The 57,070-nt window shown below is 66.7% G+C and carries 49 protein-coding genes, 1 tRNA gene and 1 riboswitch (1 of these 51 running past the window's edge); of the genes, 21 read left to right on the top strand and 29 right to left on the bottom strand.

Annotation, left to right across the window (positions count from 1 at the left end; all coding sequences use genetic code 11):
* The 3 genes in view from ACTJJK_RS05275 to ACTJJK_RS05265 are tightly spaced (at most 32 nt apart) and all read right to left on the bottom strand, a layout consistent with a single transcriptional unit that may run on beyond the window.
* Positions 1-472: the 5' portion of a DUF6776 family protein gene (locus ACTJJK_RS05275; protein ID WP_440729674.1), read on the bottom strand. The gene continues 377 nt to the left of window position 1, outside the view; 472 of the gene's 849 nt are visible here — the first part of the coding sequence; it begins with the start codon at positions 470-472; the stop codon falls past the left edge of the window.
* A 32-nt stretch (positions 473-504) separates the two neighbouring features.
* Positions 505-930, bottom strand: a complete 426-nt coding sequence (locus ACTJJK_RS05270) for a bactofilin family protein (protein ID WP_408950996.1) — start codon at positions 928-930, stop codon at positions 505-507.
* A gap of 3 nt (positions 931-933) precedes the next feature.
* Complete coding sequence (locus ACTJJK_RS05265; RefSeq protein ID WP_031371159.1) at positions 934-1,668, bottom strand: DUF6776 family protein; 735 nt, start codon at positions 1,666-1,668, stop codon at positions 934-936.
* Between the two features lie 70 nt (positions 1,669-1,738).
* On the opposite strand from ACTJJK_RS05265, the gene ACTJJK_RS05260 reads away from it, so the two are divergent.
* Positions 1,739-2,323, top strand: a complete 585-nt coding sequence (locus ACTJJK_RS05260) for a DUF4126 domain-containing protein (RefSeq protein WP_031371158.1) — start codon at positions 1,739-1,741, stop codon at positions 2,321-2,323.
* Between the two features lie 230 nt (positions 2,324-2,553).
* Here the strand turns inward: ACTJJK_RS05260 and bfr are convergent, their stop codons facing one another.
* The 3 genes from bfr to ACTJJK_RS05245 form a co-directional block, all read right to left on the bottom strand.
* Positions 2,554-3,027 carry a bacterioferritin gene (gene bfr / locus ACTJJK_RS05255; RefSeq protein WP_031371157.1) on the bottom strand — a complete coding sequence of 158 codons (474 nt, stop codon included), beginning with the start codon at positions 3,025-3,027 and terminating at the stop codon, positions 2,554-2,556.
* A 258-nt stretch (positions 3,028-3,285) separates the two neighbouring features.
* Positions 3,286-3,489, bottom strand: coding sequence for a (2Fe-2S)-binding protein (locus ACTJJK_RS05250; protein WP_031371156.1), 204 nt, complete (start codon positions 3,487-3,489; stop codon positions 3,286-3,288).
* 190 nt (positions 3,490-3,679) lie between these two features.
* A complete protein-coding gene (locus ACTJJK_RS05245) occupies positions 3,680-4,297 on the bottom strand; it encodes an RNA pyrophosphohydrolase (protein ID WP_051884608.1) in 618 nt (205 codons plus the stop codon).
* Positions 4,298-4,434: 137 nt separating this feature from the next.
* Here ACTJJK_RS05245 and ACTJJK_RS05240 point away from each other — a divergent pair.
* The 3 genes from ACTJJK_RS05240 (at position 4,435) to ACTJJK_RS05230 (ending at position 5,721) form a co-directional block, all read left to right on the top strand.
* Positions 4,435-4,511, top strand: a tRNA-Met gene (locus ACTJJK_RS05240).
* Between the two features lie 182 nt (positions 4,512-4,693).
* Positions 4,694-5,047: a 6-carboxytetrahydropterin synthase QueD gene (queD, locus tag ACTJJK_RS05235; RefSeq protein ID WP_031371154.1), complete on the top strand. Its 354-nt coding sequence runs from the start codon at positions 4,694-4,696 to the stop codon at positions 5,045-5,047.
* Between the two features lie 254 nt (positions 5,048-5,301).
* Positions 5,302-5,721 carry a phasin family protein gene (locus ACTJJK_RS05230; RefSeq protein ID WP_031371153.1) on the top strand — a complete coding sequence of 140 codons (420 nt, stop codon included), beginning with the start codon at positions 5,302-5,304 and terminating at the stop codon, positions 5,719-5,721.
* A gap of 136 nt (positions 5,722-5,857) precedes the next feature.
* Here the strand turns inward: ACTJJK_RS05230 and bioD are convergent, their stop codons facing one another.
* Complete coding sequence (bioD, locus tag ACTJJK_RS05225; RefSeq protein ID WP_440729691.1) at positions 5,858-6,532, bottom strand: dethiobiotin synthase; 675 nt, start codon at positions 6,530-6,532, stop codon at positions 5,858-5,860.
* A gap of 127 nt (positions 6,533-6,659) precedes the next feature.
* On the opposite strand from bioD, the gene ACTJJK_RS05220 reads away from it, so the two are divergent.
* From ACTJJK_RS05220 to btuB, 3 genes are all read left to right on the top strand, one after another.
* Positions 6,660-7,142 (top strand): GAF domain-containing protein, encoded by a 483-nt coding sequence (locus tag ACTJJK_RS05220; RefSeq protein ID WP_031371151.1) that lies wholly within the window; start codon positions 6,660-6,662, stop codon positions 7,140-7,142.
* Positions 7,139-7,552: a TfoX/Sxy family protein gene (locus ACTJJK_RS05215; RefSeq protein ID WP_223620931.1), complete on the top strand. Its 414-nt coding sequence runs from the start codon at positions 7,139-7,141 to the stop codon at positions 7,550-7,552. Before ACTJJK_RS05220 ends, ACTJJK_RS05215 begins: the two co-directional genes overlap by 4 nt.
* An 80-nt stretch (positions 7,553-7,632) precedes the next feature.
* A riboswitch (cobalamin riboswitch) is annotated at positions 7,633-7,879 on the top strand.
* A gap of 121 nt (positions 7,880-8,000) precedes the next feature.
* Complete coding sequence (gene btuB, locus ACTJJK_RS05210; RefSeq protein ID WP_440729673.1) at positions 8,001-9,863, top strand: TonB-dependent vitamin B12 receptor; 1,863 nt, start codon at positions 8,001-8,003, stop codon at positions 9,861-9,863.
* A 102-nt stretch (positions 9,864-9,965) separates the two neighbouring features.
* On the opposite strand, the gene ACTJJK_RS05205 is transcribed toward btuB, so the two are convergent.
* The 8 genes from ACTJJK_RS05205 to ACTJJK_RS05170 form a co-directional block, all read right to left on the bottom strand.
* The gene (locus tag ACTJJK_RS05205; protein WP_440729672.1) at positions 9,966-10,931 is read right to left on the bottom strand and encodes a hypothetical protein; all 966 of its coding nucleotides are present in this window, start codon (positions 10,929-10,931) and stop codon (positions 9,966-9,968) included.
* A 1-nt stretch (position 10,932) separates the two neighbouring features.
* A complete protein-coding gene (locus tag ACTJJK_RS05200; protein WP_440729671.1) occupies positions 10,933-14,133 on the bottom strand; it encodes a hypothetical protein in 3,201 nt (1,066 codons plus the stop codon).
* A gap of 263 nt (positions 14,134-14,396) precedes the next feature.
* Positions 14,397-16,676, bottom strand: a complete 2,280-nt coding sequence (locus tag ACTJJK_RS05195) for a hypothetical protein (protein WP_440729670.1) — start codon at positions 16,674-16,676, stop codon at positions 14,397-14,399.
* Positions 16,677-16,770: 94 nt separating this feature from the next.
* On the bottom strand, positions 16,771-18,927 hold the full coding sequence (locus ACTJJK_RS05190) for a hypothetical protein (protein ID WP_440729669.1): 2,157 nt from the start codon (positions 18,925-18,927) through the stop codon (positions 16,771-16,773).
* A 456-nt stretch (positions 18,928-19,383) separates the two neighbouring features.
* Positions 19,384-20,067, bottom strand: coding sequence for a hypothetical protein (locus ACTJJK_RS05185; RefSeq protein ID WP_031371144.1), 684 nt, complete (start codon positions 20,065-20,067; stop codon positions 19,384-19,386).
* The gene (locus tag ACTJJK_RS05180) at positions 20,064-21,848 is read right to left on the bottom strand and encodes a hypothetical protein (RefSeq protein WP_440729668.1); all 1,785 of its coding nucleotides are present in this window, start codon (positions 21,846-21,848) and stop codon (positions 20,064-20,066) included. Before ACTJJK_RS05180 ends, ACTJJK_RS05185 begins: the two co-directional genes overlap by 4 nt.
* Positions 21,849-21,881: 33 nt before the next feature.
* Positions 21,882-24,326 carry a hypothetical protein gene (locus ACTJJK_RS05175; protein WP_440729667.1) on the bottom strand — a complete coding sequence of 815 codons (2,445 nt, stop codon included), beginning with the start codon at positions 24,324-24,326 and terminating at the stop codon, positions 21,882-21,884.
* Between the two features lie 343 nt (positions 24,327-24,669).
* Positions 24,670-25,857 (bottom strand): S1 family peptidase, encoded by a 1,188-nt coding sequence (locus ACTJJK_RS05170; protein ID WP_161786080.1) that lies wholly within the window; start codon positions 25,855-25,857, stop codon positions 24,670-24,672.
* A 719-nt stretch (positions 25,858-26,576) separates the two neighbouring features.
* On the opposite strand from ACTJJK_RS05170, the gene ACTJJK_RS05165 reads away from it, so the two are divergent.
* A complete protein-coding gene (locus ACTJJK_RS05165) occupies positions 26,577-27,887 on the top strand; it encodes an iron-containing redox enzyme family protein (RefSeq protein WP_440729666.1) in 1,311 nt (436 codons plus the stop codon).
* A 106-nt stretch (positions 27,888-27,993) separates the two neighbouring features.
* Here ACTJJK_RS05165 and ACTJJK_RS05160 read toward each other — a convergent pair whose 3' ends face one another.
* Both ACTJJK_RS05160 and glmS read right to left on the bottom strand, forming a co-directional pair.
* Positions 27,994-29,388 (bottom strand): aspartate aminotransferase family protein, encoded by a 1,395-nt coding sequence (locus ACTJJK_RS05160; RefSeq protein WP_440729665.1) that lies wholly within the window; start codon positions 29,386-29,388, stop codon positions 27,994-27,996.
* A gap of 287 nt (positions 29,389-29,675) precedes the next feature.
* Entirely contained in the window at positions 29,676-31,508 is a 1,833-nt protein-coding gene (gene glmS / locus ACTJJK_RS05155) for a glutamine--fructose-6-phosphate transaminase (isomerizing) (RefSeq protein WP_440729664.1), read from the bottom strand.
* Positions 31,509-31,695: 187 nt separating this feature from the next.
* Between glmS and ACTJJK_RS05150 the strand changes: the two genes are divergently transcribed.
* The 8 genes from ACTJJK_RS05150 to ACTJJK_RS05115 all read left to right on the top strand — a co-directional run bounded on the left by ACTJJK_RS05150 (position 31,696) and on the right by ACTJJK_RS05115 (position 41,523).
* Positions 31,696-32,979: an efflux RND transporter periplasmic adaptor subunit gene (locus ACTJJK_RS05150; RefSeq protein ID WP_031371137.1), complete on the top strand. Its 1,284-nt coding sequence runs from the start codon at positions 31,696-31,698 to the stop codon at positions 32,977-32,979.
* Between the two features lie 2 nt (positions 32,980-32,981).
* Positions 32,982-33,203, top strand: a complete 222-nt coding sequence (locus ACTJJK_RS05145; protein WP_152566121.1) for a hypothetical protein — start codon at positions 32,982-32,984, stop codon at positions 33,201-33,203.
* Between the two features lie 25 nt (positions 33,204-33,228).
* Entirely contained in the window at positions 33,229-33,963 is a 735-nt protein-coding gene (locus tag ACTJJK_RS05140) for an ABC transporter ATP-binding protein (RefSeq protein ID WP_031371135.1), read from the top strand.
* 10 nt (positions 33,964-33,973) lie between these two features.
* Entirely contained in the window at positions 33,974-35,302 is a 1,329-nt protein-coding gene (locus ACTJJK_RS05135) for an ABC transporter permease (RefSeq protein WP_031371134.1), read from the top strand.
* Between the two features lie 23 nt (positions 35,303-35,325).
* Positions 35,326-36,552, top strand: a complete 1,227-nt coding sequence (locus ACTJJK_RS05130) for an ABC transporter permease (protein WP_440729663.1) — start codon at positions 35,326-35,328, stop codon at positions 36,550-36,552.
* Between the two features lie 149 nt (positions 36,553-36,701).
* Entirely contained in the window at positions 36,702-38,579 is a 1,878-nt protein-coding gene (locus ACTJJK_RS05125) for a DUF885 domain-containing protein (protein ID WP_440729662.1), read from the top strand.
* A gap of 271 nt (positions 38,580-38,850) precedes the next feature.
* A complete protein-coding gene (locus ACTJJK_RS05120) occupies positions 38,851-40,206 on the top strand; it encodes a sigma-54-dependent transcriptional regulator (protein ID WP_031371131.1) in 1,356 nt (451 codons plus the stop codon).
* A 9-nt stretch (positions 40,207-40,215) separates the two neighbouring features.
* Positions 40,216-41,523: a sensor histidine kinase gene (locus ACTJJK_RS05115; RefSeq protein WP_051884600.1), complete on the top strand. Its 1,308-nt coding sequence runs from the start codon at positions 40,216-40,218 to the stop codon at positions 41,521-41,523.
* Here the strand turns inward: ACTJJK_RS05115 and ACTJJK_RS05110 are convergent.
* Entirely contained in the window at positions 41,471-41,863 is a 393-nt protein-coding gene (locus ACTJJK_RS05110; RefSeq protein ID WP_152566120.1) for a hypothetical protein, read from the bottom strand. The genes ACTJJK_RS05115 and ACTJJK_RS05110 overlap by 53 nt on opposite strands.
* 237 nt (positions 41,864-42,100) lie before the next feature.
* Between ACTJJK_RS05110 and ACTJJK_RS05105 the strand changes: the two genes are divergently transcribed.
* Positions 42,101-42,886, top strand: coding sequence for a hypothetical protein (locus ACTJJK_RS05105; RefSeq protein WP_031371129.1), 786 nt, complete (start codon positions 42,101-42,103; stop codon positions 42,884-42,886).
* A 207-nt stretch (positions 42,887-43,093) separates the two neighbouring features.
* Here the strand turns inward: ACTJJK_RS05105 and glmU are convergent, their stop codons facing one another.
* Complete coding sequence (gene glmU / locus ACTJJK_RS05100; RefSeq protein ID WP_031371128.1) at positions 43,094-44,458, bottom strand: bifunctional UDP-N-acetylglucosamine diphosphorylase/glucosamine-1-phosphate N-acetyltransferase GlmU; 1,365 nt, start codon at positions 44,456-44,458, stop codon at positions 43,094-43,096.
* A gap of 87 nt (positions 44,459-44,545) precedes the next feature.
* Here glmU and ACTJJK_RS05095 point away from each other — a divergent pair, with 87 nt between their 5' ends.
* Positions 44,546-46,147: a hypothetical protein gene (locus tag ACTJJK_RS05095; RefSeq protein WP_440729661.1), complete on the top strand. Its 1,602-nt coding sequence runs from the start codon at positions 44,546-44,548 to the stop codon at positions 46,145-46,147.
* Here ACTJJK_RS05095 and ACTJJK_RS05090 read toward each other — a convergent pair.
* The gene (locus tag ACTJJK_RS05090; protein ID WP_440729660.1) at positions 46,113-47,036 is read right to left on the bottom strand and encodes a glycosyltransferase; all 924 of its coding nucleotides are present in this window, start codon (positions 47,034-47,036) and stop codon (positions 46,113-46,115) included. The two genes, ACTJJK_RS05095 and ACTJJK_RS05090, sit on opposite strands and share 35 nt — an antisense overlap.
* A gap of 146 nt (positions 47,037-47,182) precedes the next feature.
* Between ACTJJK_RS05090 and ACTJJK_RS05085 the strand changes: the two genes are divergently transcribed.
* Entirely contained in the window at positions 47,183-47,566 is a 384-nt protein-coding gene (locus ACTJJK_RS05085; protein ID WP_440729659.1) for a GtrA family protein, read from the top strand.
* A 447-nt stretch (positions 47,567-48,013) separates the two neighbouring features.
* Here ACTJJK_RS05085 and ACTJJK_RS05080 read toward each other — a convergent pair whose 3' ends face one another.
* From ACTJJK_RS05080 to ACTJJK_RS05040, 9 genes are all read right to left on the bottom strand, one after another.
* The gene (locus ACTJJK_RS05080; RefSeq protein WP_440729658.1) at positions 48,014-48,439 is read right to left on the bottom strand and encodes a F0F1 ATP synthase subunit epsilon; all 426 of its coding nucleotides are present in this window, start codon (positions 48,437-48,439) and stop codon (positions 48,014-48,016) included.
* A 131-nt stretch (positions 48,440-48,570) separates the two neighbouring features.
* The gene (gene atpD / locus ACTJJK_RS05075; RefSeq protein ID WP_031371123.1) at positions 48,571-50,001 is read right to left on the bottom strand and encodes a F0F1 ATP synthase subunit beta; all 1,431 of its coding nucleotides are present in this window, start codon (positions 49,999-50,001) and stop codon (positions 48,571-48,573) included.
* A gap of 68 nt (positions 50,002-50,069) precedes the next feature.
* The gene (gene atpG, locus ACTJJK_RS05070) at positions 50,070-50,933 is read right to left on the bottom strand and encodes a F0F1 ATP synthase subunit gamma (RefSeq protein WP_031371122.1); all 864 of its coding nucleotides are present in this window, start codon (positions 50,931-50,933) and stop codon (positions 50,070-50,072) included.
* 110 nt (positions 50,934-51,043) lie between these two features.
* On the bottom strand, positions 51,044-52,594 hold the full coding sequence (gene atpA / locus ACTJJK_RS05065) for a F0F1 ATP synthase subunit alpha (RefSeq protein ID WP_031371121.1): 1,551 nt from the start codon (positions 52,592-52,594) through the stop codon (positions 51,044-51,046).
* A gap of 138 nt (positions 52,595-52,732) precedes the next feature.
* A complete protein-coding gene (locus ACTJJK_RS05060; protein ID WP_031371120.1) occupies positions 52,733-53,260 on the bottom strand; it encodes a F0F1 ATP synthase subunit delta in 528 nt (175 codons plus the stop codon).
* 17 nt (positions 53,261-53,277) lie between these two features.
* The gene (locus ACTJJK_RS05055; RefSeq protein ID WP_031371119.1) at positions 53,278-53,748 is read right to left on the bottom strand and encodes a F0F1 ATP synthase subunit B; all 471 of its coding nucleotides are present in this window, start codon (positions 53,746-53,748) and stop codon (positions 53,278-53,280) included.
* Positions 53,749-53,837: 89 nt separating this feature from the next.
* Complete coding sequence (gene atpE / locus ACTJJK_RS05050) at positions 53,838-54,119, bottom strand: F0F1 ATP synthase subunit C (RefSeq protein WP_031371118.1); 282 nt, start codon at positions 54,117-54,119, stop codon at positions 53,838-53,840.
* A 76-nt stretch (positions 54,120-54,195) separates the two neighbouring features.
* Positions 54,196-55,032, bottom strand: coding sequence for a F0F1 ATP synthase subunit A (gene atpB / locus ACTJJK_RS05045; protein ID WP_031371117.1), 837 nt, complete (start codon positions 55,030-55,032; stop codon positions 54,196-54,198).
* A 10-nt stretch (positions 55,033-55,042) separates the two neighbouring features.
* Positions 55,043-55,411 (bottom strand): hypothetical protein, encoded by a 369-nt coding sequence (locus ACTJJK_RS05040; protein WP_031371116.1) that lies wholly within the window; start codon positions 55,409-55,411, stop codon positions 55,043-55,045.
* Between the two features lie 322 nt (positions 55,412-55,733).
* On the opposite strand from ACTJJK_RS05040, the gene ACTJJK_RS05035 reads away from it, so the two are divergent.
* Positions 55,734-55,940: a DUF2061 domain-containing protein gene (locus ACTJJK_RS05035; RefSeq protein ID WP_031371115.1), complete on the top strand. Its 207-nt coding sequence runs from the start codon at positions 55,734-55,736 to the stop codon at positions 55,938-55,940.
* Between the two features lie 294 nt (positions 55,941-56,234).
* Positions 56,235-57,041, top strand: a complete 807-nt coding sequence (locus ACTJJK_RS05030; protein WP_440729657.1) for a hypothetical protein — start codon at positions 56,235-56,237, stop codon at positions 57,039-57,041.
* The last annotated feature ends 29 nt before the right edge of the window (positions 57,042-57,070 follow it).

Genomic DNA, 57,070 nt, shown 5'->3' with positions numbered 1-57,070 from the left:
CGCGGCGCTGCCCGGTGGCGCCGACCAGGCGTTCGTAGAAGGCGACGTCGGCGCGCAGGCCGGCGATTTCCTCGTCGCGCTCGGCCAGGGCGCTCTGCAGGTCGCGATTGGCCTGGCGGCTGATGCCGTCGGAGCGGCCGAGCGTGGTGACGCGCTGGCGCAGTCCTTCCAGTTCGGCCTGCATCTGCCGCGGCGTCATCGTCGCGGCCCCCGCCGTGGGCGGCGGCACCGGCTCGTCGGAACCGGTGATCGCGCCCCACAGGCCCCAGCCGCCGAAGGCCAGGGCCACGGCGAGGGCCAGCCCGGCCAACAGCCGGCCACGATGCCCGTGGACGGGCGTCGCGGCGCTGGGCGAGGCGGAACCGGTGGGCGGCGCAGCCGTTGCGGCGGGTCCGGCCGGAGCCGGAGCCGGAGCCGGGGCCGGGGCCGGATCGGCGGGAGACGGAACGGGCTTGGAGGGTTCGTCGCTCATCCGTTCCGTCTTGGGGGTTGGGGCGGCGCCCCTCAATCCATCAGGGCATCCGCGGTAATCAGGGCTTCAGGCGCGGGCAACGCCGCGGTGTGGGCATCGACATGAATCAAACGGCCGGTGAGCATCGAACCGGCCGTCATCTCGACGACCTTGTAGTGGACGTTGCCTTGGACCCGCGCCTTGGCGGCGAGTTCCACCCGCTCGCTGGCATACACATCGCCGTTGAGCTCGCCGTTGAGCACCACGATCGGCGCCCGCACCTCGCCCTCGATGCTGCCGTTCTCGGCCAAGGTCAGGCTGGCCGGCTGGCCGTCCTGGGCCACCAGCTTGCCGATCACCCGGCCTTCGATGTACAGCCCGCCGCTGAAATGCAGGTCGCCCCGGATCACCACCTGCGGCCCGATCATGGTGTCGACCTGGCCTTCGCGGATCTGGGTCGGTTTGTTGGTCTTGAACATCGCTTAAGTTTCCCCGGTTACGGTAACGCCGCTCTTCCAGGCGAAATGCTGCTCGATCGCCGCATTCTCCCCACGCAGCGAGACGCGCACGCGTTGCGGGGTGAATCCGGCCGGCAACATGACGCTGCCACCGAGTTGCTGGAAGTAACGGAATGAATAGTCCTGGATCGGTGCCTTGGGCTTCTGGTGCAACTCGTCCCAACCGATCGATGCGAGCTTGCCCCCTCGCACCCCCTCGACCTGGAACTGCAGGCCGCCGTTGCTGACCGCGCCCCGGTTGAGGTTCTGGGTCAGCACGATCTGGTAACGCCAGGTGCCGCCGGTCTCGGGCTGGAACTCGACCGAATGCACGTTGAGGCCCTTGGCCGGCGCGGTCGCGCCGACCAGGCGCTCGTAGAAGGCGATGTCGGCGCGCAGGTCGGAGATCTCGGCATCGCGCTGGGCCAGCGAGCCCTGCACCTGCTTGTTGGCGGCGCGGCTGATCTGGTCGGAGCGCTGCAGGGTGGCTTCGCGCTGGGCCAGCCGGTCGAGCTGGTTCTGGCGGTCGCGCAGCTCGCGCTGGGTGGTTTCCAGCTCGGCGACCAGCTTGGGCAGCCGCGGCGCGGCCAGCGACTGCGACCAGAACCAGGCCACCAGCAGCGACACCAACCACGCCACGCCCACGGCGCTCCAGATATAAGGACGCTTGTCGGGCTGCTGCTGGACGATGACGAAACGGGGCGGCGGTACTTTGGCCATGCTCGACGACGACGGCTCACACCGCCGGCTTTACCTATACTCAACCTTAAATTTTAACGGGAATGCCACGATGTCCGATGCGCACCTGTTCGCAGTTGGCGTAGTTCTCGCCTGGCTGTCGGGGGTTCGGGTCTACCTGACCGTGTTCGGCGTCGGCCTGGCCGGCTGGCTAGGCTGGCTGGACCTGCCGCAGGCCCTGCAGGCGACCCAGTCGCCGTGGGTGCTCGGGGTCTGCGGCCTGCTCGCCGCCGGCGAGTTCTTCGCCGACAAGATCCCCGGCGTCGATTCGGGCTGGGACCTGCTGCATACCCTGTTGCGGGTGCCGGTCGGCGCCTTCCTGGCCGCGGCAACCATGTCGCCCGACGGCGAGCTCGGCGCGGGCGCGCTCGCCGCCGGCGCCGGCGTGGCCCTGACCAGCCACCTGCTGAAGTCCGGCTCGCGTGCCCTGCTCAACACCTCGCCCGAGCCGATCAGCAACTGGACCGCCTCGGTCACCGAGGACGCCGCGGTGCTCGGCGGCCTCGCCCTGGTCTTCGCCTACCCCTGGGTGACCCTCGGCATCGTCGTGCTGATCAGCGTGCTGATCGCGACGGTGCTGTGGTGGATCTGGCGCAAGCTGTTCCGGCGCAAACCGAAAGAGCTGGAAATGAGTTAAGAGGAGTGAGGAGTGAGTGGGGGCGAAGGCAAAGACAAAGCGCGCTAACGCGGCCCCGCCATGATCGCTCACAAAAAAAGCCGCCGGCGCAAGCCGGCGGCTTTCTGTTGTCTGGCTGGCGGCGCGCCTTGCGCGCGGCTGGCTGGATAGCTGCTGGAACAGTGCAGCGGCAGCGAACGCCTTACTCGTTGCTCGCTCCTCGCTCCTTGCCACTCGTTACTAAACCGCCCTCAGCCTTCCTCGATCTTGGTCAGCAGATAGTTCTGCTCGCCGAGACGCTCGATCAGGGCGAGCTGAGTCTCGATCCAATCGACATGTTCTTCCTCGGAATCGAGGATGTCGGCGAACAGCTTGCGGCTGACGTAGTCGCTGACCGTCTCGCAGTACTTGATCGCTTCGCGCAGCAGCGGGATCGCTTCGAGTTCGAGCGCGAGGTCGCAAGCCAGCAGTTCGCGCGGGTTTTCGCCGATGCGCAGCTTACCCAGGGCCTGGAAGTTCGGCAGGCCGTCGAGGAAGAGGATGCGGTCCGACAGCTTGTCGGCATGCTTCATCTCGTCGATGGACTCGTGGTACTCGTGTTCGGCCAATTCTTTCAGGCCCCAGTTCTTCAGCATCTTGGCGTGCAGGAAGTACTGGTTGATCGCGGTCAGCTCGTTGTAGAGCGCCTTGTTGAGATATTCGATGACCTTGGGATCGCCTTTCATGGCCGTGCTCCGACGTTGCAATGGGCGGCACTTTAGCCCTTTCGCGAACGCCATGACGGAACGCGAATCGTGCGCAACGGGAGTCGAGAATCACTGTCGTTCGGGGCCGTCGACGAACGGTCGCGGCGATCGTCCGAGCCGGTGACGCGACACGCCAGGAACGGACAGGTCCAGCCCAGCGCCAGGGCGGCGCGGTGTGAGCGGATCGGCGGGGTAGTACAGGGAGCGGCGGGCCGAATGGCCCGCAGACAACGCGGCTCAGGCGGCTTGTTGCAGCACGTCCAGCGGCAGCTCGCGCACGTTGCGGGCCTGTTCGAGCAGCGAGGTGGCCAGTTCCAGGCAACTGCCGCAATTGGCGCCGGCACCGGTGCGCATGGTCAGCTCGGGCACGCTGCGGCAACCGGCTTCGGCGGCCTGGCGAATGTCGCGGTCGGTGACTCCGTTGCAGATGCAGACGTACACGGGCGTGGGCTGTCGGTCATGCAGCCGGATGGCTGCAGGGCCATTCCGCCATGGATGCGAATGATTGTCAATTAACAGAAAGCAACCAAGTGCTGGAATGCCGTGCGGCCCCGGCCGGACGGTTCCGGCGGTAGGCCTAGCCGGGTCAGCCGGGTCAGTCGGGCTCGGCCGCCCGCCCGGTCCGGGAGGTTCAGCTGCCCGATTCGGAGCCGCTGCCGCGCACCGGATTGCCGGGCCCGCCGCAGGCCCGCGACCGCGGGTGGTTGCAGCCCGACAGGTAGGCCTCGTGCGACCGGGCATCCGGACCGGGCGCGGGCACGGCCTGCTGGCCGGCGACCAGACGCGCGAACGGGGCCAGATGGCGCAGGGCGCTGGCATAGACGCCGCGCTTGAACATCACCACGTGCTCGACCGGGTACCAGAAATCGACCCAGCGCCAGTGATCGAACTCGGGCTTGTCGGTCAGATCCAGGCGCAGGTCCGACTCCTCGCCGGTCAGGCGCAGCAGGAACCACACTTGTTTTTGGCCGATGCAGACCAGGCGGTCGTTGCGGCGGATCGCCCGCCGCGGCAGGCGATAGCGCAGCCAGCCCGGGGTGGCGCCGAGCACTTCGACATGTTGCGGGAGCAGACCGGTTTCCTCGCGCAACTCGCGATACATCGCCTCGAGCGGCGTCTCGTCGGTATTCATCCCGCCCTGCGGGAATTGCCAGCCATCGCGATGCACGCGGCGGGCCCAGAACAAGCGGCCGTCCGGGTGCATCAACACGATGCCGACATTGGGCCTGTAGCCGTCCGGATCGATCACGATGCGGACTCCAAATTCACTGTGTCCGACTCTGCCACGGGGTGGCCGGGACGACAAGTCGGGTAAACAAGTCGGTCGCGATGCGCTCAGACGATTGACAAGAGCCCGTCCGGCATGAAGAATTCGCGGTTCCCCGTGGCTATGTAGCTCAGCCGGTTAGAGCACAGCACTCATAATGCTGGGGTCGGTGGTTCGAGTCCACCCATAGCCACCATAGAATCGCCGCGCAGCAAGACCCAGGCCCGCCAGCGCAGCGGGCTTTTTCGTATCCGTCGCCAGGATGCGCGCCGGCCCAGGATTCCCGATCGTTCCAGATTACGTCGCCCCAGATCACGCGCCACGCCGCGCCATCGCGCGACGCGCCACCGCCCGACCCGGTACCGCACTATGACTGCTGTGAACATCTTCAAGGTCTTCACTCTCGAAGCCGCCCACCGGTTGCCGAACGTGCCGGAAGGCCATAAATGCGCGCGTTTGCACGGGCATTCGTTCCGCATCGAGGTGCACCTGACCGGCGAACTGGGCGAGCACACCGGCTGGGTGATGGACTATGCCGACGTCAAGAAGGCGTTCCAGCCGACTTACGACCGCCTCGATCATCACTACCTCAACGACATCCCCGGCCTGGAAAACCCGACCAGCGAACGCCTCGCGGTGTGGATCTGGGACCAGCTCAAGCCGGTGCTGCCGCTGTTGAGCGAAATCGTGGTCCACGAGACCTGCACCGCCGGCTGCCGCTACCGCGGCTGAGCCAGGGGCACTCGCCCTTCCCCTCCCGATCATCGGCCCGGCCGGCGCCTTGTCAGACGCCGGAAACGCCGTGGTCATGGCCCCGGATTAGGCTTTGCCTGAACGGCTGCTTGGTCGCTAACTACCTGAACAGGCAGGCTTTCTGAACGGCTTTCGACCGCTCGTCGGCTCGATGTTGCATCGCAACAAAACCCCGCCTATGCTGCACCGCACAATCCAGTCGTTCTCCGTCTGGACCTTTCAGGAGCTCAGCCATGTACCAGCAATTCAACGAACAGTTCGCCGCCGCTACGCGCCAGTTCGCGGACACGGCCGCTCAGGTCAACCGTCTGGCCCTCGACAACGCCGAGGCCGTGTTCGGCCTGCAGGTCGCTGCCATCGAAGACCGCGTCAACGCCACTTTCGCTTTCTTCGGTGAAGCCGCCGAAGCCCGCGACCTGGAAGCCTTCAAGACCCTGTGGCCGAAGGGCGCGCAGATCGCTCGCGAAAACGTCGAGCGCGCTGTCAGCACCGGCCAGGAAGCTTTCGGCCGCACCGTGAAGACCAACGAAGCGATCGCCGAGTTGGCCAAGTCGCAGATCGAAACCGCTGCCAAGGCCACCCAGGCCAACGTCGAGAAGGCCGCCAAGGCCGCGGCGAAGGCGACGGCTCCGGCTGCTGCCGCGACCAAGTAAGCGCACCGTCTCTCTCTCCGGCCGTCATGGCGGATACGAAAAACCCGGCAGCTTCGGCTGCCGGGTTTTTTGTTGCCCGCGATTCGGCCTTCGCCGTCGCCACGGATCGCAGGCGGACTGCAGAGCGATCGCCGCGCTAGGACAACGGCTGCAAGCGCCCCGCCAGGGCCTGCGGATCGGGCGAAGCGAGATACGGCAGACGCCCCCAGCACGGCACCGGCAGACGCCGGCACAGGATCTCGAAGTTGTCGTCGGCGCGCGCCATCTGCGGGTCGATGTCGTTGGCGATCCAGCCGACCAGGCGGGCGCCGTCGGCCTGGATCGCGCGCGCACTCAAACGCGCGTGATTGATCGCGCCCAGGCGCAGGCCGACCACCAACACCACCGGCAGGTCCAGCGCGCGCACCAGGTCGATCTGGTCGAGCGTGGCGCTGATCGGCGCGGCCCAACCGCCGACGCCTTCGACCACCACCGTGTCCGACTGCGCCGCCAAGCGCGCATGCGCGGCGAGGATCGTCGCGAGCGCGATCTCGACGCCGGCCTGCGCGGCGGCGAGTTCCGGCGCCAACGGCTGCGGCAAGGCGTAGGGATTGACGTCGTCGTAGTGCGGTCTCGGCGCACTGGCCGCTTGCAACAGCAAGGCGTCCTCGTTGCGCCAACCCTCGGGCGTGCGTTCGCAACCGCTCGCCACCGGCTTCATGCCGACCGCGCGCAGCCCGCGCGCGCGCAAGGCGTGCAACAAGCTCGCGCTGGCCACCGACTTGCCGATGCCGGTGTCGGTGCCGGTGACGAACACGCCGCGCGGAAACACCGCGGACGCGGCCGTTGGTCGGGAGCCGGCCTCCACCGGGGGCTGGGTGTGACTCATCTCGCGCTTTTCCCTGGGGCGTGGAGTCCACCATGGTAGTGGCGGCGGATGCCGCTGTTACACTCCGATGATGTTTAAAACCTCCGCACTATCGGGCGACAAGCCCGAGCAATACGCGCAGCTGCTCGCCCAGGCGCGCGGTTTGCTCGACGGCGAACGCGACCGTATCGCCAATGCCGCCAACCTGTCGGCGTTGGTCAGCCATGCCCTGCCGGAACTCAACTGGGTCGGCTTCTATTTCTACGACGGCGAAGAACTCGTGGTCGGCCCGTTCCAGGGCTTGCCGGCGTGCGTGCGCATTCCGCTCGACAAGGGCGTGTGCGGCGCGGCCGCCTCGACCCGCCAGACCCAACGCGTCGCCGACGTGCACGCCTTCCCCGGCCACATCGCCTGCGATGCCGCCTCGCGTTCGGAAGTGGTGGTGCCGCTGGTCCACGGCGATTCCCTGATCGGCGTGTTCGACCTCGACAGCCCGGTTCCGGACCGTTTCGATGCCGACGACCAGGCCGGCCTGGAAGCGCTGGCGCGCGTGTACGTGGAGGCGCTGGCATGACCGCGCCGAAGATGCGCAACATCGGCCCCAAGAGCGCGGCCTGGCTGCGCCAGGTCGGCCTGCGCACGCACGAGGACATCTCCGCGATCGGCACGGTCGAGGCCTTCATGCGCGTCAAGCGCGCCGGCTTCAAGCCGACGCTCAACCTGCTGTACGCGATCGAAGGCGCGCTGCTGGACTGCCATTGGCAGGAGATCAGCGACGAACGCCGACAACAGCTGATCCAGGCCGCCGAAGCCGCGACCGCGCTGCTGCCGCCGCCGCGCAACAAGCCGGCCGCCGCGCCGGTGCACACCACCGTGCACGCCGAAGAACGCCACGACGCATTCGAGGGCGGCGGTCTGGACGGCAACGGCCTGGACGACGACGACCGCCCCGGCGGCCACGACGAGGACGACGGGCGCGACTGAGCCCGTCGGCGCCGCTGCGCCCCCTCCGGCCGGCCGCTCCGCCCGCCCGCGGCTTTGGCCCCGGGCGCCGGCTTCGCGTAGACTGCGCACCGCTTCAAGGTGACCCGGCGGCTTTCTCCATCGCCGGGTTGAAACGGGAAGCCGGTGACGCGCCCTCTCCTGCGGGAGGATCGGCGCCAGTCCGGCACTGCCCCCGCAACGGTAAGCAAGACAGATCGCGGCAACCGCCACTGTGCTCGGCACGGGAAGGCGCCGCGATCGGCAGCCCGACCCCGCGTCGGCGCTGCGCTTGCGAGTCCGGAGACCGGCCTTGAGGCGCCACAGGTTGCGATGCGGAGGGCGTCGCGGCGGCTGCTATCCGGCTGTCTGCACGGCCCGCTGCCTCCTCGCAACCGCCTTCCGCCGTCGTCGTCGCGCGCCTCCGGGTGCGCGCGCTGGAGCTTTACCCATGTCCGCCCCGAACACGTACGCCCTGAATCTGTCGCTTGCCATCGCCTGTGCGCTGGCGCTGCCCACCGCCGCCCTCGCCGCTCCGGCCGGCGACGCCACCGACCTCGACGAGGTGGTGGTCACCGCCAACCGCACCGCGGTCAGCGTCAACGACACCCTGACCCCGGTCGACGTGCTCGACCGCGAGACCATCCAGCGCAGCCAGGCGCGCGACCTCAACGACCTGCTGCGCGGCCGCGCCGGCATCAGCATTTCCAACCAGGGCGGCGCCGGCAAGCTCACCACCCTGTTCCTGCGCGGCAGCGAGTCCGACCACGTGTTGGTGCTGGTCGACGGCATCCGCGTCGGCTCGCCGACCTCGGGCCTGGCCGCGCTGCAAGACCTGCCGCTGGCACTGATCGACCGCATCGAGATCGTGCGCGGCCCGCGTTCGAGCCTGTACGGCGCCGACGCCATCGGCGGCGTGATCCAGGTGTTCACCCGCCGCGAGAAGCAGGGCTTCGCGCCGCGCGTGCACGTCGGCGGCGGCAGCAACGACAGCCTCGAATTCGGCACCGGCTTCGGCGGTCGCAGCGAGCGCGGCTGGTTCGGCGCCGACTACAGCTTCCGCAAGACCGAGGGCATCAACGCCTGCCGCGGCGCCGGCTTCCCGGTGTTCGCCGGCTGCTTCACCGACGAGCCCGACCGCGACGGTTACGAAAACCACGCCCTGTCTCTGCGCGGCGGCCTCGAGTTCAACGAACAGTGGAGCATCGAAGGCCAGGCGCTGCGCGCGGAAGGCGAGAACGATTACGACGGCAGCTTCGTCAACCGCTCCGAGACCGTGCAGCAGGTGATCGGCGGCAAGCTGCAATGGCGTCCGTCGGAAACCATTCACCTGCAGTTGCTGGCCGGCCGCAACGTCGACAGCTCGGATAATTTCCTCGGCGAAGTGCCAATGGGGTTCTTCAAGACCGATCGCGACAGTGCGACCTTGCAGGGCGACTTCACCCTGGCCGAAGGCCACGTGCTGACCGCGGGCTTCGATTGGCTGCGCGACCGCGTCGACAGCGACACCGTGTACGACGAAAGCGAGCGCGACAACAAGGCCGGCTTCGTCCAGTACCAGGGCCGCTTCGGCGCGCAGTCGTTCGAGGCCAGCCTGCGCCGCGACGACAACGAACAGTTCGGCGGCCACACCACCGGCGGCGCGGCCTGGGGCCTGAACTTCGCCGAGCGCTGGCGCGTCACCGTCGGCTACGGCACCGCGTTCAAGGCGCCGACCTTCAACGAGCTGTATTACCCGTTCTTCGGCAACGCGACCCTGCGCCCGGAAGAGTCCAAGACCTGGGAGCTCGGCCTGGCCTATCGCGGCGAGCGTTTCAACGCCCGCATCGACGGCTTCGACACCCGCGCCGACGATCTGATTACCTACGACTCGTCGATCAACCTGCCCAACAACATCGACCGCGCGCGCATGCGCGGCGCCGAGATCGGCATCGACACCACGTTCGCGCAATGGACCTTGGCGGCGAGCGCGAGCTTCCTCGACACCGAAAACCGCGCCGGCTTCTACCAGGGCAACGACCTGCCGCGCCGGGCCAAGCACAGCGCGCGCATCGACCTGGACCGCAGCTTCGGCAAGTTCCGCTTCGGTGCGACCGCGGTCGGCTCGGGTTCGCGCTACGACGACGTCGCCAACAGCACCCGCCTGGGCGGCTACGGCACCCTCGACCTGCGCGCCGAGTACGCGATCACCCCCGCGCTGAGTCTGCAGGCGCGCGTGGCCAACGTGTTCGACCGCGAGTACGAAACCTCTTCGTACTTCAATCAGCCCGGCCGCGAGTGGTTCCTGACCCTGCGCTACGCACCGGTCAACTGAGCGGTCGACCGATCTGCGGATCGTCGAGCGTCGACAAAAAGCCCGGCATCGCCGGGCTTTTTGTTTTTGGCGCAGAAACACCCACGACCGACGAACGCAGGCTCAGGTCGGCCGCAGCCCGCATTGCACCCAACTGCGGCCGGCGATGTCGGCGACCACGCCGATCATGCCGTGGCGCCAGCGCCCGTCCTCCGGCCCGGCCGCCAAGGCCTCGTAAAGCTGCGCCGGCACGCCGTCGGCGAGACTGCGCAGCTTGGCCGTCACTTCGGCATCGTCGCGGAACATCGCCTTGGCCACGACGAACCAACTCAACGCACGCGGCGAACCGTCGGCCGAGAACGACAGGCTGATACCGCTCGGCCGCGGCAACTCCGAACCTGGCACGACCCGGGCAAGCATGGCCATCATCGCGGCGCTGTCGCCGAGCACCGCACCTGCCATCCCTTGCAAGGCACGCCAATCGAGTTCCTGTGCGCGCGCGTAGAACTCGACGCTGCCGTCGCAGTTCACTCCGCTCAGACGCCAGCTCATCAGGTTCGAACGGAACAACACATGCTTGTCGCGCCAGGCCGCGGGTAAACGCCCATCGGGCAGGTCGACGTAGAGCTTGGTCGCCGTGCCTTCTCCATGGCGCGCCGCCGCCCACGCCCCGAAGCTCATCGCACCTTCGCGCTGCAGGTCCAGCCAAGGTCCCAAATCGCCTTGCCAATCCAAGGCCTGTGCCGCAAGCAGGAGCCGCTCGCGATCGGCCACTTCCGGCGCGGCGACTTCGGTCGCCCACCGCACCACCGGCTCGCGCGAGCTCCAGGAGAATTCGACCGGCATGCCGGTATTGGTCAGGCTGCTGAAACTGCCGGCCACTTCCGGCCAGACCGAACGGCCGAGCGGCGCGAGTACGCCGCCCAGCAGGCCAGCGGCGGCGGCGGCCTGCGCCGGCAGCACCGTGCCGAGTCGCCGCAAGGTGGCGGCGACCGGGCCGGCGATGTCGGCACCGAGGCTTTGCTGCATCGGCGCGAGCCAGGCCGCTTCGGTATCGCCGCGCGTGTCGATAACGGTATCGCTGCGCATGTCACTGCACCGCGACCAGTTCTTCGGTCTCGGCGACCCAGGCGCGCTGATCGAACTGTCCCTGCATGCCGACGAAGGTGAAGCGCCGACGGTAATTGCGCAGGTCCTTGTTCTTCAGGGCGATGCGCAGCTTGACCGGGTCGGTCTGGCTGCCGGCCATCTCGATGCGTTCGTTGCGCTTGTAGGCGCCGTCCTCGTACTTCACGTCGATGTAGACGCGCTTGACCATGGCCGGGTCGAACACCGGGATGAACTCGAGCTGCAAGGCATCCTCGAAGCTGTCGTGGACGATCAGCTGCGGCACGTCGAGCTCGACCGGCGGCGTCGCCGGGTCCGGATTGGCCACGCCCTTGCGCCGCTGCACCAGCTGATAGGTCACGCCGCGGTTGGCCGGGCCTGGCTTGGCGCCGCGCAGGCGCCAGGTCTTGGGGCCGGACTCCTTGGTCAGCTTCAAGGTGGTCTTCGGCTCGGGCTGCGAGTAACCGCGCGCCTGCAGCTTGACGTCGATCGAGTCGACCACGTCCCAGTCGATATCGCCCGGGATCGCTTCGATATGGCGGAACTCGACGTGCTCGTAGGGGTTCACGAACATGGTCCGGTCTTCGGTCGAGGCGGCCGGGATCGTGTACGAGGTTCGGTCGGCGGCCCAGTCGGACTGCGGGTCGAAGTGGTACTGATACGACGCGTCGTAGTCGATGTCGCGCGTGGCGTTCATGAACACCTCGAAGCGCTTGACCCCGGTTTCGCCCGGCCCGAACACGAAGTCGGCATGCTTGTGATCGCGCGGCTTGCTCTTGTCGCCGTAATCCAGCGCCACCTGCGCCGACAACAAATTGATCGGCTCGAACGCGATCGGCATGCTGGCTTCGACCGCGAACTGGCGGAAGAACGGATCGTCGAGGTCGATTTCCTTGAAGTACTTCGACTTGTCGCTGAGATCGCCGAGCATCAAGCCGAAGAAGCCTTGCGGGGCATACGTGCGGCGCGTGGCCTCAGCGCGGTTGTAGCGCAGGGTCAGTTTCTTGCGCTCTTCCTGGCGCACGAACTTGAGCTTCAGCGACAGGCTCATCGCGGTCGGCGGCGTCGGCACCGTCGGTTGCGGTTGCGGTTGCGGTTGCGGCTGAGGCTGAGGCTGAGGCTGAGGCTGGGGTTGCGGTTGCGGCTGGGGCTGCGGTTGCGGTTGTGGCGTGATCGAAGCCGGCCGGGCCAGACGTCCGCGCCAGCGGCTCGGCGTGGTGCCGGCGACCCGGCCGATGACATGGACGACGCGATTGTCCGGGTCGCCGCCCATCGCCGAATGCGAGCCCGGACGTCCGCTGGCCGGGCTGTCGCCGTGCGCGTTGGCCGGGGTGATGGTGAAGTTGCCGCCGCCGCGGCGCACCACCGCGGCAGCGACTTCCAGCCGCCGCTGCGACAGCGCCTGGTTGTGCGCATTGCGCTGCGTTTCGTTCGCGCCGCTCACGTGCTCGTGGCTGGCGTACGCTTCCAGACGCACGTTACGCGGCGCGGGCAGGCTGCGCACCCAGGCCTCCAGGCGTGCGGCGCCGCGTTCGGGGCCGCTCCAGTTGCCGTCGCCCTCGATGCGCAAGGTGCCGGAAGCATCGCGGTAGCGCGGATCGGTCGTGGTGTTTTCCACATAGGCGCGGTATTGCTGCGACGGCGGATTGAGCCGCCAGCCGGCAGCGGCCGGCTTGTCGAAGTCGAAGAACAGGCCGAAGGTCTGCTCCTGCGTCGCCGCCGGCCATTCGACTTCGATGAGTTTGCTCGAGTCGGGATTGACGGTGACGGAGATGCGCCCCTGCGCATCCGGCGTCACCACTTGGCTCTCGACTTTCACCACCGCGCCGGCGCCGGTCACGGTGATGGTTTCGGCTAAGCCGTTCGCGGCCGGCGTGTGGGTGACCGACTGTCCCGCGGGCAAGGGCGTGGGTTCCTGCAATTCGACCGCGAGCGCGGCCGGCTGGATCTGCGGCGCGGTCGGCGCTGTGCCGCCGGTGCCGCCGCCGGTGCCGGTCGTAGTGCCGCTGGTGCCGTTGAAGCCGCCACCGGGCGCGGTACCACCCGTACCACCGCCCGTACCACCGCCAGTGCCGCCTGTACCTCCGGTTCCTCCGGTGCCGCCACCTGAACCACCGGTGCCGCCGCCGGTTCCACCCGTTCCGCCGCCCGTACCGCCAGTGCCGCCACCAGTACCGCCCGTACCGCCACCGGTTCCTCCCCCGCCGGTACCTCCTGTACCGCCGCCGGTGCCACCGGTGCCTCCACCGGTTCCTCCCGTACCACCGCCAGTGCCGCCGGTACCGCCACCCGTGCCGCCGGTGCCACCGGTATTGCTGCCGGTTCCCGTGCCCGGGCCGGCACGCGCCGCATCGGTCGCCAATTGCCCCGGAGTCAGGGTCGGCTCGAACCACTTGCTCAGCAGATCGTCCTTGAAGAAATCCAGCGCCCACTTTTCCTGGTCGCGGCGGTCTTCGGCGTCGGTGAAGGCTTCGACCTGGATGTCGATGACGCCGTTCTGCACCAGCGACTCGAACGCCGCGTCGATGCCGGCCTTGAACCAGGCGTACTGGCCTTCGAGGCTGGCGCTGAAATGATTGAAGATGCGCTCGAAGTCGGCGGTGATGGTGACCCGCAAGGCCGGCCGCATCGCCAGGTACTTGAGGTCGTAGATCACCCCGATCGGGGTCATGCCGTCGCTGAGCGCCTGCTCCAGTATCGTCGCGCCCTCGGCCGACAGGCTGAGGCTGAAGGCCGCGCGATTGGCCGCGTCCATCGACGGCACCGATGCGCCCAGGATGTGTTCGACCGCGTTGAAGGTGCCGGGCGCTGCGGGCTGCGCCGAGGTGCCGCCGCTGCCCTGCACGTTCAAGGCGATGCACTGCACCGAGCCTTCCTCGAAGGTCGCGGTGGTCAGGCGCACCGGCGGCGACACGCCGGGTTCTGAATTGAGCCGGCCCATGATCTTCGATTCCATCTGCGGCGACAGCTGCAGGGTGGTCACGAACATCACGAAACCGCCGCCCTTGTCGGCCGCGGTGGCGTCGGCGACGCGGTACTTGAGGAAACTGAATTCCTTGCGCTTGTCGGCCGCGCGCACGGCCAACTGCGGCGGACCCGGCAAGACCCAGAATTGGTTCTTGTCGGCGTGATCGCGGAACACGGTAATGCCGTCGACGGTGATCGGCTTTTCGAGGCTGAGCATGACGAACTCCAGAATTCGAGAGTTCCTCGCGGCTGCATGCGCGCGGCGGAACGATCCTTGTACGTGGGGACCTCACCGCCGCGGGACGTAACCCGCGGCGGTGCGGCGACCTGGCGCGTTCGCTGCGCGCCGCAGCCCGGGACCGCGAAGTCGTCGCCGACCTCAGGCGCGCCGCGACGAGCGGACACGCATAGAGATCGAGTCCAACGACTCCATCGCCACCGGATCCCCGCCTCCGCGGGGACGGACAGCCACCGCGAACCTCAAGGCATCTTCAACACCAGGTCGGTCGCGTCGGTCGCGGCCCAGTTGGTGGTCTTGTTGGTGCCGTTTTCGAGCAGATAACTGGCCTTGTACTCGTAGCGCATGCGTGCCGGGTCGAGGTAGTCGTACTCGAACTCGCCGGTGGCCTGGGCGCTGTCGAACTCGAAGTCCTCGGCGAACGACAGGCCGCCGGCGAAGTCCTCGAAACGCAGCGACACCTTGGTGCGGCGCATCTTGCGCTTGGCGAAATCGGCCGGCGGCTTGACCGTGACGATGCGCCGGCCCTTCATGCCGGACTTCAGCATCACCCGGTTGCCGTTGGTCACCGACTCGGGGATTTCCTCGATGTCGCGGCCGTCCTTGTAGAGGATGCTGACGCTGTAGAACACGCCCTTGACCTCGGGGTTGCGCAGGTCCACGGCGAAGGTCTGCGCGGCGGAGCCTTCCTGGAACGACATCTGCTTTTCCTCCAGCAGGTCGTTGGCGCGATCGACGTAACGCAGGTCGACGAAGGCCTCCTGCACCTCGCTCCAGTTGAAGTTCGGCACCACCTGCACCACGCGCCGGGTCGGGAACGGGTTGCGTACCGTTACTTGCGGCTCGTCCTGGGTGGTCCAGTCGCGCACCACATCGCCGCCGGCGATCGCATGGAACACGGTGCGTACCTCGTAGTTGACCTTGGCCGGGTCGAGCATGAACATCTTCCAGCTGCCGCCCGGGGCATCCTTGGTCAGCCGCACCAGGTCGCTCTGGTTGATCTTGTTGGCCGGGTCGCGGTAGCGCAGGAACACATCGATCGAGCTGTAGCGCTCCCACGGGAAGTTCTCGGCCAGCACCGGCACGGTGTTGATCGTGTACAGGTCGCGCGGGATGATCTCGATGTTCTCGACGTCGTAGATCTGCGGCTTGGACTTGAGCTTGGTCGGCCGTTCGGCCGCGTCCACGCCCTTGAAGCTGACTTCGTACTCGACCTGTACGTCGCGTTTCATCGAGCCGCGTTCGAGCTGGCTCAGCCACTCGAAACTGGCCTCGCCGGCGTTCGCGCCGAGCAAGGCGTTCATCGGCTTGTCGCCATAACGCACGCGCACGTTAATGCTGCCGATGTCGTCGGCGGCCAGGTCGGCGCGCGAAATCACCTTGACCCGGCGCTTCTTGAAGAAGTCGTTGTCCAGACTGATCTGCTTGACCAGGCGCTCGCGCGGCACGCTGCCTTCGCGGATGGTCTTGAACAAGGCCGCCAGATGGCCCTGCGGATAGATCGAACGCTTGATCGCCACGCGTTCGGAGAAGTTGACGTTGAGCTTCTTCTTGTCGACGCGCTTGTAGTCCATGCGCTTGTAGCTGAAGCTCGGCATCAGCGCGCCGATCGGCCCGCCGGCTGCCTGGGCCGAAGACTGCGCGGCGAACTTGCCGATCGCATCCAGGCCGCGCTCGAAGTCGGATTTCTTCTCCGGCGTCCACGGCGGCAGGCTAACCTGGAAGAAGGCGTCGGTGATCATGTTGCGCACCTGCGCCAGGGCGGCGTCGCGGCGGTCGATGATGCCACGGGTGTCGTCGCCCTCGGCGACGAAGGTGTCGGCCTCCAGCACGATCGCGCGGTTATCGACCAATTCGTCGACCGCCTTGCCGATCTCGGTGGAGAAGAACATGTTGCCGCCGGAGAAGCTTTCGTCCATGTGCTTCTGGACCCGTTCCCAATCGACCTTCAGGCTGATGTTGTAGGCCGGGCGCAGGCCGAGGAAATCCAGCGAGTAGATCACCGCCACCGGCAGGATCTCGCCTTCCAGGCACTGCTCCATGACCGTGTAGCCGTCCTGGTCCAGGCGCACCGAGAACGCGGCCTGATTGGATCCGTACAGGGCCGGCTTGGCCGACTGGTCGATCTTGAGCACGAACTGCGGGCCGGCGCCGGGCGTGGGCGCGACGTCGCCGCTGGCCTTGCCCAGCATCAGCAGCTTCACCGTACCGTCTTCCAGCGGCACCGGCGCGATGCGCGGCTTGTTGCGCAGGTTTTCGCTGTTGGCGATCTCGCGGGCGAGATCGTCGAGCTGTTTCTGGCTGGCGCCGATGTTGCAGTCGAAATTGAGGAACCCGCCGGTGCCCGCGTCGCCGCGGAAACCGATCAGGAGAAACTGCGGCACGTCCATGCCGAGGGTGTTGTCGCGCACCGTGGTCAGGTGCGGCGTGGTCGGCATGTAGTACCACTGCTCGGGATCGGCATGGTCGGGGAAGACCGAGATGCCGTTGATCTCGCGAGTGCGGCTGTCGAGGAGAAGCATGATCGGACTCCTTCCGAGTCAGGCGTGATGGAACGTTCGGGTGACGCGTCGGCCGTCGCAGGGCCCGGCCAGCGTGTGGCCGGGCTGCGTGCGATCAGGCGGCCGGAAGCTCGAGGAAGACCGTCAGGTCGGTCTTGGTCTCCGGGCCCACCACCTTGCGTTTGCCGTCGCTGAGGAAGTAGGTGACCGTGGCCTTGTACTCCGGCGCGTCGCCGTCGTTGAGCGGCAACTTCCAGCTCTTCTCCTCGTCGCCGGGCTTGAAGCGCAGGTCGATGCGCTTGGGCCCGTGCGACAAGGCCACGCTGACCATCTTCAGCTCATCCCAATTGAGCAAGTCCGGCACCACCGCCACTTCCAGCGCTTCGAGCTTCTTGCCGACCAGGATGGTCGAGCGCGTCGCGACCTTTTCGGCCTCTTCCTTGCTGGTGCCGTCGGCGAACAAGGTGGTGACCGAGTACTTGACCTCGCCCAGGGCTTCGTCGACGACCGGGAAGGTCCAGTCGAACGAAGTCATCTCGCTCGACAACGTGACGATGCTCTTCTGCGCGTACTTGTTGGCGGTATCGGTATAGCTGGCATCGACGGTGATCGAAGCGATTTCCGCCGTCAGATCGCCGGCGGCGCGGAAGCTGATGGTCTTCGATGCCGAGAACGGGTCGTCGACGTACAGCTCCTTGGCCTGCTGCTTCGCCGTCTTCTTGACCTGGCGGCCGTCGGCGAGCGTATACAGGAACTCCAGGTCGATGTCGTTGGTGCGCGGCGCACCGATGATCTTGCGCAGCTGGAAGGTCGGCGTGTCCTTGGTCATGTTGAACTTGGCTTCGACCGGCTGCTTGCCGCCCTTGTAGCGCACCGTGACCTGGGTGCGCGGCACCTGGGCGAAGTCGATGTCGCCGGGGCCGATGTCGAGCGCGAGCACGCCGAGGTCGTCGACGTTGATGGTCAGGTTGGTGTCGTCGGTCTTGATCTCCTCCGACACCTGCTTGAACGTCGCGCCCTTGTAGTTGACCGTCACCTGATAGGTGAAGTCGCGCTTACCCTCGTGCACGAAGGCCTCGAACTTGGCCACGTCGTCGGGCTTGGTGAAGACGAATTCCTGCACCTTCTTGTTCGGGCCATAGGGGTAGCGGATCTTGACCTCGACGCTGTGGATCGGCAGGTTGGCGAAGTCTGCGTTGACCCGCATCACCACCTGCACGGTCTTGAGGAACTCGTCCAGGTTGATCTTGGAGTAGTAGTCCTCCCACTTCAGCGGCTTGTTCTTGTCGTCCTTGAGCGAGGTGATGGTCGGCAACATGCCCTGCGGGTTGCGGTTGACGATGACCGCCTTGGCCTCGCTCCACTCCACCCGCACGTTGGCCATCTGGGTCTTGTTGATGCTGCGACGGATGTCCTCGATGTCCTGGCCTTCCTGCAGCTCCTTGGTGTTCGGGTCGACCTCGGCGATTTCCTTGAGCAGGTTGCGCTGCACCGCCGCTTCCAGTTGCTTGTTGATGATCGCGCGGATGTCGGCCTCGAGCTTGGCGTTGTCCTCTGCACTGAGGTTCGGCGCCTGCACGAACTCGAAGTGGCTCTTGGTGACATCGTTCTTCCAGCGGCTGGAGCTGACCGCCTCGGTGTAGCTGTCCTCGCTGTACCAGTTGTCTTCGGTGTCGATGGTCTGTACGAAACTGTAGAACTCCGAGGCGTTCCAGGTGCCCCAGGCTTTCATTTCCGGCAGTCGCATGTATAGGTTCATCTTGTAGACGACCTGCACCGCCGAAGCCGAACCGGTGCTCAGGGTTTCCTTGAAAATCGCCGTGCCCAGCTCGGACAGCTCGACCATGAACGAGGCCACGTTCTTGCCGTAGATCGAAGGCTTGCCGGCGCCGCGGATCTTCTCGACCAGGGCGCCGCCCTCGGTCAGCAGCAGCTCGACGGTGCCGTCGGTCCAGGTCACCGGCGCGATCGCCACCTTGGGTGGCGTCTTGCCCTTGTACTTCTCGGCGAGCTTCTTCTGCAGCTCGGCGGCGATCTTGGTCTGCACGTCGGCGGGAACCGACAGCTCGGTGTCGAAGGCGATGAAACCGCCGAACTTCTTGCCCCCGTCCTCGCGGATCTGGCCGTACTCGACGAAGCGCAGCGCCAGACCGCCGCTGGCCATCTTCGCGAAGTTCGGCGCGTTCGGCATGATGTAATAGGTGAAGTCGTTGGCGTCGTCGCCATAGACCACATGGTCGTGAAGCGTATCTACGTTGTCGATCTTAAGCATGGACCTGCTCCTTATCCGATGTCTGAAATGCGCGCGTTCCTGTTGCGCGCCTGCCTGTTCCGCGACTGTCCTGCGTGCCCTTTCCGTGCGATGTCACGACCGTGCTTCGCGACGCAACGTAGTTCGGTACGAATGATTCAAACGCCGACGACGCTTCGCACCGGACAACGATCACACTTTTTTTCCAACTGTTTTCAGCGACGTTTCGAGCGCGCACGCGCCCCCATCGATGCGCGCTTGCGGGCGCGAATCGGTGTATCGAAGGCGAAGGGCATCGACGCGATTCGACATCGCGCGCGGCTCTCGTCGTTTTTCCCTGGCGGCATCGCCGCCGACGCAATGCGCGTCACCCACGGACCCGAACCGCTCCGCGAACGGCGTATGCCAGCGCGTTCGCGGTCGCGAGACGATCCAACCGGGCCGGCCGCCGCGCACGACGGCGACCGACCCGCAACTCTAGCTACGCGGCAGACCCCAATCGGCGGCATCGGCCGTGTACTGCTGTGTTCCGTCGGCATCGCCGCCGTCGTCGGTGTCGACCTGGCTTTGCCGGTATAAGCCGGCGCTCATCGCCTCATCGCCCTGGCGCGAGCGCAACGACAGATCGACCTCGACCGATTCGCTCTGATAGGCCGACGCACTGCGCCGCATCGGCGCGGCATCGGTGACGGCGTAGCGCACCGCCATCCAACCGTGCTCGCCTTGCAGTGCCTTGCGCACCTTCGCCGCCTGCTCGCCGTCGAGCATGACGTTGAAGGCAGCGTGGTAAGGCGGCACGCCAGACGATTTGCTGTGGGCCAGCGCGACATAAGCGCCTTGGCCGTCGCCGAGCATCAGGCTTGCGCCGTCGACCGTCACCGGTGCCTGCCGCAGCGTCACCCGCTCCAGCGGCAGTTGCGCGCGCCCCGCCAGTTCGACCCGGATCGCATCCAAGGTCGCCGCCGACACGCCCCAGGCGCTGGTCAAGGCCAGCATGACCACGCTGCCGACGCTCATCAGATTGAACTGCGGCCGGCCGTCGGCGCCGCTGGCCAGTCCCGGCGAACGGGCGCGGTAATGCCAGGTCGCCGCTTCGTCGGCCGGCGCCACCCACACGCCGAGAATGTCTTCGTAATTGTCGCTGCTGTCGCCGGCACTCATGTGCGTTCTCCGATCGTCGTCCTTGGGGCGTCGCTGCTGTGCAACTGCAGCGGCGTGTCGGGTTGCAGCACCTCGGACCAGGGCGACTGCGCCGACCAGCGCCAGCGATAGCCGGAACGGAACGGCGACAGCGACAGCCAGGTCCACTGCGCCTGCGGTGCGCTGCGGGTGAATCTCACCTGCCTGCGTCGTGCAGGCTGGTCGACGGCGTCTTCGGGCACGATTTCGATCACCCGCTGCGGCGCGTCGTCGTCGAATTCGCAATGCAGGGCCAACTCGCGCGAGCCGCTGCCTTCGAAGCTGAAGGCATCCAGGCGCAAAGCTTCGGCGTCGACCGGCGCCATCGCCCGCTGGGTGCCGTCGCTGCGCGCACGCGCGTTGGCGCGGATGGTCGCCTGCTCGACGTCGGCCGGAATGGCGAAGGCGAAGCTGGCCGAGCCGCGGTCCAGGTTCGCGCGCGCCGACCACGGCTTGCCTTTGCGCAGGCCTTTGCACTCGACTTCGATGTCGGCCTGCTCGACGAACACCGGCTCGGCCTCCACCGGCACGAAACGCAGGCCGAAGTCGTCCGGCGCGACCAACAGATGCTCGCGGCTCGAGGTGCGCAGCGGGCCCTTGATGGTTTCGGCGCGCCCGTCCGACAGCAGCAGGGCCGTAGCCTGCCAGGCGTAATTGAGCTCTTCCTTCGGCGACAGGCGCAGGTCCAGGGTGGTCGGGCGATCCGCCGCTGCGAGTCGCGCCGAGGCCTTGATCGTGAACATGCGCGCCGGCGGCTTGGCCGGCACTTGCACGTCGACCTGCGCCTGGACGATGCCGATACGCCGCTCCGGCAAGTTCGGCCGCACCGTGATCGCACGCCAGCCGCTGCTCAGGCTGCGCACGTCGTGACGGCGCACCACCGTGTCGTGCAGGCTCGCCGCCGGCAAAGTGCGCAGCGGGCCGAGCGGGTCGGCTTCGACCGCGAACAGGCGCGGCGCCAGCACCGGCTCGGACAGATTCCAGCGCACCGAACCGGTCGCCATCGCCGCGGCATCGAAGACCACGCGCACGCCGGTGGCGGCGTCGGCCGGCGACGGCAGCAGGTTGGCATAGCGCACGACGAGGCGATCGATCAGCGCATCGGCGAGCGGCTCCTTGAGCAGATCGCCGGAGCTCGCCGCGAGGCCGAGGCCCATGCTCTGCGGCGCCTCGATCAAGCGCTGCCGCAACAGCGCCAGGTCCAATGTGGTGGTGCCGCCGCCTAGGGTCCTGACCGCCGCCAACAACGCGGCCGGATCGAAGTTCACCGTCAGCGGCAGGCGATCGGCGACGCCGCGCACGCGCAGCCAGGCCTGCCCGCCGACCGCGAGCAGGCCGCGCTGCAAGGCGGCGACGAACAGATCGGTGGCGGCGCTGTCCAGGCGTACCGCCAGCCCCGTCGACCCCAGGCTGGCACTGTCGAGCGGCAACAACTCGCCGAGCGACGGCGGCAGATCCAATGCCTCCACCGCACTCAGGCGCAACCAGCCGCCTTCGTTCGGCAACGCCGACAAGGCGAGGTTCTGGCCGGCATCGAAAACGGCGCGGCGGGCCTCGTCGAGACCAAACTCGGCGGCGAAGGCGATCGACAGGATCGAGAAGCGCTCCAGCCCGGCGTTGCCGCGATCCTGCTGGAAGATGTCGAGCCTCATCGGCGGCTCGCTGCCGGCGCCGTGCGCCGCGAGCAGCACCGGCGGCAACTGGAACGCGCCGGGGCGCTCGTAGGCGGCGAATGCGATACGTTCGCCGACTTGCATCGGCATGCGCCAATCGGGGCGGCCCGAGAACGACATCGCTCAAGCCCCCGCGATCAACACGGCGGGTTCGTCGGTGCGGCACCAGGGCGTGCTCGGCAGGCTCTGGCCCGATTTGTACATCACCGTCTGCCGGTACTCGTAAAAGCCTTCGCTGTCGCGGCGCAACAGGATGTCCATCAACGGCACCGGCACGTCGACGTCGACGGCGAGGTTGGCGGCGTCGAGCACGACGCGTTTGTTGCCGCGGAACTCGACGATGATGCTGGCGATCTCGCCCGCGGCGTGGCCGGCGTTAAGCAAGACCTCGGGCGTGGTCATGAGCCGCACCGGACGCACCGTTTGCTGGTCGATGGTCTCGTCCAAGGTGTATTTCATGATCGCCTCGCCGTCGGGAATGCTGCGCACCGAGGCGGTGTTGAAAATCGCATCGGCCGGCGCGCTGCCGCTCAGGGCGGCGGTCGGCTGGACCACGAAATCGACGCCCTGCTCCGGGGCGATCTCGACCGGCTGGCTCAGGTCCAGGCCTTCGATGCGACCTTCGACCAGGCCTTCGCCGCGCGTGATCCAGGCCGGCAGGCGGGCGATGCGCAACTTGCTCTCGGTGGCGTTGAGCAAGCGCACCGCCACCGCGCCGGTCTGCGGGTCGGGAGTTTCGATCGACTGGAACAGCTCGCCTTCCATGTCGGCGAAGTTGAGCTTGACCGGCACCATCACGTTCTCGTTGATGCCGGTCGACACCACCACGCTGCCTTGCAACAGGTTGGAGTTCGACAGCGACATCAGCACCGCGAACACTTCCTGGAAGTCGTCGAACTCGAAACGCTCGTTGACGGTGAAACCGTTGTCCCAGTCGATCGCGGCCGGCACCGTCTCGAAGCGGATCGCACCGTCGCGCATCAGCGCCAACTGCAAAGTCGAGCTGGCGCGCAGCAGGCGCAGGTCGAACTCTCGCTGCGGGTTGTCGGCGCTGGCCGGCACCTTGCTGGCCAGTTCGCGGCGCGCGGCGAGCAGGCGCTCGCCGTCGGTGACCGGGCGCACTTCGCAGGTCAGGTCGACCTTGGCGTCGTCGGCGTCCGCGCCCTGGTCGATGCGGAACGCCAGCGACGGCGCATGCGGCGCTTCGCTGCGGCGCGCGAGCTTGAAAGCATCCGGCAGGTAATAGATGCGCGCCGGGTCGCTCATGTCCTGGAAATAGGCATGGCTGCGGCCGCCGCCGGCCGGATAGCGCAGCGAATGCACCACCCAACGCGGCGCCGCCGGGCCGGGCTGGGCGCCTGACGGATACAGATAGGGATGCAGCACCGGCTCGAAGAACAGCGGGATCGCCCAGTCCTGCGACTGGTTGGAAACGTCGTAGCGCGGCTCCGACGCCGGCTCGGGTTGCGGCTCGGGCTGCGGTAGCGGCTCCGGCTCGGGCTGGACGATGATCGGCTCGCCGTCGAAACCGCGGCGCTTGATGTGCATGCGCATGCCCGGCATCGCCGCGCCGCGCGCCATCATCGCCGGCTTGCTCATCTCGGGTTTGCCCATCGCCGGCTTGACCATCGCCGCCGGAGTCACCCGCAGGCTCGCCGCCGACGCGCGCGACAAGGCCGCCGCCGACGCGCTCGCCTGCGGCGCCCGCGACAGCAGCATCTGGCCCTTGATCATCATCAACTGGCGCTTGGGCGCATCCGGCGCCGGGCTGGCCGGCAACGGCACCGCCACGGTGTAGCCGCGCGAGATCAGCAGGCGCGCCTGCGACTCGCTCGACATGAACGCACGCAGCAAGGCATCGCGTTCGGCCAGGCTCAGGCGCAGCATCGCCACGCAGCCGCCGCGCGGGTCGTCGACCAACTCGCCGACCGGGAGGCGTTGCTCGATTGCGGTGCCGGCGGCGCGGTAGCTGATCACCGCACCGCGCGCGACCGGCAGCATCTGCGCACTGCGCGCGGCGTCGCCGATCTCGGCGGCCGGATAGGTTTCCATCGCCACGCTGACCGCCCACAGGCCGTCCTGGGCCTGCGCGACCTTGATCTCGTAGCGGCCGCCCTCGTTGCGCACGCGATAGCGCGGCAGCCAATAGCGCTGCTGCGGGTTATGCGGATCCTCGAACAGACAGCGGTCGTCGGGCGTCGCGCTCGGGCTGATCGGATGCGGCGACTGCGAACGTACGAAACCGGCATCGGCCTTGATCGGAAACAAGCCCGGGCGCAGATCGTTCAAGCGCGGCCGCACCGTCCGACCTTCGAGTTGAGCGATGATCGCCGGTTGCGCGCGCAGCATCGCCGGGTTGATCCGCATCGCCGGCATGACCGCTGGACGCGCGACGACTTCGGCGGGCGCTGCGGGCGCCAACACGGCAGGTGCTATCACGGCAGGCGCCACCACCGCGGGCGCCGCGACGGGCATGGCGATCTTGATGGACTTGGCGGGGGCGACCGCGACGGCCGGACGCACGCCGGCGACGATCTGGTTGAGATTGAGCAGACGGCCCGGGGGCATGCGGTTCTCCTTGAAATCAGCGTCGGAACGCTGTCCGGCGAGGCGTTCCGGCCTCGTCGGGTCCTGGGTATCGATTGAGTGCGCCCACGGCGCCCATCACCTGCAATACAACGCGACGCCCGCGCGGCGTAGGACGTTGCATGGATGAAACGGATTCGGCGCATCGCGCATTCAGCACCGGCGACGCGCCTGGCGACGGCTAATCCAATGGCCCGATCGGCGCAGCGATACGGATGCGGGCGCAAAAAGAAAACGGGAGCGCCAGGCGCTCCCGTTTCCTGTCGCGACTTGCGACGACTTGCGATGGCGCCGCGGCGCGCGGCGGCGAACTGCGAGTACCCGCCTACAGCGTGACCAGGCTGAGCCCGTACAGCTCGAGAATCGGATTCACCGGCTGGAACCAGGTCGTCGCGGTGAACTGGCCGCAATTGTGGTCGAAACCGGGGAGAATGTTGGACGCCGAGGTCACGCCCTGAGCGTGCTCGTAAACGTCGATCCAACCGCCGCCGGAGTCGCCGTAACCGGCGCAGGCATTGGTCTGGGTCAGGCCATAGACGGTGCCGCCGGTCGTGTTCACGGTGACGTTCTTGGCGGTGATGAAACCGCATTGATAGCCGGTCTTCCAACCCGACCGGCAGACGATCGCGCCATGGAAGGCCTCGTTACTGCCGCGCACGTAGAAATATGCACCGGCGTAATTGCTCACCCACGGCAACACGTCGTGCTGCGCGCCGAGAGCCACCCAGGCCCGGTCGGCGCCGGGAAACTCCGACGCCGCGATGTGACCGGCTGGCGCGCCATCGAGCCAGATCGATTCGCCGACCGTGCCGCAATGGCCGGCGGTGACGAAGCCCTTGGTCGCGCCTTGCCGCACCGCGAAGCCGACCGAGCACGAAGACCCGCCGCCCTTCTGGTAAGCGCGGCCGGCGTAGACCGACGCAGTCGGTTGCGGCACGCCCTCCATGGCGGTGAAACGCAGCAAACCGCTGCCTGCGCCGCTGTGGGCTACGAAATCGATCGCACGCTCCATCTGCTCCGGCGCCACGCTGATCAGCACCGAGTTGCTGGCCGGGTCGACATGCCAGGCGTGCACGCCGTCGAGCGGCCGGCTGATGCCGGGCACTCGCGCCCGCGCGCTGCGATCGAGCCGCGCTTTCGCCGCTTCCAATTCGACCAGGCTGTAACGCACCTTGCGCAGTTGCACGCCCTCGAGCGTAAGCCGGGCGCGCGGATCGGACGAAGCGACGACCAATCGCACCTCATCGTTATCCCCGTGCTCGATCCAAGTGCCCGCGTAATGCGCGCCGAGGCGCCGCTGCGCAATCGCCGCCGTCGCCGGCGCCTGGCCTTGCAACTGCAGCCAGCGGGCGGCCTGGGTCGCGGATAAATCCAGATCGCGCTGAGCGGCGCCTAGCATCTGCGAATTGACCTTCATCTGCGATGCCCCGGCGGTAAACGCGACGCAGCAAAGCAAGGTCGACACCACAACGCCGGCACCGGTCCGGTCCAGCCAGTCTCGAACGATCGACATACCCATCTCCTTTGGTTTGAAACATCCAGCCGCGCGCTTAGGCGCGGTCGCGGTCCGTCGCGAATGTCGTCGGATGAGTACATTCGACGGACGCGCCCAGCTAACCCCATCCGCGCGAGCGATGCAGTTGCGCAGGTCACAGCGGCGTTAGCCACCGCATCACAAACCCGGCAAACGGCGGCGGCGCCGCAGTCGCTGCAGACGCGGGGCCCGCATAGCGCTGCGTGCGCTGCTCCGAAGACTCTGCGTATCGCGGCGATCGCGCCTGCTCCACGCCCGGCGCGGCCCCGGCCGGGTCGAAACGCTTCGTCGAAACGCATCGTCCCTGTTCAGCTCACCCGACAACGGGCGGCCTCGCGGGTCACAGCTACTGCGACAGGCTGACGCTTCGATAGACGACCAGTCTGGTGTCGACGACTCCCGGCACCGCAGCCGTTCGACTGGCTTGCTGCGCCCTCATCGAACGCTCCCGGCGTCGCAGAACGTGCTGCGACGGATTGATAACGTGACTTGCCTCGCATCAGTTCCGGCCAATCGCGTGACTTGCATCGCGATCAGGATCGGCCTTCTGGCACAGGCGAAGGCTATCGAAGCAAAGCGCGTGCACGGCGGCCCCACGCCGCAGGCACGCGATCGAGCGGGCCACGGCGAACACGGGGATCGGCGCGGCCCGGGCAATCCAAGTCATCCACTCTCGTCATCACAGGACGGACCAAAAGATGAAGACTGTTTCGCCACTACAGCCGTGTTCGACCAAAGTCGTCGACATCGACCAGTTCTGGAAACTCGCCGACGCTCTGCAGGATGCAACCGTCGAACAGGCGAAGGACATGTTCTCCTTCGTCGAAACCGCCAGCCCGGATCGCCTGTTCTCGCTGCTGGCGCAGTACCGCTACTTCACCGTTTATTACATCACCGACATCGCGCTGTTGATCGCCAGGCTGCAGCCCGGACGGATGCGCAGTTTCCTCGCCGACATTCTCCTCGACGAGTTGGGCGAAGGCGACCACACCCAAGCGCATCCGGAGTTGTACGACGAGTTCCTGGGCAGCCTCGGGATCGCTCATCCGCCGCTGGACAGCATGGCGCTGGCCGGCAACATCGCGTTGTTGGACAACGCCCGTTCCAACCTGATCGACCCCGCCTACAGCACGGCCTACGGCATCGGCTTGCGCGGCATGGGCGGCGAGTGCGTATGCCAGATCTATCTCGCTCGCCTGTACCAGCATTTGCTGCTCAATCCGTACATCCGACAACACAAGGACACGATCGCCTGGAAGTTCTGGGAGCTGCATGTCGGCGAGCACGACATCGCCCATCGCGAGAACCTGCGCAAGCTCATCAGCGACGAGATCGCGTCCATGGACAGCGGCAGCGTCGAGGCGCTGCAGGACGGTTTCTGCGACAGCATGACGGCCTGGACCTCGTTCTGGCAGAACATCCAGGACGCAGCGACGATGCCCGACGGCCATGACGCCGCCGAACGCGCCGCGGTCGGCGAGATCATTCTCGGACCGGCCGGCGACCGCGGCGGCGGTGCCATCCGTCAATTCCATCTGGCCATCGGCGTGCACGACCTGGAACAAGGCCGCCAGTTCTATTGCGATGTGCTCGGCGCGAAACAAGGCCGGTCGACCAGGAATCTGATCGACCTCGACTTCTACGGCCATCACCTGGTCATCCACCAGACGCCGGGCGGCAGCGAGGGCGCCGAGACCTCGTTCGGGTCTGCGTTCTACGGCGAGACCGTACGGGTGCCGCACTTCGGAGTGAACCTCGACTGGAAGGATTGGAGTTCGTTGGCCGACCGCATCAAGTCGCGGGGGCATGCGTTCATCGATCCGCCGCATGTGCGCATGCGCGACCTGCCCGGCGAACACGCGACCATGTTCCTGAGCGACCCGAGCGGCAACTCGCTCGAGTTCAAGGCCTTCCGCAACCATGACGAAGTGTTCTCGGTGATCTTCTCCGACAGCACCCGCGACATCTTCGGCCTGGATGCGCTGGTGGAGAAAGCCGCCACCGCCTGATGCGGCATGGAAGGAAGCCCGGTATCTTCGGGCTTCCTTCCACTGCGGCAGGACGCCTCTGATTCAGGCGCTGCACGAAGCGAGGAGCGGCTCGGCCAAGGCGCGGTTATTGGGCCAGGTAACGGTCGGCGACGTTCAATGCATCGTCGATGATGGCCAACCCCGTCCGCAGATCGGCTTCGCCGATGTTGAGCGGCGGAGCGATGTGCACCCGGTTGAAGTGGACGAAAGGCCATAGCCCCTTGTCCTTGCACGCCGCCGCGAACTCGGCCATGGACCGGTTGTCGGCGCCGGCCGCGTTGTACGGAACCAGCGGTTCGCGGCTGGTGGGATCGCGCACCAGCTCCAAGGCCCAGAACATGCCGAGGCCTCGCACCTCGCCGATGGACGGATGCCGGCTCTTGAGTGCTTCCAGCTCGGGCCGCACCAGCTCCTCGCCGAGGCGGCGAACGCGCTCGATGATGCCTTCCTCCCGATACACGTTCAGGCAGGCGACTGCGGCCGCACAGGCCAGGGGATGGCCCGAATAGGTCAGGCCTCCCGGGAATACGCGGTGAGCGAAGGTCTGGGCAATACGCTCGCTGATGATCACGCCGCCCAGAGGGACATAACCGCAGTTAACGCCCTTGGCGAAGGTGATCAGGTCCGGGACCACGCCCCAGCGATCGATCGCGAACCACTCGCCGCAGCGCCCGAACCCTGCCATGACTTCGTCGGCCACCATGACGATGCCGTGCCGGTCGCACAGCTCGCGTACGCCGCGCAGGTAGCCGTCCGGCGGAACCAGGACGCCGTTGCCGCCGACGACGGACTCCAGTACGACAGCCGCCACGGTATGCGGGCCCTCGACCATGAGCACATCGGCCAGGTGCGCCAGTGCGCGCTCGCACTCCTGCGCCTCGGAGTCGGAATGGAAGGCCGAGCGATACGCGTACGGCCCCCAGAACTTGACCGTCCCGGGCATGCCGGGTTCGGCGCCCCAACGGCGCGGATCGCCGGTCAGCGATATCGCGCCGGCGGTGGCGCCGTGATAGCTGCGGTAAGCCGAGAGGACCTTGATGCGGCCGGTGTGATGCCTGGCGATGCGCACCGCGTTCTCCACCGCTTCGGCGCCGCCGCTGGTGAAGAACACCTTGTCGAGATCGCCGGGCGCCGCTTGCGCGATCAATCGCGCCGCTTCGGCCGTGGCTTCGTTCGCGTGATAGGGCGCGAGCGTGCAAAGGCGCTCGGCTTGAGCCTGGATCGCGGCGATCAGCTTGGGGTGCTGGTGGCCGAGATTGACGTTGACCAACTGGCTGGAGAAATCCAGCCAGGTCCGGCCGCTCTCGTCCCAGAAGCGCGAACCGCTGCCTCCGGCGACCACCACCGGGTCCAGGGAGGCTTGCGCCGACCACGAATGCACGACATGGGCGCGGTCGTTGCGGTAGGCCGCAGATTTTCCAGCGGCAGACGTCGCCGCGGCAGTCGCAATCTGTTCGGTCTGGATCTCGGTATCGGTCATCTCGGTCTCGACTCCGATGGCGGGGACAGCGCTCGGTTGACGGTTCGCATCGCCCGGCGATGGCCGTCGAGCGGCGACGCGCGGCCCGTCCCGGTGCTGCGCCACGCGCTACTACTTCAGCAGCTTCCTGCAGCCCGGGATAGTCCGCCCCGGCAGTCCAGGGCACGTAGCGGAGGAAGGCCGCGACACGACCCGGCCGACCCCTCGATGTCGCCGCCGGCGCGACCGGCCGGCATCCGAAGACGCAGCGCCCAAGTGAGCCTGGGCGCTGCGCGACGACGACGCGCTTACTCGACCGTGACCGCCTTGGCCAGGTTGCGCGGCTTGTCGACGTCGGTGCCGCGCGCGAGGGCGGCGTGGTAGGCCAGCAACTGCACCGGAATCGCGTGCACGACCGGCGACAGCACGCCGACGTGGCGCGGGGTGCGGATCACGTGCACCGCCTCGGATTCGCCGAAGTGGCTGTCGAGGTCGGCGAACACGAACATCTCGCCGCCGCGCGCGCGCACTTCCTGGATGTTGGACTTCACCTTCTCCAACAGGCTGTCCTTCGGCGCGATCACCACCACCGGCATGTCGGCATCGACCAGCGCCAGCGGGCCGTGCTTGAGCTCGCCGGCCGGATAGGCCTCGGCGTGGATGTAGGAGATTTCCTTGAGCTTGAGCGCGCCTTCCAGGGCGATCGGGTAATGCACGCCGCGACCGAGGAACAGCGCGTGCTGCTTCGGCGCGAAGCGGTCGGCCCAAGCGGTGATCTGCGGTTCCAGGTTGAGCGCGTGTTGGATGCTGCCCGGCAGGTGGCGCAGCGCATCGATGAACTCGGCTTCCTGCTCGGCCGAGAGCTTGCCGTGCTGCTTGGCCAGGGTCGCGGTGAGGATGAACAGCGCCACCAGCTGGGTGGTGAAGGCCTTGGTCGAGGCCACGCCGATCTCGGCGCCGGCGCGGGTGTAGTACACCAGCTGGCTCGCACGCGGGATCGCGCTTTCCGGCACGTTGCAGATCGACAGGGTCTTGTCGTGGCCGAGCGACTTGGCGTACTTCAACGCTTCCATCGTGTCGAGGGTTTCGCCGGACTGCGAAATCGTCACGATGAGTTGCTTGGGATTGGCGACCGCGGCGCGGTAGCGGTATTCGCTGGCGATCTCGACCTGGCACGGCAGGCCGGCGATGGCTTCGATCCAGTAGCGCGCGGTCATGCCGGCGTAATAGCTGGTGCCGCAGGCGAGAATCTGCACGCCCTCGACGCCGGCGAACACCGACTCGGCCTGGGCGCCGAACAACTCCGGCGAGAACTTGCCGTCGTCCATCACCGCTTCGATGGTGTCGGCGATGGCGCGCGGCTGTTCGTGGATTTCCTTCTGCATGAAGTGGCGGTACGGGCCGAGTTCCAGCGAGGCCAGCGACACGTCGGAAACGTGCACCTCGCGCTCGATCGCCGCGCCGTTGCCGTCGAACACGCGCACCTGGGCGCGGGTAATGTCGGCGGTATCGCCTTCTTCCAGGAAGATCACCCGGCGCGTGGCCTGCAGGATCGCCGAGACGTCGCTGGCGACGAAGTTCTCGCCTTCGCCCAGGCCGATCAGCAGCGGGCAGCCCATGCGCGCGGCGATCATGCGATCGGGTTCGCGCTTGCTGACCACGGCGATGGCATAGGCGCCGACCAACTCGCGTACCGCATTCTGCACCGCCGCCAACAAGTCGCCCCCCTGCGACTGGTGGAAGTGGATCAGATGGGCGATGACTTCGGTGTCGGTCTGCGACTCGAAGCTGTAGCCGGCCGCGCGCAAACGCTCGCGCTGCTCGTCGTGGTTTTCGATGATGCCGTTATGGACCACGGCCAGTTCGCCGAAGCTGATGTGCGGATGCGCATTGGCTTCGGTGACGCCGCCGTGGGTCGCCCAACGGGTGTGACCGATGCCCACCGAGGCGTTGAAGCCTTCGGCCTGGGCGGCCGCTTCCATTTCGCCGACGCGGCCGGTCCGGCGCACGCGGCGCAGGTCGGCGCCGTCGAACACGGCGATGCCGGCCGAGTCATAGCCACGGTATTCCAGTCGCTTCAAGCCATCGATCAAAACCGGTACCACGTCACGATCTGCGATCGCACCTACGATTCCGCACATGCTGGGGCAACTCCTTGGGGGATGTCCGCATTCTATCCGCGCCCCGTCGCGGACACGTCCGGCGGACGCATTGTCCGTCCGGACGGACACCCGGACGGCGGTGTCCGCCCTTAAAAAACAACAACTTGCAGTTGGCACGCGTTGTGCTTGGGTTATGGATAAACCGCCAAGCCCGAGTCCCACCGAAATGAGCATCCGCGACACTTCTGCGCAGGACCACCGAGTCGCCACCGCCACCGTGCAGGGTCGGCACCGTCGCCGCTGGCTGCTCGGCGCCGGCGCCGGCGTGCTCGCTCTGGGCGCGGGCGCGTGGCTGCTGTCGGGCTGGAGCGCGGGTGGCCGTTCGGTCGACGCCGAGCGTTTGCGCATCGCCGAGGTCAAGCGCGGCGAACTGGTCCGCGACATCGCCGCCGACGGCCGGGTGATCGCCGCCAACAGCCCGATCCTGTATGCGATCGCCGGCGGTTCGGTCGACCTGAAGGTGGTCGCCGGCGACGTGGTCCGCAAAGGCCAGGTGCTGGCCGAGATCGACAGTCCGGAACTGCGCAGCAAGCTCGCCCAGGAACAGGCCACCCTGGCCAGCCTGGAAGCCGAGGCCAGCCGCGCCGAGCTCGACGCCGAACTGGCGCGTTCGACCGCACGCAAGGAACTCGACCAAGCGCAGATTGCCCGCGTCGCCGCCCTGCGCGATCTGGAACGCTATCAGCGCGCCTTCGAAGGCGGCGCGGTGGCCAAGGTCGACGTCGCCAAGGCCCAGGACGACCTGAAAAAGTCCGACATCGGCCTGAGCCACGCCCAGGGCGACCTCGGCCGGCAGGGCCGCAGCGCCGCGCTGGACACCCGCAACAAGCGCTTGCTCGCCGATCGCCAACGCGCGATCGCGGTCGAGGCGCAACGCCAGGTCGAAGCGCTGACCCTGCGCGCGCCGTTCGACGGTCAGGTCGGCCAGGTCCAGGTCGCCCAGCGCGCCAACGTCGCGATCAACGATCCGGTGTTGAGCGTGGTCGACCTGAGCGTGTTCGAAGTCGAGATCAAGGTGCCGGAAAGTTTCGCCCGCGACCTGGCGATCGGCATTCCGGCGCAGGTCACCAGCGGCAACGGCCAACCGTTCGCGGCGCAGATCTCCGCGGTTTCGCCCGAAGTCGTCAACGGCGAAGTCGTCAGCCGCCTGCGTTTCACCGGCAAGCAGCCGCCGGGCCTGCGCCAGAGCCAGCGCCTGAGCGCGCGCATCGTCCTGGACACCCGCCGCAACGCGCTGATGGTCGAGCGCGGCCCGTTCCTGGAGCAGGCCGGCGGCAACAGCGCCTATGTCGTCGCCAACGGCGTCGCCACCCGCCGCAGCATCCGTACCGGCGTAAGCAGCCTCAACGCCGTGGAAATCCTCGAAGGTCTGCAACCGGGCGAGCGTGTCGTCGTCTCCGGCAGCGACCAGTTCGAAAACGCCGAAACCGTCCGCATCAGTGGAGAATGATCATGCAAACCCAACACCACGCCACCGACTTCCCGTTCGCCCCGCAGTGGAGCTCGCAAGAGCTGACCGACGCCGTGCCGCTGCGCCTGCATCAGCTGATCGATTTCGATCAGGCCCGCGATGCCGGCGACGCGCGCAGCGCCAACCAAGCCGCACCGCGCCGCCCGATCCGCATCCATCGTTACCTGGCCGCGTGCGCGCTGCCGATGTTCGCGATCCGCTGAAGCCCACCGCCAAAGGAAACACGTCATGCTCGACATGCGCCAGGTCACCAAGGTCTACCGCACCGAACTCGTCGAAACCCACGCCCTGCGCTCGCTGGACCTGCACGTACGGGACGGCGAATTCGTCGCGGTGACCGGCCCCTCGGGCTCGGGCAAGACCACCTTCCTCAACATCGCCGGCCTGCTGGAGACCTTCAGCGGCGGCGAGTACCGGCTCGACGGCGAGGACGTGCGCGGCCTGTCCGACGATGCGCGTTCGCGCCTGCGCAACCAGAAGATCGGCTTCATCTTCCAGAGCTTCAACCTGATTCCCGACCTCAACCTGTTCGACAACTGCGACGTGCCGCTGCGCTATCGGCGGATGCCGGCCGCCGAGCGCCGCCAGCGCATCGAGCAGGCCCTGACCCAGGTCGGCCTGGGCTCGCGCATGAAGCACTACCCGGCCGAACTGTCCGGCGGCCAGCAACAGCGCGCGGCGATCGCCCGCGCGCTCGCCGGCACGCCGCGCCTGCTGCTCGCCGACGAACCCACCGGCAACCTCGATTCGCAGATGGCGCGCGGGGTGATGGAGTTGCTGGAAGAGATCAACGCCCAGGGCACGACCATCATCATGGTGACCCACGACCCCGAACTCGCCGCACGCGCCCAGCGCAACGTCCACATCGTCGACGGCATGGCCACCGACCTCAAGGCCGAGCCGAGCCTGATCCGCGCCCCGATGCCGACGGCCTCCGTCGATGCCGACGCCACCCTCGCCTGAGACCGTCGCCATGACCGGAAACAGCCAGTTCGGCTACTACGTCCAGCTCGCCCTGCGCAGCTTCAAGCGCAACAAGGTGCTGACCGCGCTGATGGTGGTCGCCATCGCGCTCGGCATCGGCGCGGCGATGACCACCCTGACCGTGTTCTACGTGCTGTCCGGCGATCCGCTGCCGGGCAGGAGCGAGCACCTGTTCCATCCGCGCATGGATCCGCGCCCGATGGCCGGCTACACGCCCGGCGACGAGCCGCACGAGGACATGACCCGCTTCGATGCCGAGGCGCTGCTGCGCGAGAAGCGCGGCGACCGCCAGGCGCTGATGAGCGGAGGCGACGTCGCCATCGAGCCGCGCCGCGACGGCCTGCCGCCGTTCCGCCAGATCTCGCGCTACACCTCGGCCGACTTCTTCGCCATGTTCGGCGTGCCGTTCCAGTACGGCGGCCCGTGGCCGGGCGAAGACGATGCGCGCCGCGCCCGCGTCGCCGTGATCAGCAATACCCTCAACGAGAAACTGTTCGGCGGCGGCAACAGCGTCGGCAAATCGCTGTGGATCGACAAGAGCGAATTCCGCATCGTCGGCGTGATCGGCGACTGGCATCCGCAGCCGACCTTCTACGAGCTGTCCGGCCCGGGAGGCTTCGGCGAACCCGAGGCGTTGTTCCTGCCGTTCTCCACCAGCCGCGACCTGCGCATGAGCTCGCAAGGCAACATCGATTGCTGGGGCGACAACAACGTCGACGAGGAAGGCAACCGCAGCATCAACGCCAAGTGCGCCTGGGTGCAGTACTGGGTCGAATTGGCCACGCCGGAAAAAGCCGCCGCCTATCGCCAGTACCTGCAGAATTACGTCGCCCAGCAACGCAGCGCCGGGCGCTTCGAGCGCCCGACCGCGCCGAAGCTCGACGACCTGATGCAGTGGCTGGATTTCAAACGCGTCGTGCCCGCCGACGTGCGCCTGCAGACCTGGCTCGCCTTCGGCTTCCTGCTGGTCTGCCTGCTCAACACGGTCGGCCTGCTGCTGGCCAAGTTCTTGCGCCGCTCCAGCGAGATCGGCGTACGCCGCGCGCTTGGCGCGACCCGCACGGCGATCTTCGCCCAATGCCTGGTCGAAGCCGGCACCGTCGGCCTGGCCGGCGGCCTGCTCGGCCTGCTCTTGGCGCAACTGGGCCTGTGGGCGGTGCGCCAGCAGCCGGTCAGCTATGCCGCCCTCGCCCGCCTCGACCCGACCATGTTGCTCGTCACCTTCCTTTTGGCCGTCGTCGCCAGCGTGCTCGCCGGGTTGTTGCCGGCCTGGCGCGCCTGCCAGGTGACGCCGGCCATCCAGCTCAAGAGTCAGTGATCCATCTTCCGTCGAGGCTCGCCATGGATATCCGCCCCATCCTGTCCACCCTGCGCCGGCACAAGACCGCCGCCGCGCTGATCGTGTTCGAAGTCGCCTTGACCTGCGCGATCATCTGCAATGCGGTGTTCCTGATCGAAAACCGCATCGCCCGCATGCAGCGCCCCAGTGGCATGGTCGAGAACGAACTGATCCGGTTCTCGATCAGCGGCATCAACGAGAAAAACGGCGCCGATTCGTTGACCCAGTCGGACCTGGCCGTGCTGCGCTCGCTGCCAGGGGTCAAGGCAGCGACCGTGACCAACCAGGTACGCTACGGCAGTTCGTCGTGGAACACCGGGCTGGAGCTCAAGCGCGGGCAACCGGTGCCGACGGCCAACGCCACGACCTATCTCGGCGACGAGCAGTTTCTCAAGACCATGGGGCTCAAACTGGTCGCCGGCCGCGATTTCAACGCCGACGAAGTGCTCAGTTACCGCAAGATCCGCGAGCCGGGTTCGGACTATCCGATCGCTTCGGCGATCGTCACCCGCTCGCTGGCCGACGCGCTGTTCCCCGGCCAGGACCCGATCGGCAAGGTGTTCTACGGTTGGGGCGACTCGCCGACCCACGTGGTCGGCGTGGTCGAACACCTGCTGCGCCCGACCGAGCATTTCGGCCCGGCCAGCGCCGACTACTCGGTGATCTTCCCGATCCAGGTGGACTACAACAGCGGCATCTACCTGATCCGTACCGATCCGTCGCGGCGCCAGGAAGTGCTCAAGAGCGCCGCCGAAGCGCTGGGCAAGAACGGCCCGGTGCGCATCCTCGACATCGACAACGACACCCTGGAGAACATGAGCGACAAGTTCCATCAGACCGACCGCTCGATGGTCTGGCTGCTCGCTTCGGTCTGCATCGCCCTGCTGATCGTGACCGCGCTAGGCATCGTCGGCCTGGCCAGCTTCTGGGTGCAGCAACGGACCAAGCAGATCGGCGTGCGCCGCGCGCTCGGCGCCACCCGCGGCCAGATCCTGCGCTATTTCCAGACCGAGAACTTCCTGCTGACCAGCATCGGCATCGGCCTGGGCATGGCGCTGGCGTTCGCGATCAACCTGGCCCTGATGCGCTATTACGAACTGCCGCGCCTGCCCGGGTTTTATCTGCCGCTAGGCGCGCTGTGCCTGTGGCTGCTCGGGCAACTCGCGGTGTACGGCCCGGCCCGGCGCGCGGCGATGGTGCCGCCGGCGCTGGCGACGCGATCGGCCTGATCGCTCGCACCGCCAGGAAAATAAAATCGCTCGGCCGTGCCACCGATCCGCCCTTGGCCGTATCTGTAGATATCAACCCCGTCCGGGCACCGGACGGGACCGGGACTTCGCTTCCCGCCCCAACGTCATTCGCCACCACGGAGCCCACCATGACTCTTGCGTACCCCTATCGCCGCTCGCGCTCCGCGTTCCGTATCGCCGCGCTGTCGGCCGCGCTCGTCGGCGCGATCTGCCTGCCCGCCGCTCATGCCGCCAGCAACACCGCGACCGCCCGGGCCGCGACCGTCGCGCCGGCCGCGGCCAACGACGTCGCCGCACGCACGCGCCAGTTCAACGCCCTGGTCGACGAGCACTGGGAAGGCCTGATGCGCGAGTTGCCGGAGCAGGCCAGTTTCTTCGGCGACTATCGCTACAACGCGGCCTGGAGCGATTTCTCCCTCGCCGGCGCCAAGCGCCACAACGAAGCGACCCGCCGCTTGCTCGCCCGCCTCCAGGCGGTCGACAGCACCGGCTTCGCCGACAGCGATCTGCTCAATCACCGTCTGCTGGTGCGCTGGCTCGAAAACGACATCCAGGGCTACGAGCTCAAGACCAACCAGATGCCGCTGGACCAGTTCAACGGCACCCATCTGTTCCTGACCATCATGGTCAAGGCGTTCCCGTTCAACGACACCCAGCAGTACGACGACTACCTCGTCCGTCTGCGCGGGATTCCGCGCATCCTCGACCAGGTCACCGAGGTCGCCCGCCAGGGCGCCAAGGACGGCCTGATGCAGCCGCGCTACCTGCTCGACAAGGTCGCCGCGCAATGCAACGGCATCGCCGACGTCGCCGGCGAGGACAGCGTATTCGCCGCGTCGCTGAAGAAGTTTCCCGACAGCGTGCCGGCGGCAGAACGCGAGCGCCTGCGCAAGCAGATCCTCGAAGTCGTCGACCAGCAAATACGACCGGCCTATCGCCGCCTCGCCGAGTTCGTCGCCAAGGAATACGCGCCGCAAGGCCGCGAGCAATACGGCATCTGGTCGGTGCCGAACGGCGATGGCCTGTACCGCTATGCGATCGAACAGTTCACCTCCTCGTCGATGACGCCCGAGCAGATCCATCGCCTCGGCCTGAGCGAAGTCGAACGCATCGAACGCGCCCAAACCGAGATCGCCCGGCGCCTGGGCTATGCCGATCTGAAGACCGCGCGCAAGGCGATAGCGGCCGATCCTGCCCGCCACGCCCAATCGCGCGAACAGATTCTCGAGTTGTATCGCCAGTACATCGCGACCATGGAAAAGCGCTTGCCCGACCTGTTCGGCACCTTGCCGACCACCGCGGTGCAGGTGCAGGCGGTGGAAACCTGGCGCGAAAAAGAAGCCTCGTCGGCGCAGTACATGCCCGGCACGCCGGACGGCAAGCGCCCCGGTCTGATCACGGTCAACACCGGCGAGCCCGACAAGCGCCTGCTGACCACGGTCGAGGCCATCGCCTACCACGAAGGCGTGCCCGGTCATCACCTGCAATTGTCGGTCGCGCGTGGCCTGCCGGCCTTGCCGAAGTTCCGCACCCTGACCGGCCAGCTCGCCTACATCGAGGGCTGGGGGCTGTACTCGGAGGATCTCGGCAAGGAAGTCGGCCTCTACCAGGATCCGTACAGCGACTTCGGCCGCCTCTCGCAGGAACTGATCCGCGCCAACCGTCTCGTGCTCGATACCGGTGTGCATCACCAGCGCTGGAGCCGCGAGCAGATGGTGCAATGGATGCGCGACCACTCCGATATGGAAGACCCGATCATCCAGGCCGAAGCCGATCGCTACATCGCCTGGCCGGGCCAGGCCCTGGCCTACAAGATGGGGCAGTTGAAGATCCGCGAGTTGCGCGCCCGCGCCGAATCCAAGCTCGGCGCGCGCTTCGACGTCCGCGCCTTCCACGACCAGATCCTCGGCGGCGGCGCCTTGCCGTTACGCGAACTGGAAACACGGATCGATCGCTGGATCGCCTCGGTGCCGGCCGATGCGGCGCCGGCCAAGGTCGCGAAGTAAGCATCGCGCGGTAAACATCTGCAAGCGAACCCCGTCCCAGACGGACGACGGCCGGCCCCGCTCCTCTCGCGGCCATGCGAGAGGAGCCGGGGCGATCCGCGGCTCGCGGACTTGGCGTTTCCAAGGGCTGTCGCGATCGGCGCATGCCGAACATCGACGCCGCCGGCCGTTCCTCGCCGGCCCGACCTGCACCGCCGAGCCCGCGCCGTATACTGCGTCGACAACGAGTCGCCGCGATCCGGCGCCCGCTCCCGAACCACACGGATTCCTGATGCGCACGGTCCTGGTCATCGACGACAACCCGGCGGTCGGCACCGCGCTCGACCTGCTGTTCGGCCTGCGCGAGATCCGCGTGGTCACCGCTCAGTCGCCGGAGGAGGGCCTGGAACTGCTGACCCGCGAGGACATCGGCCTGGTCCTGCAGGACATGAACTTCACTGCCGACACCACCTCGGGCGAGGAAGGCGTGGCGCTGTTCCGCGCGATCCGCGCGCGCCATCCGGACCTGCCGATCATCCTGCTGACCGCGTGGACGCACCTGGACATCGCCGTCGACCTGGCCAAGGCCGGCGCCGCCGATTACCTGGCCAAGCCATGGGACGACCAGAAGCTGCTCGCCAGCGTCGAGAACCTGCTCGAACTCGGCGCCAGCACCCGCGAGGTGTCGCGCCTGCACGAACAGCGGCGCAAGCTGCAACGCGATCTCGAAGCGCGCTACGACCTGCGCGGGGTGGTGTTCGGTTCCGAACAACTGGCGCGGGTGATCGAGCTCGCCGGCCAGGTCGCGCGCGCCGACGTGCCCGTGCTCATCACCGGCCCCAACGGCGCCGGCAAGGAAAAGATCGCCGAGATCATCCAGGCCAATTCCTCGGTCAAGTCCGGCCCCTTCGTGACTCTGAACTGCGGCGCGCTGCCGACCGAACTGATCGAAGCCGAGCTGTTCGGCGCCGATGCCGGCGCCTACACCGGCGCCAACAAGATGCGCGAAGGCAAATTCGAGGCGGCCGACGGCGGCACCTTGTTCCTCGACGAAATCGGCAACCTGCCGCCGGCGGGGCAAATGAAGTTGTTGCGCGTGCTCGAAACCGGGCGCTTCGAACGGCTCGGCTCGAACCGCGAGCGCCAGGTCAAGGTACGGGTGATCAGCGCCACCAACGCCGACCTGCCGACGATGATCCGCGACGGCCGCTTCCGCGAAGACCTGTACTACCGCCTCAACACCATCCAGATCGATATTCCGCCGCTGGCCGAACGCCGCGACGACGTGCTGCCGTTGGCGCGGCATTTCCTGCGCGACAACGCGCTCGCCCAAGGCAAGCGCCTTAGCGAAGGGGCCGAGAGCGCGTTGTACGCGCATGCCTGGCCCGGCAACGTACGCGAACTGCGCAACACCTTGCAGCGCGCCGCCCTGCTCGCGCGCAGCGACAGCATCGGCGCGGCCGACCTCGGCCTGCCGGTCGCGCCGCCGCCGAGTGCGGCCAACGGCGGCGAAGAGCCCGACCGCATCGCCATCGAGGCCGCGCTCGAACGCGCGGGCGGCGTGCTCGCACAAGCCGCCGGCGAACTCGGCCTGTCGCGGCAGGCCTTGTACCGCCGCCTCGAACGGCTCGGCATCAAGCGCGACTGAGGTCCGATCATGCGCCGCCCTCCCCTGAGTCTGGTCTTCAGCGTCATTGCCCTGGCCTACCTCGCAGGCGGCGCGGCGCTGACCCTGTGGCTGTCGGACTACCTCGCCAATCGCTGGCTTGCCCTCGCCATCGTGGTGGCGGTGCTGGCGCCGCTGCTGATCTATCACGTCCATCGTGCCTTCGCGCCGATGAACTCGTTGTTCCGCGCCCTCGCCGGCTCGGTCGCCAGCTATCGCGACGGCGACTATTCGATCAGCTTCAACTGGACCGGCCAGGGCGATCTCGGCGACCTGGTCGCCAGCCACAATCGCCTCGGCGATGCCTTGCGCGAACAACGCCTGAGCCTGGTGCAACGCGAGCTGCTGCTCGACACCATGATCCAGAACACCCCGGTGGCGATGATGCTGGTCGACCCGACCCGGCGCATCGTCCACGGCAATCTCGCCGCGCGCAAAATGCTCGGCGAAGGCCGGCGCCTGGAGGGCCAGAGTTTCGCCGACCTGTTGTCGCGCGCGCCCACGCCGATGCAGGAAGCCTTCGAGCGCGGCGGCGACGGCATGTTCTCGGTCGGGGATATCGAGAACGAAGAGATCTATCACCTCTCGCGCCGCATCTTCCGTCTCAACGGCCGCGCCCACGAACTCGTGCTGCTGCGTCAGCTCACCGCCGAGCTGCGGCGCCAGGAAGTGCAGACCTGGAAGAAGGTGATCCGGGTGATCAGCCACGAGCTCAACAACTCGCTGGCGCCGATCGCCTCGCTCGCCCACTCCGGCGCCGAGCTATTGCGCCGCGGCCAATACGAGCGTCTGCCGACCGCGTTGACCACGATCGAAGAACGCGCGCGCCATCTCGAAGGCTTCATCCGCGACTACGCGCGCTTCGCCAAGCTGCCCTCGCCGCGCCTGCAGCCGATCGAGTGGTCGCGCTTCGTCGAGCAACTGCGCAGCCAGGTCGATTTCGCCTACGACGGCGTGCAGGGCGAAGCGATCGCGCGGGTCGACGCCGCGCAACTCGAACAGAGCCTGATCAACCTGCTCAAGAACGCCCACGAATCCGGCTCCAAGCCCGAGGAAGTACGCCTGCAACTGCGCCGTGTGCAGGATGCCTGGCGCATCGACGTGCTCGACCGCGGCAGCGGCATGAACGACGCCGTGCTGTCCAACGCCTTGTTGCCGTTCTACTCGACCAAGCGCAACGGCACCGGCCTGGGCCTGGCCCTGGCGCGCGAGATCGCCGAGGCGCACGGCGGCCGCATCGCCCTGCTCAATCGCGAAGGCGGCGGCTTGTGCGTGTCGATGGTGTTGCCCGATTCTTGAGCCGCGGGTAGCGGCGATATCGGCCGAAGGCAGTCTTGCGGCCGGAGTCTGCAATCGCACTCCGTCCAGGCACGCAACCGACCCTGTTGCGGATCGACCCTGCCGCTTCGCAATCCACATCGCTGCCGCCGTCGGCTTCGCCGCGCACCTGCTTCATCGAAGCGGCGCAACCGAAGATCGTGACCGCAGTCATCGCGGCTTCGACGATCATGTCGCGAACATCGACCGAAGCCGCATCGACGCGATCGACGCCGGCTGGGCGTTCATCCCGACCCTCGGCAATCGCATTCTCGCGCACGCCTCGCATGGCGGAGGAAGTTCGCGATATCGCTTCGCTCACGGTTCGCGTTCGAGCCGACGCATAAGATCGATGTAGGGGAGCGGCCCTCGCGTTCGTTTCTAGACAGGACGCGCCTGAAACCCGAACGACGCAGGACACGTGCGCCCGCAAAAACCGAAGAAAATTCCAAACAACCGAACAGGAGATTCGCCAATGCTTAGCAAATCTACGCTTCTGGCTGCTGGTCTAATCGCATTTCTCGCAAGCTTCGGAGCTTGCGCGCGCAACGTCGTATTTTTGAACAATCCATCGCCGCAGGACGTGAAGGACGTCGGTCACTACCGGGTCAAGAGTACCGGCCAGCCGTTCTTCTCCGATCTCGTGTTGTTCGCCGCCAACATCAACGGCAGCACGCCCAACACGCCCGTGCTGTACTACAACACGGAGATGAGCGCGATCCTGAAGGACAATATCGACGCCGTCCGCCAATTGCAGGACGCCGGGATCAAGGTCCAGATCTCTTATCTGGGCAACCATCAGAACGCGGGCTGGTCGTGCAACATGACCGCCAAGACTGCGACCCGCCTCGGCAACGCGATGGTGACCGACGTGGTGAAGTACGGCCTCGACGGCATCAACGTCGACGACGAATACTCCAGTTGCTCGGGCAGCGCGAGCTCGTTCTATTCGGTGCTCAAGGCGATCCGCAGCAACCCGTACTTTTCCGGCAAGACCCTGAGCAAGGCGCTGTGGTCCGACTCGCAGTACTTCCGCTCGCCCAACAACGCCGCCAACCAGCTGACCGAAGGCTATGAAATGACCTACGGCGGCAGCGTCAGCTATCTGACGCCGTACGTCGGCTACGGCATGAGCAAGTCCAGCCTGTTCCTCGGCATCTCGCCGGAGTTCAGCTCGGCGTCGCAGGCGCACACCATCGCCCAGAACGTCGCCAACGGCGGCTACCAGGGCGTGATGATCTGGGCGCCGAACGCGTTCCTCGACAGGACCGCAGCCGCGCAATACTACACCGAAATCGCCAAGGCGCAGATCGGCGCCACCGAGTCGGTGGAATACGTTCCCTGATCGATACCGCAGCGGCGTGACATGGCGCTGAAGTCTCTGGATCCCCGCCTTCGCGGGGATGACGGCTTGGAAAGCCGCCGCAAAATCCACCTGCCGTCATCCCCGCGCAGGCGGGGATCCAAGGCTTAATCCAAACAGGTCTCTGAAGTCACCGCACCCCGCTTTCGCGCAATTGCCGGCATCGNGCCGCGCTGCGTTTGCGACCGCTTACTTCTTCTTGACCGGCCGCTTCCAGCCTTCCACCGTCGACTGGCGCGCGCGCGCTACGGTCAGTTCTCCCGGCGGCGCCAGGCGCGTGATCACCGAGCCGGCGGCGATCGTCGCGTCCTTGCCGACGGTGACCGGCGCCACCAGCGACGTATTGGAACCGATGAAGGCACCGTCCTCGATCGTGGTGGTCGACTTGTTGACGCCGTCGTAGTTGCAGGTGATGGTGCCCGCGCCGACGTTGACGCCCGCGCCGATCAGCGCGTCGCCGAGGTAGGTCAGGTGATTGGCCTTGCTGCCGACACCCAAGGTGAGGTTCTTGGTTTCGACGAAGTTGCCGACGTGAGCGCCGTCGGCGAGCACGGTGCCCGGACGCAAACGCGCATAGGGACCGATCTGGGCCGCGCCCTCCACCACCACGCCGTCGAGATCGCAATGCGCGCGCACCAGGGTGCCGGCGCCGAGCTTGACGTCCTTGAGCCGGCAGAACGGTCCGATGCGCACGCCGTCGCCCAGTTCGACCTTGCCCTCCAGGATCACGTCGACGTCGATCTCGACGTCCTGGCCCACCCGGACTTCGCCGCGCAGATCGAAACGCGAGGGATCGGCCAGGCGCGCGCCCTGCAGGCAGACCGCGCGCGCCGCGCGCCACTGGTAGGCGCGCTCGAGTTGCGCGAGCTGCCAGGCGTCGTTGGCGCCTTCGACTTCGATCGGGTCGGCGACATGCACCATCTCGGCCGGGCTGTATTCGGACGCGGCCGCGGCGAACACGTCGGTCAGGTAATACTCGCCCTGCGCGTTGTCGTTGCCGAGGCGGTCGAGCCAGCGGCGCAGCGGCTCGCCGTCGGCGACGAGGATGCCGGTGTTGACGGTGCGGATCTCGCGCTGCTCCTCGTCGGCGTCCTTGTGTTCGACGATGCGGCCGACGCGGCCTTCGGGATCGCGGACGATGCGGCCGTAGCCGGTCGGGTCGTCCAGATCGGCGACCAGCACCGAGATGCGGCCCGGTGCGGCGAGCAGACGCTGCAGGGTCTCGGGGGTGATCAGGGCGACGTCGCCGTACAGCACCAGCACTCGCGCATCCTGCGGCACGCCGGGCATCGCCTGCTGCACCGCATGACCGGTGCCGAGGCGCTGCTGCTGCTCGGCCCAATGCAGGTCGTCCTGGCCTTCGAAGGCCGCACGCACCTGTTCGCCGCCATGGCCGTAGACCACGTGGATGCCGGCCGGACGCAGCGCCCGCGCGGTCTCGATCACGTGCGCCAGCATCGGCCGGCCGGCGATCTTCTGCAGCACCTTGGCGGTGGCCGACTTCATCCGCTTGCCCTCGCCCGCGGCGAGGATGACGATATGCAATTGATTCATCGAATCGTGAGCCATGGATTTCGGGTTCCTCGACGCGCACTCCGCGTCCGGGCCGAATCTTAGCAACTGCCTTGACGAGGATTCTGCATGCCCGCTGAGCGCGTTTCCTGGCGACCGACCGCCCTGGCCGCCCTGTTCTTCACCTTGCTCGCGGCGCTGGTGCAACGCCAGGACGCAAACTGGGACCTGCGTAACTATCATTTGTACACGCCGCTGGCCTGGCTCGACGGACGCCTGGGCTACGACATCGCCGCGGCACAGATGCAGACCTGGCACAACCCGATCGCCGACCTGCCCTTCGCCCTGTTGGTTCGGGGCGGCGCCAGCGGCTGGCTGATCATGCTGTGGCTGGCCCTGCCGAGCTTCATCGCCCTGCTGTTCGGCCTGCGCCTGCTCGACGCGCTGATGCCGGCGCAGCGCAGCCGGCTGCGCACCTGGATGGCGGGCCTGGTCGCGATCACCGGTGCGGCGGTGTATCCCGGCACCGCGGCGACCTTCAACGATCACATCGTCGGCGCCTTCGTGCTGGCGGCCTTGTGGTGGGCGGTCGATTCGTTCCGGCGCCGCGACGCCTGGGCGACCTGGCTGCCGGTCGGCCTGCTGGCCGGCATCGCCGCCGGCCTCAAGCTCACCGCCGTGATGTACTGCCTGGGCTTCATCGCCATGGCACTGTGCGCGGGGCCGCTGAAGCAACTGCCGGCGCGCCTGATCGCGCTGGCGATCGGCGGCGCGGTCGGCGCGGCCCTGAGCTGGGGGCCGTGGGGTTGGTACCTGTGGGAGCATCACGGCAATCCGCTGTTCCCCTATTTCAATCATTGGTTCCATTCGCCCGATGCGCTGTTCAGCGAGCGCCGCGACCTGCGCTTCCTGCCGAAGACCGCGCTCGATGCGCTGAACGTGCCGGTGCGCCTGCTGCGCAAGAGCAACGATTTCTCCGAAGCCTCACTCGCCGATGCGCGCCTGCTGCTCGGCTTGTGCGCACTCGCGGCTTGGCTGTGGCTGCGCGGCAAGCGCGGCGCCGCAGCGGCGAGCGCATCGTCTGTCGCTGCCGATGGTTCCGACCAACGGGAAGCCGCCGCGCCGTACTGGCCGCTGCTGGCCTTCGTTCTGGTCGGCTACTGCTTTTGGCTCGGCGTCTACAGCATCTATCGCTATCTCTATCCGCTCGAACTGTTGTTCTCGGTGCTCATCGTCGGCGTGATCTCGGTCGCATTCGCGCGACGTTGGTCGCGCACCGCGCTGGTGATCGGCGCGCTGTTGGTCATCGCACCGACCAAGCATCCGGGTTGGGGACGCGACCCGTTCCGCAGCCCGATGATCTCGGTCGAGTTTCCCGCGTTGCCCCCCGACAGCCTGGTAGTGACCAGCACCGAGACGCCGATCGGGCATGCGGTCGCGTTCCTGCCGCGCGGCGTGCCGGCGCTGGCGATACGCAACAACTTCATGGACCCACAGCAATGCACCCGGCTACAGGCGCGCGTGGAAAGCCGGATCGCCGGCCATGACGGGCCGCTGTGGCTGTTGCGCCCGGTCGAAGTCGACACGGTCGCGGCCGAACGCATGAGCCTGTACGGCTTGCGTGTGGATGGCGCCTGCCGGCGCGTCGCCGACAGCCTGGCCGAGATCGAACTGTGCCCGCTCGCGCGGACGCCGTTCACTCCGATCTGTAGCGCACCACCTGGTCGGTGATCAGGCGCAGGATCTCGTTCGAGCGCCGGTTGACGGTGTCGAGGATCAGCCCGGTCGCGAGCAGGATGAACGCGGTCAGGGCCAGGGCCGCGGCGAGCACCGCGGTCGAGGGATGAGTGACCGCGCCGCTGAGGGTGTATTCGTGGACGACGAAGGCGCCGAAGCCCAGGCTCGCCAACCCCGCGATCAAGGCGGCGACGCCGAAGAACAGCAGCGGCCGCAGATCCTTGAACAGGAAACCGATCGTGCGCATCACGCGGAAGCCGTCGCGGAAGGTATTGAGCTTGGACTCGCTGCCTTCCGGGCGCACGCCGTAGGGCACGGTGCGTTCGCTGAGTACGAAGGCGTGGGCCATCGCGAACACCGTCATCTCGGTCTCGATCTCGAAACCGCGCGACAGCACCGGCATCGATTTGACGAAACGGCGCGAGAAGGCGCGATAGCCCGACAGCACGTCGCGCACCGGCTGTCCGAACAGACGGCCGATGCTCCAGCGCACCAGGCGATTGCCGAAGCCATGAAAGCGCCGGAACGAACCGCTGTCGTGGCTTTCCAGGCGCGTGCCGACGACCATGTCGGCGCGGCCCTCGACGATGTCCTCGATCAGCATCGCGGCGCGATCGGCCGGGTAGGTATCGTCGCCGTCGACCATCAGATAGACGTCGGCCTCGACCTCGCGGAACATCGCCCGCACCACGTTGCCCTTGCCCTTCGCAGGCACGCGATGGACCCGGGCGCCGGCGGCGCGCGCGATCGCCGCGGTGTCGTCGGTGCTGGCGTTGTCGAACACCCAGACCTCGGCGTCGGGCAGGACGCGACGGAAGTCGGCGACGACCTTGGCCACCGTGCGGGCTTCGTTGTAGCAGGGGATGAGTACTGCGCTGCGCAAACCGCCGCTCCCGTCGTGCCGGCTGGTGATGGGCGCGATGGTACAGGGTCGCTTGGCTAGAATGCGCGCATGACCGCCGCCCCGCCCGCTTCCGTCGAACTCGCCCCCGCCGAGATCGTCCCCGCCCTCGCGGCCGAGGCCGGCGCATGAGCCTGACCCGCCAGAGCCGCAATTACCTGATCTTCGGCGCGCTGCAGTACCTGATCGACTGGGGCGTCATGGTCGGCCTCAGCCACCTCGGCATGCCGGTCGAAGCCGCGAACCTGGCCGGCCGCATCAGCGGCGCCCTGATCGGCTTCTGGCTCAACGGCCGTTTCACCTTCGCCAGCGAAGACACCCGGGTCGGCCGGCGCCAGTTCGGGCGCTTCGTCATGCTCTGGATCGGCACCACCATCGTCAGCACCTGGGCGGTCAGCACGGTGGACAGCCACGCCGGCCTGCAATGGACCTGGCTCGCCAAGCCGGTCATCGAAGTGTTTCTCGGCGGCGTCGGCTTCCTGGTCTCTCGCCACTGGGTGTATAGGCGTTGAGAGGCAGACGCTGAGGGGCCGAAGCTGAAGAACCGCCGCTGACGGACCGGCGTTGAGAGACCTCGGCTGAGTTCAACGGCGCCGCAGCGAAGGCGGCGAACCGCGCCTGTCTCCTACCGTCATCCCCGCGAAAGCGGGGATCCAGGGCTCCATCGCAGCACAGTTCTGAAGTCTCTGGATTCCCGCCTTCGCGGGAATGACGGTAGGTGCTCGCGCTACATCTCTATCCCGTCGTCATCCCCGCGAAAGCGGGGATCCAGGGCTTCACCCAGACATGACTCTGAAGTCTCTGGATGTTCGGCTCCGAAGTAGAGACCGCCTTCGCAGGACGACGGTCCGAAAGTACCCAAGCACATCGCCGCCACTCGATCCCGAAACGAAAAACGCCGGCGCGAGGCCGGCGTTCTCGCTGCAGCGATGACCTGCTGCGCAATCGCGAAGCAAGACTCAGTGCTTGATGTTCTTGCGCAGACGCTCCAGCGCCTGCAGCTGCGCCATCGCCTCGGCGAGCTTGGCCTGCGCTTCGGCGACGTCCATCTGCGGGCCGCGGTTGGCGAGCATGCGCTCGGCCTCTTCCTTGGCGGCGCGCACGGCGGCTTCGTCGATGTCCTGGGCGCGGATCGCGGTGTCGGCCAGCACGGTCACGACCTGCGGCTGCACTTCCAGGATGCCGCCGGAGACCGCGAAATCCAGCTGCTCGCCGTTCGGCAGGGTCACCACGACCTTGCCCGGCTTCAGGCGCGTGATCAGCGGCGCGTGGCGCGGTGCGATACCGAGTTCGCCGATCTCGCCGGTGGCGACGAGCAGCGTCGCCTCGCCGTGGAAGATCTCTTCCTCGGCGCTGACGATGTCGCAACGGAACGTAGTGGCCATAGTCTTTCTCGCTTCGCTCGATGGGATTCGATATTCGGGATTCGGGATTGGCAAAACCTGGCCAACCGCCTCGTACCGCCTTACGAATCCCTAATCTCTAATCCCTAATCCCGAGACGCCCGGAGGGCGTCTCAGCCCACGCCCATCTTCTTGGCCTTCTCGACCGCTTCCTCGATGCCGCCGACCATGTAGAACGCCTGCTCCGGCAGGTGGTCGTACTCGCCTTCGACGATGCCCTTGAAGCCGCGGATCGTGTCCTTCAGCGACACGTACTTGCCGGGCGCGCCGGTGAACACTTCGGCGACGTGGAAGGGCTGCGAGAAGAAACGCTCGATCTTGCGCGCGCGCGACACGGCCTGCTTGTCTTCTTCCGACAGCTCGTCCATGCCGAGGATCGCGATGATGTCCTTGAGCTCCTTGTACTTCTGCAAGGTGGCCTGGACGCGGCGCGCGGTGTCGTAGTGCTCGGCGCCGATCACGTTCGGGTCGAGCTGACGCGAGGTCGAGTCGAGCGGATCGACCGCCGGGTAGATACCCAGGGATGCGATGTTACGGCTCAACACGACGGTGGCGTCGAGGTGGGCGAAGGTGGTGGCCGGCGACGGGTCGGTCAGGTCGTCCGCGGGCACGTACACGGCCTGGATCGAGGTGATCGAACCGGTCTTGGTCGAGGTGATGCGCTCCTGCAGGACGCCCATTTCCTCGGCCAGGGTCGGCTGGTAACCCACCGCCGACGGCATACGGCCGAGCAGCGCCGACACTTCGGTACCGGCCAGCGTATAGCGATAGATGTTGTCGACGAAGAACAGGACGTCGCGGCCCTTGCCGTTCTCGTCCTTCTCGTCGCGGAAGTACTCGGCCATGGTCAGGCCGGTCAGGGCGACGCGCAGACGGTTGCCCGGCGGCTCGTTCATCTGGCCGTACACCATCGCGACCTTCGAGTCCTTCAGGCTCTCGAGCTGGATGACGCCGGCTTCGGCCATCTCGTGGTAGAAGTCGTTGCCTTCGCGGGTACGCTCGCCGACGCCTGCGAACACCGACAGACCCGAGTGCTCGGTGGCGATGTTGTTGATCAGCTCGAGCATGTTGACCGTCTTGCCCACGCCGGCGCCGCCGAACAGGCCGACCTTGCCGCCCTTGGCGAACGGGCACATCAGGTCGATGACCTTGATGCCGGTTTCCAGCAGCTCGTTGCCCGAGGACTGGTCGGCGTAATCGGGAGCCGCGCGGTGGATTTCCCAATGCTCGGTGGCTTCGACCGGACCGGCTTCGTCGATCGGCTCGCCGAGCACGTTCATGATGCGGCCCAGGGTGCCCACGCCGACCGGCACCGAAACGCCCTTGCCGGTGTTGATGGCGATCAGGTTGCGCTTGAGGCCGTCGGTGGAACCGAGCGCGATCGCGCGCACGATGCCGTCGCCGAGCTGCTGCTGCACTTCGAGCGTGATGGCGGTGTTCTCGACCTTCAGCGCGTCGTACACGCGCGGCACCGATTCGCGTGCGAACTCGACGTCGACGACCGCACCGATGATCTGAACGATCTTGCCCTGGCTGCTGCTCATCTTTGATTCCTCAGTAACTTTCAAATGCTGCTCGTGGTCGCTGGCCTAGGCCGCGCCCACCGGATGGTTTAGACCGCCGCGGCGCCGCCGACGATTTCGGAGATTTCCTGGGTGATCGCCGCCTGACGGGCCTTGTTGTAGACCAGGTTCAGGGTGCCGATCAGCTTGCTGGCGTTGTCGCTCGCCGACTTCATCGCGACCATGCGCGCGGCATGTTCGGAAGCCACGTTCTCCAGCACCGCCTGGTACACCAGCGACTCGATGTAGCGCGTCAGCACGTGATCGAGCACGGTCTGCGCATCGGGTTCGTAGATGTAGTCCCAGTCGTGCTTGGCGACCTGCGTTTCCGGCGCCGGCAGCGGCAGCAGCTGATCGAACGCCGCGCGCTGGGTCATCGTGTTGACGAAGTCGTTGTAGCTCAGGAACACGCGATCGATGTTGCCGGCGCTGTAGGCGTCGAGCATGACCTTGATCACGCCGACCAGCTGCTCCAGATGCGGCTTGTCGCCCAGGTGGGTGACCGAAGCGAGCATGTTGACCTTGATGCGGCGGAAGAACACCGACGCCTTCTGGCCGATGGTGACCACGTCGACCTCGACGCCCTGCTCCTGCCACTTGCGGATTTCGCCGAGCAGCTTGCGGAACAGGTTGTTGTTGAGGCCGCCGGCCAGGCCGCGGTCGGACGACACGATCACATAGCCGACGCGCTTGGGATCCTTGCGCTCGACCATGTACGGATGCTTGTAATCGGTGTTGGCCTGAGCCAGGTGACCGATCACTTGCTTGATCACGCGCGCGTACGGGCGCGAGGTCTTCATCCGATCCTGCGCCTTGCGGATCTTGGAAGCCGAGACCATTTCGAGCGCGCGCGTCACCTTGCGGGTGTTCTGCACGCTCTTGATCTTGGTTTTGATTTCTCTGCCGCCGGCCATTGCTCGCTCCGCTCGTGGGATTGGGGGTTCGGGGTTCGGGATTCGCTGAAACGGGGATCGGGATCGGCTGCGCCGAATCCCGAATCCCTAATCGCGAACCCCGGCCTTACTCACCAGGTCCCGGTCCGCTTGAACTCTTCGATGCCCTTCTTGAAGGCGCCTTCGATTTCGTCGTTCCAGTCGCCGCTGTCGTTGATCTTCTTGACCAGCTCGCCGGCGGTGTTGGTGAAGTGCGCGTGCAGCGCCTCTTCGAACGCACCGATCTTGGTCACCGGCACGTCGTCCATGTGGCCCTTGTCGACCGCGTAGATCGACAGCGACTGCAGGGCGATCGACATCGGCGCGTACTGCTTCTGCTTCATCAGCTCGGTGACGCGCTGACCGCGCTCGAGCTGCTTGCGGGTAGCTTCGTCGAGGTCGGAAGCGAACTGCGCGAACGCAGCCAGCTCGCGGTACTGGGCCAGGGCGATACGGATGCCGCCGGACAGCTTCTTGACGATCTTGGTCTGGGCCGCGCCGCCGACGCGCGACACCGAGATACCGGCGTTCACGGCCGGGCGGATGCCGGCGTTGAACAGGTCGGTTTCCAGGAAGATCTGGCCGTCGGTGATCGAGATCACGTTGGTCGGAACGAACGCCGAAACGTCGCCAGCCTGGGTTTCGATGATCGGCAGCGCGGTCAGCGAACCGGTCTTGCCCTTCACTTCGCCGTTGGTGAACTTCTCGACGTAGTCGGTCGACACGCGCGCGGCGCGCTCGAGCAGGCGGCTGTGCAGGTAGAACACGTCGCCCGGATAGGCTTCGCGGCCCGGCGGGCGCTTGAGCAGCAGCGAGATCTGGCGGTAGGCCACGGCCTGCTTGGACAGATCGTCGTACACGATCAGCGCGTCTTCGCCGCGGTCGAGGAAGTACTCGCCCATGGTGCAGCCCGAGTAGGCGCTGATGTACTGCATCGCGGCCGATTCGGACGCGGTCGCGGCGACCACGATGGTGTGGGCGAGCGCGCCGTTCTCTTCGAGCTTGCGCACGACGTTGGCGACCGAGCTGGCCTTCTGGCCGATCGCGACGTACACGCACTTAATGCCGGTGCCCTTCTGGTTGATGATCGCGTCGATCGCCAGGGCGGTCTTGCCGGTCTGGCGGTCGCCGATGATGAGCTCGCGCTGGCCGCGGCCGATCGGGATCATCGCGTCGACGGTCTTGTAACCGGTCTGCACCGGCTGGTCGACCGACTTGCGCCAGATCACGCCCGGGGCCACGCGCTCCACCGGAGCGGTCATGGTCGCGGCGATCGGGCCCTTGCCGTCGATCGGCTCGCCGAGGGCGTTGACCACGCGGCCGAGCAGTTCGCGGCCGACCGGCACTTCCAGGATGCGTGCGGTGGTCTTGGCGATGTCGCCTTCGCGCAGGTGTTCGTAATCGCCCAGCACCACGGCGCCGACCGAGTCGCGCTCCAGGTTCAACGCCAGGGCGAAGGTGTTGTTCGGCAGTTCGATCATTTCGCCCTGCATCACGTCGGCCAGGCCGTGGATGCGCACGATGCCGTCGGACACCGAGGTGACCGTGCCTTCATTGCGCGCTTCGGCGGCCAGCTTGACCTTCTCGATGCGGGTCTTGATCAGTTCGCTGATTTCGGACGGGTTGAGCTGGGTGCTTGCCATTGTCGTTTCCTTGGTCCTGCATCGCGATGGGGCGACGCGCGGGTGCTTTCTTTTGGTTCGGGAGTCGGGAATGGGGAATCGGGAATCGGAAGAGCTACTGCTTCGACGATTCTCTATTCCCTATTCTCTATTCCCGGCTTAACCGGCCAACGCCGTCTGCAGGCGCGCGAGCTTGCCCTTGAGCGAGCCATCGATCACCACGTCGCCGGCATCGATCACCGCGCCGCCGATCAGCGACGCGTCGACGGCCGTCTCGACTTCGACCTTGCGGCCGAAGCGCTTCACCAGCGCGGCCGTGATCGATTCGAGTTCGGCCGCGGGCAGATCGCTGGCAGAGGTGACCTTGGCCTTGACCACGCGGTCGGCTTCGGCGCGCAGTTCCTCGAACTGACCGGAGATCTCCGGCAGCAGCGCCAGACGGCGGTTGTCGGCCAACAGCGCGAGAAAGCGCTGGAAGGCTTCGTCCGCGCCGTCGATCGCGACCAGGCCGACCGCGTCGGCCAGGGTCAGCTGCGGATGACCGAGCAGCCCCTGCACCTGCGGATCGCCGGCGACGCGCGCCGCGAAGGCGAGCGCCTGGGACCATTCGGCGGAGCGGCCGGCGTCGTTCGCGGCCGCAAAAGCGGCGCGGGCGTACGGACGTGCGAGGGTAAGGTTCTGGCTCATCGCGTTGGGCTATCCGATCAGATTTCTGCGGCCAGCTCGTCGAGCAGCGCCTTGTGGGCGTTGGCGTCGATTTCGCGCTTGAGCAGCTTTTCGGCGCCGCTCACGGCCAGCGTGGACACCTGCTTGCGCAGATCCTCGCGAGCGCGATCGGTGGCCGCGGCGATTTCGGCGTCGGCCAGCGCTTTCAGGCGCGTGCCTTCGACGACGGCGTCGGTCTTGGCCTGGTCGATGATCTGATTGGCGCGCTGATGCGCCTGATCGATGATCTCGTTGGCCTTGGTACGGGCTTCACGCAGCGCCGCGTCGACGCTTTCCTGCGCCTGCGCAAGGTCTTTCTGGCTGCGTTCGGCAGCCGCAAGACCTTCGGCGATTTTCTTCTGGCGCTCTTCGATCGCTGCGTTCAGCGGCGGCCAAATGAACTTCATCGTGAACCATACGAGGATCGCGAAGGAGAGCATCTGACCGAAGAAAGTCATGTTGGGATTCATGACGGGTCCTCGACGTTGCTTACGTTGGGCCGGCTAACGCCGGCCCGGGTTGCCGAATCGTGCCCCGGTCGGGGCACGGTTCTGCCTGATCAGCCAGCGGCGCCAGCGAGCTTGACGGCTTCGATCAGCGGGTTGGCGAACGCGAAGAACAGGGCAACGGCGAGGCCGATGATGAACGCGGCGTCGATCAGGCCGGCCAGCAGGAACATGCGGCCCTGCAGCATCGGGACCAGCTCCGGCTGACGCGCGGCGGATTCGAGGAACTTCGAACCCATGATCGCGATGCCCAGGCAAGCGCCGAGCGCGCCGAGGCCGATGATGATGCCGATCGCGATGGCGGTCAGACCCTGAACGTTGGCGATGAACTCCATGGTGCTTCTCCTGGTAGAGGTAGTGCTAAACGGTGAAGGGAAAACGAATGAGGGGTGGTGCGCGTCGAGCGATGGATCAATGACTTTCGCGGGCGCCGGCGATATAGACGACCGTGAGGATCATGAAGATGAAGGCCTGCAACAGGATGATCAGGATGTGGAAGATCGCCCAGGCCGCGTTGGCGATCACGCCGGGCACGAACGTGTAGATGCTTCCCATCAGACCGGCGATGAGCATGAACACCAGCTCGCCGCCGTACATGTTGCCGAACAGTCGCATCGCGAGCGAAACCGGCTTGACCAGCCACTCGATGATGTTCATGACGAGGTTGACCGGCACCAGCACGAGCTTCATCGGGCCGTGCGCGTGGAACGGCGCGGTGACCAGTTCCTTGCCGAAGCCGCCGACGCCCTTGGCCGAAACCGCGTGGCCGATCAGGATGAAGAACACCGAGGCCGAGATCGCGAACGTGGTGTTGAGGTCGGCGGTCGGAACGGCGCGGAAATACGTGTGGTGCGCCGCTTCCGGACCGGCGGTGACGTGGACCAGCCAGCCGAACAGGTCGAGCGGCAGCAGGTCCATCGTGTTCATGAACACGACCCACATGAAGATGGTCAGCGCCAGCGGGGTCACCGAACGGCGGTCGCCGTGGAAGGTGTCCTTCACCTGGCCGTCGATGAATTCGAGAATGATCTCGACGAAAGCCTGGCCCTTGCTCGGGACGCCCGCGGTGGCCTTGCGTGCCGCCAGACCGAACCACAGGATGAAGAGCAGGCCGAGCACCAAAGCGACGATCCACGAGTCGAAATTGAACTTCGACATCGCTTCACTGCCAAAGACCTCACTGGTGTTGTGGGTCAAATGGTGCTTGATGTATTCGTTCAGGCCGCCCGAACCGGTCTGTTCACTCACGAAAGACACCTTATCGTTTCAAAAGATTGGCCAGTACGAAGGCCAGCGTCGCCGCCAGCAGCCCCACCAGCATTGGAAGCGGAGGTAGACGCCACCAGGCCATTCCGAGCCCGAGCACCGCCAGTACCACCACCCATTTGAATATGACTCCGGCCAACAACCGACCCACTACCATCCCGGCCGGCTGCACGCCTCCCCCCAATGCCATCCTGGCGGCCACGAGGCTGCCAGCGACCGTCGCGCCGCCGCCGACCGCCGCCGCCAATGCGTGGGACGCACCGAAGGGGTAGAAGGCCAGCGCAGCCAGCGCCATCGCGCCGAATTGCCAGGCAATCGCGCGCGACGCCAACCGGCGACCTGCGGACAAAGGATCGTGCACGCGGGACTCGTCGGTATGGGGTTGGCGCAAAGCGCCCGGTAGAGCCGCAAAAGTATAGAACGCGGGCGCAGTTGCGGCAACCGGCGTCGGTCATACCTGTGCGCAGCGCCCGGTAGTACACGGCATCTATGGCGGCGGCGGAGAACTTCATGGCCGCGACTATGGCCCGCACTGCGCGGCCGTTGAATTACCCGGCAGGTAAAGCGCGCGCCGCGGGCGGCCGCATCGATAGCCGGGATCTATCGTATCGAGCATAAAGGTCGATTTGATTTCCGAAGGCAAAGGCGTATTGTTGAGAATAATTCTCATTTAGGCCATCCCCATGAGCAAGACCCTCAGCTTTGCCTGCGTGCATTTCTCGGTCGCGTTCCTCGTGGGCTACCTGATGACCGGCAGCGTCTGGGTCGGCGGCGCGCTGGCCCTGGTCGAACCGGCCTGCAACACGGTGGCCTTCCACTTTCACGAGAAGATCTGGAAGCGGATCGAACGCCGCCGCGCCGCGGCCTCGCCGGGCGCCCTGGCGACTTGATCGAAATCTTTGACGAAGTTCGGAACCTTTCGCGAAAGCACCGGTCAGTATCTGTGAACGCCCGCCGCCTCTCTCTCCTCGTCAATGGCAAAGCAGCGGCGGGCTCCCCCGAAGCCCCGGCATGACCCGCCGGGGCTTCGCCTTTTTGCGGCAAGGGTCACGTTCGAGGCATTGCGACTTTGCCGCAACGGTCGGCACCGCTTTTTTTCACCGTCACTGCACTTCTTGCGCGGCATTCATGGACCCGCCAGTACATCAAACCGTACTGCGCTTCCCCCGCAACGGAGTGATCCCGTGAACCCGAAACTTTTGCCACTGACGCTCGCGTTGGCCGCGACGAGCGCTTTGTTCGCGCAATCCGCGCATGCCGAAGACGATCGCTTCACCGTACGTTTGGGCGCCATGTCGGTCGAAGGCAGCGGCGAACTCAGCGCCGGCACCACCTTCCGCGGCGAACCCTACCGATTCAGCCAGGACTTCGATTTCGGCAGCCGCGAAACCGTGCCGCGCATCGAGGGCGTGTTCCGCTTCAGCGAGCGCAACCGCCTGCTGTTCAACTACTTCGGCTACGACAAGAGCAAACGCGCCACCCTCGGCGAGGCGATTTCCTACGACGACACCACCATTCCGGCCGGCAGTTTCGCCGAGGCCAAGGCCAAGTTCGAACTGGCCAGCGTGATGTACGACTACGCCGTGGTCGAAACCGAAACGGTGAGCTGGGGCCTGCAGATCGGCGTGGAGTACGCCAAGCTCGAAGGCAAGCTGCGCGCCGAGGCCGGCGCCGACAACTACCGCACCAGTTCCAGCGAAGACGGCTATGCGCCGGTGGTCGGCACGCGCCTGACCCTGTCGCCGAACGACCGCTGGCGCTTCGTCGTCCAGGGCCAGTACCTCGACGCCGATTGGGGCGATTTCGGCGATTACGAAGGCGACATCAGCCGCGCCAACGCCCTGGTCGAATACCGCTTCACCCCGGCGATCGGCGCCTTCGTCGGCTACGACTGGTTCAAGATCGACGCCCGGCGCGCAGGCAACGACGGCGTCATCGGCCTGGACCAGCGATTCAAGGGACCGATGGCCGGCGTGACGTTGTCGTTCTGAGGCCGCGTTCGCTCATGCGTGCGGCGCAT

It is taken from the genome of Lysobacter sp. 22409, assembly GCF_052045105.1.
In the GTDB taxonomy this organism is placed as follows: Bacteria; Pseudomonadota; Gammaproteobacteria; order Xanthomonadales; family Xanthomonadaceae; genus Lysobacter; species Lysobacter antibioticus_B.
Note: the sequence above shows the minus strand (reverse complement) of the source record. Positions and strands in the feature narration are given on the sequence as shown.

Excerpts from the sequence above, each read along its gene's own strand:
- ACTJJK_RS05120 (WP_031371131.1), top strand. The coding sequence starts at position 38,851 with ATGCGCACGGTCCTGGTCATCGACGACAACCCGGCGGTCGGCACCGCG.
- ACTJJK_RS05195 (WP_440729670.1), bottom strand. The coding sequence starts at position 16,676 with ATGCTTCTCCTCGACAGCCGCACTCGCGAGATCAACGGCATCTCGGTC.
- ACTJJK_RS05130 (WP_440729663.1), top strand. The coding sequence starts at position 35,326 with ATGGATATCCGCCCCATCCTGTCCACCCTGCGCCGGCACAAGACCGCC.
- ACTJJK_RS05055 (WP_031371119.1), bottom strand. The coding sequence starts at position 53,748 with ATGAATCCCAACATGACTTTCTTCGGTCAGATGCTCTCCTTCGCGATC.
- ACTJJK_RS05125 (WP_440729662.1), top strand. The coding sequence starts at position 36,702 with ATGACTCTTGCGTACCCCTATCGCCGCTCGCGCTCCGCGTTCCGTATC.
- ACTJJK_RS05175 (WP_440729667.1), bottom strand. The coding sequence starts at position 24,326 with ATGCCCCCGGGCCGTCTGCTCAATCTCAACCAGATCGTCGCCGGCGTG.
- ACTJJK_RS05160 (WP_440729665.1), bottom strand. The coding sequence starts at position 29,388 with ATGACCGATACCGAGATCCAGACCGAACAGATTGCGACTGCCGCGGCG.
- ACTJJK_RS05135 (WP_031371134.1), top strand. The coding sequence starts at position 33,974 with ATGACCGGAAACAGCCAGTTCGGCTACTACGTCCAGCTCGCCCTGCGC.
- ACTJJK_RS05200 (WP_440729671.1), bottom strand. The coding sequence starts at position 14,133 with ATGCTCAGCCTCGAAAAGCCGATCACCGTCGACGGCATTACCGTGTTC.
- atpA (WP_031371121.1), bottom strand. The coding sequence starts at position 52,594 with ATGGCAAGCACCCAGCTCAACCCGTCCGAAATCAGCGAACTGATCAAG.
- atpE (WP_031371118.1), bottom strand. The coding sequence starts at position 54,119 with ATGGAGTTCATCGCCAACGTTCAGGGTCTGACCGCCATCGCGATCGGC.
- ACTJJK_RS05150 (WP_031371137.1), top strand. The coding sequence starts at position 31,696 with ATGAGCATCCGCGACACTTCTGCGCAGGACCACCGAGTCGCCACCGCC.
- atpD (WP_031371123.1), bottom strand. The coding sequence starts at position 50,001 with ATGAGCAGCAGCCAGGGCAAGATCGTTCAGATCATCGGTGCGGTCGTC.
- ACTJJK_RS05205 (WP_440729672.1), bottom strand. The coding sequence starts at position 10,931 with ATGCGCAGCGATACCGTTATCGACACGCGCGGCGATACCGAAGCGGCC.
- glmS (WP_440729664.1), bottom strand. The coding sequence starts at position 31,508 with ATGTGCGGAATCGTAGGTGCGATCGCAGATCGTGACGTGGTACCGGTT.
- glmU (WP_031371128.1), bottom strand. The coding sequence starts at position 44,458 with ATGAATCAATTGCATATCGTCATCCTCGCCGCGGGCGAGGGCAAGCGG.
- ACTJJK_RS05080 (WP_440729658.1), bottom strand. The coding sequence starts at position 48,439 with ATGGCCACTACGTTCCGTTGCGACATCGTCAGCGCCGAGGAAGAGATC.
- ACTJJK_RS05095 (WP_440729661.1), top strand. The coding sequence starts at position 44,546 with ATGCCCGCTGAGCGCGTTTCCTGGCGACCGACCGCCCTGGCCGCCCTG.
- ACTJJK_RS05230 (WP_031371153.1), top strand. The coding sequence starts at position 5,302 with ATGTACCAGCAATTCAACGAACAGTTCGCCGCCGCTACGCGCCAGTTC.
- btuB (WP_440729673.1), top strand. The coding sequence starts at position 8,001 with ATGTCCGCCCCGAACACGTACGCCCTGAATCTGTCGCTTGCCATCGCC.
- ACTJJK_RS05185 (WP_031371144.1), bottom strand. The coding sequence starts at position 20,067 with ATGAGTGCCGGCGACAGCAGCGACAATTACGAAGACATTCTCGGCGTG.
- ACTJJK_RS05215 (WP_223620931.1), top strand. The coding sequence starts at position 7,139 with ATGACCGCGCCGAAGATGCGCAACATCGGCCCCAAGAGCGCGGCCTGG.
- ACTJJK_RS05190 (WP_440729669.1), bottom strand. The coding sequence starts at position 18,927 with ATGCTTAAGATCGACAACGTAGATACGCTTCACGACCATGTGGTCTAT.
- ACTJJK_RS05060 (WP_031371120.1), bottom strand. The coding sequence starts at position 53,260 with ATGAGCCAGAACCTTACCCTCGCACGTCCGTACGCCCGCGCCGCTTTT.
- ACTJJK_RS05140 (WP_031371135.1), top strand. The coding sequence starts at position 33,229 with ATGCTCGACATGCGCCAGGTCACCAAGGTCTACCGCACCGAACTCGTC.
- ACTJJK_RS05085 (WP_440729659.1), top strand. The coding sequence starts at position 47,183 with ATGAGCCTGACCCGCCAGAGCCGCAATTACCTGATCTTCGGCGCGCTG.
- ACTJJK_RS05260 (WP_031371158.1), top strand. The coding sequence starts at position 1,739 with ATGTCCGATGCGCACCTGTTCGCAGTTGGCGTAGTTCTCGCCTGGCTG.
- bfr (WP_031371157.1), bottom strand. The coding sequence starts at position 3,027 with ATGAAAGGCGATCCCAAGGTCATCGAATATCTCAACAAGGCGCTCTAC.
- ACTJJK_RS05145 (WP_152566121.1), top strand. The coding sequence starts at position 32,982 with ATGCAAACCCAACACCACGCCACCGACTTCCCGTTCGCCCCGCAGTGG.
- ACTJJK_RS05165 (WP_440729666.1), top strand. The coding sequence starts at position 26,577 with ATGAAGACTGTTTCGCCACTACAGCCGTGTTCGACCAAAGTCGTCGAC.
- ACTJJK_RS05115 (WP_051884600.1), top strand. The coding sequence starts at position 40,216 with ATGCGCCGCCCTCCCCTGAGTCTGGTCTTCAGCGTCATTGCCCTGGCC.
- ACTJJK_RS05170 (WP_161786080.1), bottom strand. The coding sequence starts at position 25,857 with ATGTCGATCGTTCGAGACTGGCTGGACCGGACCGGTGCCGGCGTTGTG.
- ACTJJK_RS05270 (WP_408950996.1), bottom strand. The coding sequence starts at position 930 with ATGTTCAAGACCAACAAACCGACCCAGATCCGCGAAGGCCAGGTCGAC.
- ACTJJK_RS05220 (WP_031371151.1), top strand. The coding sequence starts at position 6,660 with ATGTTTAAAACCTCCGCACTATCGGGCGACAAGCCCGAGCAATACGCG.
- ACTJJK_RS05265 (WP_031371159.1), bottom strand. The coding sequence starts at position 1,668 with ATGGCCAAAGTACCGCCGCCCCGTTTCGTCATCGTCCAGCAGCAGCCC.
- ACTJJK_RS05180 (WP_440729668.1), bottom strand. The coding sequence starts at position 21,848 with ATGCCGATGCAAGTCGGCGAACGTATCGCATTCGCCGCCTACGAGCGC.
- ACTJJK_RS05035 (WP_031371115.1), top strand. The coding sequence starts at position 55,734 with ATGAGCAAGACCCTCAGCTTTGCCTGCGTGCATTTCTCGGTCGCGTTC.
- atpG (WP_031371122.1), bottom strand. The coding sequence starts at position 50,933 with ATGGCCGGCGGCAGAGAAATCAAAACCAAGATCAAGAGCGTGCAGAAC.